Source organism: Pseudomonas syringae pv. cilantro, from assembly GCF_001293775.1.
Classification (GTDB): Bacteria; Pseudomonadota; Gammaproteobacteria; order Pseudomonadales; family Pseudomonadaceae; genus Aquipseudomonas; species Aquipseudomonas syringae_P.
Genome location: NZ_LGLN01000037.1, coordinates 57,672 through 103,499, shown reverse-complemented (window position 1 = coordinate 103,499; position 45,828 = coordinate 57,672). Strand labels below are relative to the sequence as shown.

The following is a 45,828-nucleotide window of genomic DNA, read 5'->3' as shown; positions in this document are numbered from 1 at the left end:
GGGTTTCTTTTTGGTTGGCATACATGCACCTCTTACTCATGTTATGCCCAAACACAAAATTTCTGACACCCCCACTGGCAGGCATAAGGCACAGCAGATAAGCACTGAGATGTCTTTCCAAAATGTTTTTCCGCATTACAAGCGCACCTCTCCTGTAGCCCTCAGCCGTTTGCGCACCATCCGACTTCCCTTAAGCTAAAACACGCTGCCTGATTCCCCAACTCCACCCCGGTATACTCCCCGCACCTCTCCGGGAGCCCCCATGATCTCGTTACCCATCGATGCCGTCCTGCCAGCCCTGCGCCAGGCCCTGACCACCCGCCACGAAGCCGTGCTCGAAGCCCCTCCCGGCGCGGGCAAGACCACGCGTGTGCCGCTCGCGCTGCTTGAGGAAACCTGGCTGGCCGGGCAGACAATTCTCATGCTCGAACCGCGCCGTCTGGCTGCGCGGGCGGCAGCGGAGCGCCTGGCCAGTGAGCTGGGTGAGAAGGTGGGCGAGACCGTCGGTTATCGGATTCGTCTGGAAAGCCGGGTCGGGCCGAAGACGCGCATTGAGGTGGTCACTGAGGGGATTCTTACGCGTCGCTTGCAGGACGATCCGGCACTGGAAGGTGTCGGGCTGCTGATTTTTGACGAGTTTCACGAGCGCAGCCTCGATGCCGATCTGGCGCTGGCCCTGAGCCTCAATGGCCGGGAGCTGTTTCGTGATGATCAGCCGCTGAAGATTCTGCTGATGTCGGCCACGCTGGAAGGCGAGCGGTTGGCGGCGTTGCTGGATGACGCGCCGGTGATACGCAGCGACGGGCGGATGTTTCCGGTGACCATGCAGTGGGGGCGTCCTTTTCAGCCGGGTGAATTTGTCGAGCCGCGAGTCGTGCAGACGGTGCTGGATGCGCTGGGCAGCGAGTCCGGCAGCCTGCTGGTGTTTCTGCCGGGGCAGGCCGAGATTCGTCGGGTCAACCAGCAACTGGCGGAAGCGCTGGGCGAGCGTGCCGACATTCTGCTTTGCCCCTTGCATGGCGAGCTGGACCTCAATGCGCAACGCGCAGCCATCGAACCGGCCCCAAAGGGTACGCGCAAGGTAGTGCTGGCGACCAACATTGCCGAAACCAGCCTGACCATCGACGGCGTGCGGGTGGTGATCGATGCCGGGCTGGCGCGGGTGCCGCGTTTCGATCCGGGCAGCGGCATGACGCGCCTCGACACCCAGCGCATTTCCCGCGCCAGCGCCACCCAGCGGGCCGGACGGGCAGGGCGGCTGGAGCCAGGCGTGTGTTACCGGCTGTGGTCCGAGGCGCAACACGACCAACTGGCCGCCTACGGGGCGGCTGAAATTCTGCAGGCCGACCTCGCCGGGCTCGCGCTGCAACTGGCGCGCTGGGGCGTTACGCCTGGGCAACTGGTCTGGCTCGACGTGCCGCCCGCGGCGGCTTATGCACAGGCGCAGGATTTGTTGGTCAGGCTTGAAGCGCTGAGCAATCAGCCGGGTCAACTGCCCGCCCTGACGCCCCATGGTCAGGCGATGGCCGAGTTGCCCGCCCATCCACGCATCGCTCACTTGCTGTTGCGCGGGCATGCATTGGGCCTGGGCGAACTGGCCTGTGACGTGGCCGCGCTGTTGGGCGAACGCGACATCCTGCGCGGTGGCGGCGCGGACCTGCACAGCCGCCTGACCTTGCTGGCGGGCACCGAGCGTGCTGCGCGTGGCGCACAGGGCGGCGTGCAGCGGGCTAAACAACTGGCACGGCAATATCGCGGATACCTGCGCGGCACTGCGAAAAGCCCGGTCAGCGATCCCGATCATTCACGCTGGCTGGGCGTTCTGCTGGCGCTGGCCTACCCGGATCGCGTGGCACAACAACGTCGCCCCGGCGGTGCCGAGTACCGGCTGGCCAACGGTCGTGCGGCACTGTTCGCCGAGGCCGACGCGTTGATGAAACAACCATGGCTGGTCATCGCAGACCTCGGCAGCCGACAGGGTCAGCGCGAAGAACGCATTTACCTTGCCGCCGAGTTTGATCCGGCGCTGTTCGACTCCGTGCTCGCCGAGCAAGTCGTCAACGTGGACCAGATCGACTGGGACGAACGCGAAGGCGTATTCCGCGCCGAGCGACAGCGCAAAGTGGGCGAGCTGATTATCAGCCGCGAACCGCTGACCGGCCTCGACGACGCAGCCCGCAGCCACGCGCTGCTGGCGCTGGTGCGTCGCAAAGGCCTGGAACTGCTGCCATGGACGCCGGAACTGCGTCAGTGGCAGGCGCGTATCGCGCTGCTGCGCAACCTGGACATCGACAAAAACGGCACGAGCGAATGGCCCGACCTGAGCGACCCGCAACTGCTGGCGACACTCGAAAACTGGCTGATGCCCTACCTCGGCAAAGTCACTCGGCTCAGCCATTTCAGCCAGCTCGACCTGTCATCTATCCTGCGCAACCTGCTGCCATGGCCCATGCCGCAACAACTGGAAGCGCAGGCCCCGCAGACCTTGCAAGTGCCGTCCGGCTCGAATATCCGCATCGATTACAGCGACCACCCGCCGATTTTGTCGGTGCGGCTGCAAGAGCTGTTTGGATTGTCCGATACGCCACGCATTGCCAATGGGCGGCAAGTGCTGATGCTGCACCTGCTGTCCCCGGCGCGTCGTCCGGTGCAGGTTACACAGGACCTGGCTAACTTTTGGCGGTCGACTTACATTGAGGTAAAGAAGGATTTGAAGGGGCGGTATCCGAAGCATTACTGGCCGGATGACCCGTTGGTGGCGGAGGCGACGGCGCGGGTTAAGCCGAGGGGGACGTAACGACGTAACAGTGTGTCAGGGTGAGCGCTCTGTATCGCACAGACTGCTTCAACCTCGACCACACAACGAGTCATCCTCGCCGGGATTCGGACATTGATGCGGCTGTCACCGGCGAGGAGGCTCAGCCACCTCATGCGATAACCGATCCGCCTCCTCACTCACCGATAAACCAGCGCCACCACATACTCACACGTCTCGTCAGTCTCATTACTGAACGTGCACTTCTCCTCGGGCGAGCCCAGTTGCAGGCAATCGCCCTTTTCAAGCAGGTACGTGATCTGTCCCTTGGTAAACGTCAACTGCCCTTGAGTGACCCATACCTGCTGGTGGAGGAATGCGTAGGCGGTTGCCGGGTAGCTGATGCTGACGCCAGGCGGGATTTTCACGTTGACCAGTTCGAGCGGCCATCCTTCAGGGGGTGAAACCTTCTGGCGGCTATAGCCGGTTTCGGGGTCGACCCAGATGGGTTGCTCACTTGCCTTTGACAGCAGTCCGGAGCGGCCTTCTGCTCGGTGAAGCAGTGTGGAGAGAGGCAACCCGAACGCTCCGGAGAGCTTGCCCAGAATGCTGGAGGTCGGGCTTGTCTGGGCGTTTTCGATCTTGCTGATCATCGCCTTGGAGACGCCTGAATTCTCGCTCAGGGTCCCGATTGACCAGCCTCGCGCAGCGCGCTCCGTCCTGATGATGCACGCGATATCTACAAAATTCTTGTTCACTATAAGAAATTCCAGTTAATTCAAAGGCTTTTGAAGGTTTTCCCCTCGTGCGTCCTTTATTTTAAAAGGTTAGCAAGCTTACCTTTTGTGCGGGCTGCTCCGCGCCCTATTATTTTCAAGCTTTTGATTTGCAAAGATAAAAATGAAAAAGAGGATCCAATTTCAGATTTTGTATATCGGTAACTCGTTGACCATTGCAACAATCAATTGGCTCTAAGCATAGCGCTGTTTACTATATGAAACAGGCGGCGACCGTCGTCTCAGCCATTCAGACAACCTTATCCTACTGGAGGTACCTATGCTGGCCCAGAGAAAAGAGTCGGACAGTCTTACCGGTGAAGAAATCATTCTTTCGATGAAGCAAATGATTGATGAGTCAGGGATCAATGAAAATGTCTTCTACAAGACTTTTCGCAAAGCCCCCTTGGCTCAGCCTGTTTTAAAGCGCGTCTTTCAACAGTACTTTTATTACATTCGTACCTTTCCTCAGATTCTGGCGGGCACTTCTCACCGTACTGAGAATGAATTAATCAGAATGAAACTGGCGCGTACCGTCGTTTCCGAGTTGGGCGATGGGGTAGGCGAGCCACATTTTCTGATGTTCCAACGTGTGCTCAAAGGTGTAGGCGTCGAACTCGATGATTGGCAAACCGTCGATTACATTCCCGAGGCTCACAAGCTCGTGGATGGCCTGAAGCGGATTTTCCTCGAAGGGTCGACTGAGCATGCCATCGGTGCCCACTACATTATCGAAGAGTTCGGCTTCCCCATGATCGCCAATCTTTACGAGGGTTTCAGGCTATACGAGGGCTGGAAGCATGAAGACTTCACGTATTTCTACCTGCACATGCTGGTCGAAACGGATCATGTGGAATGGATCAGCGAAGCGGTCATGGAAGCAGCCAAATACAGTGACAGAGGCGGTGACATTCTTGAGGGTGCTCACGATGTACTCGGGCTGCTGACACAGTTCTGGAAGGGGCTCGATCGCATCGCCACTCATTCATAAGTTCGTTATTCATGTGAAGGAAGCCAGGCACTATGGAACTCTTGGAGTTAGTCGGCCGTGCTGCCTTGTTTAAAGAGGCCAGCAACTACGCCCGTCAGATGCACGCGGTAAACTTGTCCCAAGGGCTTCCTGAACCGCTGTTTGACGATGAAATGAATAGTGTATTGGTCACCCAGCTTGTAGAGGGTTGGCAATACGCCGACCCTCGCGGGGAGGGTATGCTTCGTGAACGAATTGCACAGCGCTTTTTACCGGAAGGCGGTACTGATACAGGTGTATTGGTCACGTCGGGATGCACGGAAGCATTACTTCTTGCGCTGATGGCGGCGCGATCAGAGTTTGGCAATAGCATCATCTTTTTTGAGCCGTTTTATCCTTATTATCCGGGGCTCGCCAGTCTCTGCGGAATGGATTTCGTCACCGTACCGCTTGCGTCTGTGTCTTCGGGTGGTGGTCCTGATTGGGGGCAGGTCGAAGCACAACTTCGTGACGGTGTCCGAATCCTGTTGCTCAACACGCCGCACAACCCTACCGGTTGGTGCATGGGCGATGAAGACTGGAAGCAACTGGAGATGTTCTCGGCCACCTATGATTTTCTGGTCATTCTGGACGAGGCCTACAAATATTACAGCTATGAAACGATAGATTCCGGCGACCTTCCCGAAAGAACATTCAAATGGTTGAGTGCGGGGAGCGCATCCAAAATGCTGTCCATGACAGGCGTTCGTATCGGCTGGCTGCTCGGGGATACTCAACTGGTTGAAAGTGCTTATGCACGTCACCTGTATCTCAGCTACTGCCAACCTCGTCCGCTGCAGGGGGCTGTTGCGCTGTTACTGGACAAGTTGACTCCACAGCGAGTTGATGAACTGCAAAAACTTTACCGAGACAAGCGTGACCGTCTGGCCCGAACGCTGACAGCTGCGGGCTTCCAGATCGGCCTTCCTGCAGGCGGCCATTACATCATGGCCGACTACTCACACATTGCGCCGCAGATGGATGCCCATCGATTCAGCCAGCACATGGCCGAGCACGTGGGGGTCATGCCGCTGGCGGCAAGTCCGTTTTATATGGAAGGCAGCCATAGCCAAGTCAGATTTTCATTCTCAGCGTCGAGACCCGTTCTGGACGAGGCCTGCAGACGTATGGAGGCAATGTAATGGATCAGTGCATGTTCGATGTCATCGTAATTGGTGGTGGTCCTGCAGGTCTGAGTGAGTCGATAAGACTGCTTGGCAAAGATCTGAAGGTCGCTGTAGTCAGTGATTTCTTCGGCGGTTGCATGGGCATGATGGGAGATTTGCCGTTGCACGTATTGCAATGAGCTGGAAATAGCGGGCGCTCCGCTTCCGCTCAAGAATTTCATGCAGCATCTGTCGATCAGCCCGACCGGCAGAGAATATGCGGATTACATCAAAGGCAACTTTGAAGCGCTGCCCTTCGTCCTTGTTCAGGACCGTGTCCTGAGGTTGAAGAAAAATGCCGATGTATTCGAGATGGTGCTGGGCGACACCCGAAACAAACGCATTCTCAGGGCCTCCCGGGTCATTCTGGCCACCGGCATAAGGCCAAAGTCTGTGCCGATCCCGTTGGAAGGGAAGCCATGGAAAAGCTGTTTCGACGTTTACAGCGAAGCCAGTTGCGAACAGATAGAAAATTACCGGGACAAAGACGTCTTCATATTCGGGAGCGGCAACAGTGCGTTTCAGATTGCTCTGCTACTGGCGCCCCTGGCTCGCAATATCACCATCCTGGTCAAGTCTTACCTCGGGCTTTATCCGCAGGAGACCGACAATCGTTTTGCCTTGCGCTCGCTTAGTCAGCGCACGCTGGAAATGATTGCCAAGTCCACCCTGAACACGTGTGAAGGCCCGCTCAATAATCATTCGGCCGCCAGCCGGGCGCGTCTCTGGTTGCACGCCTACAGCGAACTCCAGGCAGTGGACAGCTCGTTGAGGCTGATACTGACTGAAGAGCTGAACAGCCATCCGCTGTTGAAAGGCTCCTGTGAAGCGTCGGCCAATGAGGGGCTGTTGAGTCGCCTGAGTGACGCGCCGGGATACGAGTTGCGCATTGATTACCTGAGAGACGATTGCAGCCTGGTTTCCGCAACAGGTATTACCGCGCAGTTGCCGGCGACGGACTGGCCGCATCTTTTGGATCAAGGCACCGGCTTCGCCGCACATCAGAACGGCCAAAGTCCTGTCGATGGACTTTACGTGGCAGGTGCTGCGTCAGGGTATGCATCGGTCAATACAATGATTCCCTCCGCTAACGCGAGTATCGGGCAGCCTCGGGCGCAGGAGCGTGTGTCATGGGCGTGAGAGAGTTCGCACCACTGCGCTTGCAGCTCGGTGACGCGCTACACATGTCGGATACAGAGTTGCGTCACGAGGTCGCTCAAAGCAAGGTCGTTGTCATTGCGAATAAGAATGTTGCCGTTGAGCCCTATGTGCGGTTGATCCGTCGCCTGGGAACGCCAGTGCTGCATGTTCTGGAGAATTTCTGCCTGAGTGATTATCGCGAAGTGCTGACCATCACCAACGTCTACAAGGACGACCAGCCACTGGGTGTGCATGACGGCGGGGCTTATTGGCATACGGACATGTCGTACAAGAGCGCAAACACGGTGTTCACCTCCATGTTATCGGTGCATGTTCCTGTGTTGGGCGGCCAGACCGAGTTCATGGATTGTGTTGCCGGGTTGCAAGCGGTGCAGCAATGGATGAACAGTCGTGAATGCCCGGAATTCATTCAGGCGCTGGATCTCGATGCGCTGGATGTTTATCACGTCTTCGGCAACCGCGACGTGCTACGTAACACCGATGCCAAATCGCAGTCCTTGAATGACAGTGAGATTCAGCACGTAAACGGCGCAGTTCTGCATCCACTGGTCACTGTACATCCTCTCTCCGGCGCGCATTCCCTGTACGCCACTGCCGGGACTTCAATGCGTATCAAGGGCTTGCCGGATGCTCTTGCCCACCGGGTTCTGGATACATTACTGGACTTTCTGGTGCTTCACGCCCCTCGTTACGAGCACAAATATCAGCCCGGCGATATCGTCATCTGGGACAACCTTTCGACGATGCACCGAGGCCCGGTCATTCCCAAAAGTGTGGGCGGCGATGACGCTCGTCTCCTCTACCGCATGAACGTCGACTTTATCGAGGACAGCCATCATGGTTAAAACAATTGTTTTCCTGACCCCCCACTACCTGAACTTCGCCAGTGTCGCGGCCTTGAAAACGCTGCATGACACGTGCAGAACGGTACTGATCGCCGATCGTGCGGATGTCCTGCTCGACAAGATCGAGTCGCATATGTCGGTGGTTATTCGTGCCGACGGCGATCCGCATCGCAACATTCGTACGCTGCTGGACCATGAACAGTGCCGTCTTGTTATAAGTGACGAGTTGCGCAGACTGGGGGGAGATTCGTCGGCGATCAGGATTTTCTGCCAGGAAGAATGCCATGTCGAGTTGGCTGCGCTGCTCAGAGAAGAGTTCGGTATTGAAGGCGACACGCTGGGTGTCGTATCAAACTTCCGTGACAAAGTACGTATGAAAGGTGCGGTCAGCAGCAAAGGCATTCGTATCCCGGCGTTTGCAAAGCTGGACCAGACACGTCTGACGCAAGATCCCGATGGCTATTACACCGAGCTGTGTGCTGCTTTCGGGTTGCCACTGGTGATCAAACCTGTGAACTCTGCCGGCAGCTTTGAAGTCTCCATCGTTCACGACAAGTCCGGTTTTCTGGCGACTCGCGAGCAGATAACGGCTTCGCTGTTTCACTTTGAATACGAGGTCGACGAGTTCATCAATGGGCAGATGTTCCAGTGCGATTCGTTCGTTGTAGACGGCGAAGTCAGGTACTGCGGCGTGCTTGAACTGGGCTGCACCAACTTTGACTTTGTTCAGGGTAAACCGCTGAGCGTCATTCCTGTACTCGACCCGGCGCTGAAGTCCCGTCTGGAGGCATTCAACCGGGATGTGATTGCGTCGTTGAATTTTCGTAACGGCTCGACGCATCACGAAGTCTTTGTCGATCATGAGAGCGGCGAGCCTGTTTTTCTTGAAATAGCCGCGCGAGTTCCGGGTGGTATCGGTGTGCCTTACCACGAGAAAAACAGTGACATCAATCTGATCGACGCCAACCTGTACCTGACGGCAGGCTCTGAGAAACTGAACACCATCCAGCCGCATTCGAAAAACAATGTCGTGTCCGCATTGTTGCCTTTGCGCAAGGGCAAGATAAGCCATTTGAACAATCCGCCGATTTCCAGTGAATTCGTCATTGAGTGGAAAGTGTCTCCCGGCATGGTGGTTGATTCGAAATCACTGGCGGATAACGCGGGAATTCTGACGTTCTATAACCTTGATCCCAAGTCTCTACGTGCGGATTTCGATGCGCTTCAGGGTTATCAGCCCACCCAGGTCGAAGCACTTTAAGGGTTGGATGAGCAACGTGTTGACTACCAGAATCGCGCACCGGGAGGGATCATGAACGCAGGGTATCTTGGGGCTTTCAGCATGGCGATGTACTGCCTGTCGACTGCCCTTTCAGCAGTGTGGGTAATGTTCGCGTTCTCTCGCATCAGCGGTGCGACACTGACATTCATCACTTTTCTGATGGCATGGGCGACGTTCTATATCGTTCATTTGCTGCGAGGTCATGATCCGCTTCGTCTTCTGCGAGAAAAATGGCGTGCGGTGGTATTGATCAATGTCCTGACGCTGTTCAGCTGGTGGTTCATGTTCATGGCCCTTCAACGAATAGAAGCTTCCGTCGAGTCGGCGATTTATCAAGGGTGGATGCCGTTGGTTGTATTGATCTGCGAAGCCATCGCCTTGAAGACGCCGATCAGTCGTTTCCGCTGGATAGGCGCGCTGTTGATACTTGCCTCACTTTTGGGGCTGGTGATCGTTCGCGTGCTTTTAGGGGCGACTGCGATGGTCAGCGTCGAACGTCTGTATGAGGGCATTGCGCTGGCAACAGTGGCAGGGATTACCGGTGGTGTTTATGTGTATTGTTCGGGACGTCTTAACCTTGGCAAGCAGTACAGCGCCATGGACATCCTCTGTACGCGGTTTTTTCTGCTGATGCTCGTTACCGGATGGGTCGGCAGGGAAGGGCTTGTCCAACTGTTTACGCTTGATACACAGATGTTGTTCCAGTTAGTCGGACTGGCCGTCGTTTCGGTATTGATCCCGGTGTTCAGCCTTCAGTATTCAATCCAGCAACTGGGAGGAGGGCGAGTCTCGATTCTGACGCCTTGCGTGCCTGTCATTGCACTCGCCGCCGAGTTCATGTTGTCCGCCTGGCACACGTTCTGGGTTCCATTTCTGGTGACCGCGGTCTGCGTCGCGGTGTTTTTGTCAAACGTCTGGTTTACACGCGTCAGCCGCACACCGAGCGTTGTAGCACCTTTGGCAGTGGCTCCGAAGTAACGTTGAAACTTCAGGCGGTCAGGGCGCCGCTCAAGTCAGCATTGGCAATAGAAAACGCACGATGTTGGATACTTGTGGCAACAGACCCGGAAGACGCCAGGGCGTAACGCCCTGGCAGGCAGCAGACATCACTTTTTCTTTTTCGCCGGTTTTTCTGCTTTCTCTACCTTGTCTGACTTCTTGGCCTTTTCTGGCTTGCTGTCAGCTTTTTTTGCAGCTTTCTTTGGCTCAGCATCTTTTTTCTTGTCTTTCTTTTCGGAGGATTTAGAAAGACTCGAGGCTGCTGCTGATTTCTTTTCCGGGGAGGCCTTTTTGTCTTTCAAGTCCTTGCTGGCTTTCGAGGCTTCACCTTTGCTTTTCTTTTCGTCTTTAGCCACGTTCATCACCCTTTGAAGTATGCCGATATTGGCACGCAGCCTATGGAGGTATCCGCAGGCTAATCATTAGGCGAGCGCGTCCAGAAACGGTTCAAACTGTTTTGTCACATTGGCTGCGCTAGGACGACATTCAGATGGTTGGCGCCTGGTCAGCTCACCAAGGTATTCAAGGCCGACTAATCTGGACAGATTTCCGAGCCAATGATCATACCGTCAGCGCTACGCGTCCGGGCATACGCCTGTATTGCCCGGCTTCCTGCTATCTGGTCAGATCATGGCTATCCTGAATAAGCTCATGTATATGTTTGGCTGGCACCGAGCCGTCCAGCGCTACGCTGATCCAGTGCTCTTTGTTCATGTGATAGCCAGGGTAAATCCCTTCCATTTGACGCAGTGAGCCGGCTTTTTCCGGACGACATTTCACATCCAGAATATCAAGCTCTCCCTCGCCTTTGAGCCCGAGTTTTTCTTTCGGGACGTTCATCACTATTCCAAACCACTTCTCGGAGCCAGCATGCCGAAGAACGGCATAATCCGGAAATTTACTCCAAGGGAAATCGGGCTGAACATCGAACGTTTTGGCGACATGATTCAATAAGGATTGTCTGGAGGTCACACGCTTCTCCTGTGATGGGGGTGGGTCGACCGCTGGCGAGATTGCTCCTGCAACGGAAATTGTGACAAGGCCAGGTACGCTAAATTCCTGGCAGGGGACAAGGTTTCGCTTATTACCGTTGGCGTGTGCAGTGCACTAACGGAGTCGACTCCACCCTGTCTGGCTTGCCCGTTCAAACCTCGGCGACTGCCTCGTGCACAAACGCTTCGTAAGTGCGCAGCGGGTGCCCAATGAGGGTCTGGAGCTTTTCGACGGTTCCTTCAGCTGACTGCATGCCAAAGGTCTGGATGCCCGCCATCATCAAGCGCATGTCATAAGCCAGCCAAGTGGGTGCGTACGAGGCCAGTTGCGCTTCGAAAGCGGCGACATCATCACCCCCGTAAGCGACCTCGCGACCCAGAGCCGAACTCCAGACCCTGGCCGCCGATGCACCGGTAAGCGCCTGCGGCCCCACCAACTCCAGCGTCACGCGGTCCAGTGCAGAAGATGCCTTGTCACGTCGCAGTAACTCTGCAACGGCGACATCTGCGATATCGCGTGTATCAATCATCGAAACGCCGGCCGAACCGATTGGCATCGGGTATACCGAGTAGTTCTGAATAGTCTGTTGGACCATGCGGTCGTTCTGCATGAAGTAAGCGGGACGCAGAATCGTTGCCGGAATGTCGAGACGCTCGATCATGCGCTCGACCGCGTACTTGCCGGTGAAGTGCGGGACGTTGATGAACGTATCGGCATGAATCACCGACAGGTAAACGATCCGCTCGATGCCCGCTTCGCGAGCGAGGTTTAGCGTGATGAGTGCCTGGGTTACTTCGTCGGGCGTTACTGCGTTGAGCAAGAACAGCGTGCGCACCGACGACAAGGCAACGCGCATCGACGCTACATCGGTCAGGTCGCCGACGATTTCAGTGACCCCCGCAGGGAATTCACGTTTACCGGCCTGGCGTACCAGGGCTTTGACTTCGGCACCTGCGTCAGCAAGGCCTTGGGTGACGAGGGCGCCAATAGTGCCCGTGGCACCAATAACAAGAATGCTCATAGTTGAAACTCCGGCATGAAAGAGTGAGAGATCAGCGAATAAAGGCCGCAATAACCTGGTCCGTCTGTAAAACGGTATGAGTGCGTTCCGCTGAAGAGAAAGTATTCCGTTGCGCTAATAAAACGAAGGCCACAAAATTCAGACACCTCGTTTCATAAATGGAACACCATGAACCTCAACGCGCTGATCGACTTCATGCTTGTCGCAACCAACGAGGGGTTGGGAAAGGCGAGCCGTGCGAGCGGCATTTCCAAAGCCACGTTGTCGCGCCGCATTGCCGACCTTGAAAATCAACTGGGCGTCAGGCTGATCGAGCGCAGCGCTCGCGGACTGAAACTCACCGAAGCCGGTGAGTTGCTGGTGTCACGCGCGGAAGGCCCTCTGAGCGAGGTGGCTGACGCAATGGTCGCGGCGAGGGAGGGTGTTCTGACGCCGCGTGGACGTCTGCGTGTCGCCGCCCCCATTTTGTTTTCTCAGCTTGCGATGGGCCGCATCGGCGCTGATTTTTGTGCGGCCTACCCTGAAGTCGTGATTGAAGTCGTAGCGGAAGACCGCATGGTGGACCTTGTTGAAGAGCAATTTGACGTCGCCATTCGGATCAACCCGAGTCAGGACAGCAATCTGGTCGGGCGCTGCTTCGCAAAGGACCGGATGGTGGTGGTCGCCGCGCCTGAGGTGATCAAGCCGTCGCCGGGCGCGATCCGGTCAGTCCCCGGCATCGTCACGTCGAGTTTCCAGCCCGTTTACTGGACGCTTGATGACGGGGCGCTGGTTCTGGAGCCTGTCCCGAAGCTGCAGTTCTCTTCGTTGCTGATGGTCCGCGACGCTGCCATCGCCGGGGGTGGCGCCGCTCTCATTCCACAGTCCATTGCATGGAAACAGCTTGCCCAGGGTGAGCTGGTTCAGTGGGGCACGGTGTCGGGTGTCGAGCCGGCGCTCTGGGTCCTGCACACGTCCAGGCGCCTGGCGGCTCCAAAGGTCCGAGCGTTTGTCGATTTCATGTGCGCCCGTTACCCGGACCTGTCTCTGGTCCTGGACGGATAGCGGTACTACGGTTCTTCGCAGTTTTTGTATGCATGCTGCAAACGTAGTACTGCCTGTTAACGTTTCAAGGCAATACCGGCAACAAAAACCGCCCGATCACCGGCAAGTGATCAGATATCAGCAGCGTGTCATCCCTGCGCACTCTTGCGCTGACGCGCTTCAAGGCCGGGCTGTAGAACAGGTAATCCACTGTCCTGTCCGGCCCGTTGATGCGGCTGTCGTTGGGAAAGCGGGTCAGCCATTTGCTGCGATCAATGCCGCTGGACTCTGCATTGGAGGGGATCATCGGGTATTTTTCCCACAGTTCGTGCAGCTCGCTGTCGGCTGCATAACCGAGGCGCTGCGGTTCTGGGAGGCGCTGGTATTGGCCCAGTGGTAGCAGGTTGAAGTCGCCGCCGATCAGCCAGGGGGTGCCGCCGCCTTCCAGTTTGTCCAGTAGTGTTTCGGTGGCGGCGATCTGTTTTTGCGCAGCGCCGTCGCGTTTGGCGGTGGTCAGGCTGGTATTGATGACGGCCAGTTTTCCTCCGTCGCGCAGAGGCAGATAGCTGACCAGCAGGGCATTCCGGGGCTGGAACTGACGACTGATGAGGTTGGTGTCGGGCACCGGCAGTTGCAGGCGTTCGGCGCTGTCGATGTGGAAGCGGCTGAGGGTGGCGAGTTTTCTGCCGACGCTGCCCCAGATGTGCGGGTCGGGCACGAATTCCGCTTTCCAGTAGAACGCCTGGGTGCTGCACGGGTACAGGTCGATCAGGCGCTCCTCGAGCAGCTTCAACTGATCCTGATAATCAGAGTTTTTGGCACCGTCGTCGACGCCTTGAAGCAGCACGATGTCCGGCTGTTCATCGCGGATCACCCGGGCGACTTCATCGAGGTTGTAGGCCAGGTCTTCAGGTGTCGGACGTTCGTCCGGGCCGCTGCCGTCGGCCATGTCGTACCAGAACACGTAGCGCTTGCCCGCCAGATACTGAATGTTCCAGGTCATGACTTTCAGGGCCTGGCCGGGCACCAGCTTCGGGGCTTGAACCGCCGGGTTGCAGCTGGCGGCGAGTAACTCGTGCGCGGGCGGGCGCCAGGTCATCTGGTAAACCAGCACCAGCAGCACGACGATCAACAGCAGAAAGGACAAGGTCAGACGTATCAGGACACGGGGCATCGGCTCGACTTGGAGCGCCTGGCGCTCGGTGAGGGATTCGGCGTCGAGCATACCGAATCGGTGCGTCTGACGTCAGCCCTTGCCTTTGACTCAGGCCCTGTGCACAGGCTCGCTGACCAGCATGAACAAGCGAAACATCACGATGGTGGTGAACAGTTGCAGAAAGCTGCTGAGGCTGTCGATGGCCACCGAAACCGGCAGGCTCTGTGGTTCGGGAAACACGTACAGGCTGACGCCTTCGAGCAGCCACAGCGGAATGTAGACGCCCAGTACGCAGACCAGAATGCGCGTGAAATGCCCGTTGGTCATCTGCATGCTTTCGCGCATGGCCATGAACGGTGTGAGTTTGCGCAGGACCAGCAAGTATTCGCTGAACGCCAGTTTGACCATCACCCAGAGGCCGGGGACGACGAGCAGCGAGAGGCCGAACATGATCAGCAGGGTGCTCATGGCCGAGAGCACCGCGAAAGTTGGCCACAGGCGCAAGGCCATGGCCAGCAGGTCGCGGGTTTGCGCCTCCTCGCCGCGGCTGCGGGCGTCGAGAAACAGGATCAGTGCGGCGGTGTAGATCGGGTAGAAGAACAGCCCGATCACCAGGGTGTAGGCCGGCGAGGTTTCGGCGGACATGGCGCTGCTCAAGGCTTGCTTGGCGAGGACTTCGAGAATCACCAGCGGCAGGCACAGGACCAGAATGCCGCCCAGATGGCGGCGGAAGAAGTAGAGCGAATCCTGGATGACGGTCAACGGGTTCATGTAGATAGATCACAGGCTAAAAGCAGGTCGCCACTTTAGCCCATGACCCTGGCCGAACCAAGCGCAGCGGTTGTGCGGCGGCGCGGCTGGTTATCTTTTTTTTCATGTCATTGAAGCGCGTGGAGGAGGCCCCATTTCCTGAGCATGATCCTGTCATTGCGGCAGGGAAGAAGTTAAGTGGCAACTCAGTGAGGTGGTCATGAACAGCGAAGAACAAACCCTGATCGACGGTCTTTTCTCGAAACTGAAAGACGCCGAAGCGGCCTCGGCCCCGCGCGATGCGGCGGCCGAGGCGCGTATCAAGGAGCATCTGGCTCGCCAGCCCGCTGCGCCGTATTACATGACGCAGGCGATTCTGGTGCAGGAGGCCGCGGTCAATCAGCTGAATCAGCAGATCAAACAGCGCGACGAGCAGATTCAGCAATTGCAGGCCGAGCTTCAGCAGGCCAAGGGGCAATCCTCATCGGCACCGGCCAGTGGCGGGTTTTTGTCGAATATTTTTGGCAACAGCACAGCGCGTGCGCCTCAATCGCAATCGAGTCAGGCCTCCGGTGGCGGCTGGCGTGATGGCGCGGGGTTCAATCCAGCGCCTGCACCCGCAGCGCCACAGGGCGGGTATGCCGCGCCTGCTGCCGGTAGCGGTTTCCTCGGCGGCGCGTTGAAGACGGCGGCCGGTGTCGCGGGTGGCGTGCTGTTGGCCGAAGGTATCAGCAGTATGTTCAGCCATCACAGCCAGCCGCAGGAGATTGTCGAAGTCATTCATGACGCGCCGCCCTTGCAGGACACCGGCTCGTTCAATGATCAAGGCAACTGGGGCCAGCCGGATCAGCAGTTCACGGCCGATGACAGCGTCGATGATGGCAGTGACCCGTTTTCGGATGACGATTCGTTTGTTTGAGACGGCAATGATCGTTCCGCACGCTCCAGCGTGGGAATGCCTTGGGTGACGCTCCGCGTCACAGGTCTGCGCCGCGCCGCATACTTGAGACCTGACGCGGAGCGTCCAGAAATGCATGCGACGCGCAGCGTCGCACGATAGTTGAAGCTCACTTCCTTCCTCAAGCTGGCATACTGGTCGCCGATTCACATTCCGGATCGCTGTAACCAGCGGGCGTTGCCCGCCATGAGGAATTGCGGTGAAGAAGATTGCGGTGTTCGCCGACGTGCAGAACCTGTATTACACCGTGCGCCAGGCGCATGGCTGTCATTTCAATTACGCCGCACTGTGGGCGGACATCAGTAAGCGCGGCGAGATTGTTCACGCCTTTGCATACGCCATTGACCGGGGCGACAGCAAGCAGCAGCAGTTCCAGCAGATCCTGCGCAATCTGGGTTTCACTGTCAGGCTCAAGCCTTACATTCAGCGCAGCGATGGCTCGGCCAAAGGCGACTGGGATGTGGGCATCACCATCGATATCATGGACTTCGCGCCGCAAGTCGACGAAATAGTGCTGGCGTCAGGTGATGGCGACTTCGATATGCTGCTCGAGCGCGTGATCAGCAAACATGGCGTCGAAGCCGTGGCCTACGGGGTGCCGGGGCTGACCGCGAACTCGCTGATTCGCGCGGCCAGCCGGTATGTGCCCATCGAAGGCGCGTTGTTGCTGAAATGAATTCATAGGATCAGGCCAGTGTTGGAACGTATTGCAGTCATCGACTTTGAAACCACCGGAATCTCTCCGAACCACAGCTGCCGAGCGACTGAGATTGCGGTGGTGATCATGGAGCAGGGGCGTATCGTCGAGCGCTTTCAAAGCTTGATGAATGCCGGTGTGCGAATCCCGGCGTTCATCGAAGGGCTGACCGGGATCAGCAACAACATGATTCGCACCGCGCCCAGTGCCGAGCGAGTAATGGGTGATGTGGCGGACTTCGTCGGCGCGACGCCGCTGGTGGCGCACAACGCCTCGTTCGACCAGAAGTTCTGGGATTACGAACTCTCCCGTATCCAGCGCAAGCGTGAACAGAGCTTCGCCTGTTCCATGCTGCTTGCCCGCCGTCTGATGCCCGGCGCCCCGAATCACAAGCTCGGCACGCTGACCAGCTATGCGCGCCTGCCCAACACCGGCAAGGCTCACCGGGCCATGGCTGATGCGGAAATGGCCGCCAACCTGACGGCGTACCTGACCAACGAACTGCGCAACACTCACGGTATCGCTGGCATTTCCCACCAGATGCTGTGCTCGCTGCAGAAAGTCCCCGCCGCCAGGATCAGCGAAACCCTCAAGCGTCAGCGCGGCTTCTGATTTCGGGCTTGTCTGCCCGGGTCAGATAAGCCGGATCGACACGCACACGCTAACCGAGGCGGGCCGGACAGGGTAAACTGCGCGCCTTGCGTGAATTTTTCCTACGGTATCCCCATGACATTCGCCTCTCTCGGCCTGATCGAACCCTTGCTGCGCGCCCTCGAAGCGCTCGGTTACCAGACTCCGACGCCTGTACAGACACAGGCCATTCCTCCGGTACTGGCGGGCCGCGATCTGATGGCTGCGGCCCAGACCGGCACCGGCAAGACCGCCGGTTTTGCCCTGCCGCTGCTGCAACGCCTGACCATGGAAGGCCCCAAGGTCGCACCCAACTCGATTCGTGCGCTGGTGCTGGCACCGACCCGCGAGCTGGCCGATCAGGTTCACGAGAGTATTCGTCAGTACGCCGAGCACCTGCCGCTGAGCACGTATGCCGCTTACGGCGGCGTTAGCATCAACCCGCAGATGATGAAGCTGCGCAAGGGCGTGGACGTTCTGGTCGCGACGCCGGGTCGCCTGCTCGATCTGTACCGCCAGAAGGCGATCAAGTTCTCTCAGTTGCAGACCCTGATCCTCGACGAAGCGGACCGCATGCTCGATCTGGGCTTTGCCGAGGAATTGCGCGGCATCTATGCCGTTCTGCCCAGGCAGCGCCAGACGCTGCTGTTCTCCGCGACCTTCTCCGACGAGATTCGTCTGCTGGCCGCGCAGATGCTCAATGATCCGCTGACCATCGAAGTCAGCCCGCGCAATGTCGCGGCGTCTTCGGTGAAGCAATGGGTCGTGACCGTCGACAAGAAGCGCAAGGCGGATCTGTTCATTCATCTGATGAAGAAGCATCGTTGGGGTCAGGTGCTGGTATTCGCCAAGACTCGTGTTGGCGTCGATCAGTTGGTGGATCGTTTGCAGGGGTTGGGCCTGAACGCCGACGGCATTCATGGCGACAAACCGCAGGCCACCCGTCAGCGCGCGCTGGACCGCTTCAAGAGCAATGAAGTGAAAATCCTGGTTGCCACCGACGTGGCGGCGCGCGGTCTGGATATCGATGACCTGCCGACGGTGGTCAATCTGGATCTGCCGATCGTGGCCGAGGATTACATCCACCGTATCGGCCGGACCGGCCGTGCGGGCCTGACCGGCGAGGCCATTTCGCTGGTGTGTGCCGATGAGGTCGAGCTGCTGTCGGCGATTGAAGTACTGACCCGGCAGACCCTGGAGCGCAAGGAAGAGCAGGATTTTGAGCCGGAGCATCGAGTGCCGAGCACTGATGCCAGCGGCCAGATCCTGAAAAAGCCCAAGAAACCGAAAAAGCCCAAGGTCTCGGGGAGCAAGCGCAATCTGGGCAAATGGGTCGATAGCGGCGAGTCCGAGCCCACGCCGGTGGTCAAACCAGTGCGCAAAGTGCCAGTCTTCAACACCGGGCCACGCAAGAAAAAGCCTTGAGGCGCATTGCGCGCTCAAGGCGGACGCAGAGCGTCCATAACAGCATGCCGACGCTGGAGCGTCGCACGATAGTTGAGATTATCGTTCCCGACGCTCCAGCGTGGGAACGCCTTGCGTGACGCTCCGCGTCACCGATCTGCGCTGCGCCGCGTACTCAAGATCGGACGCAGAGCGTCCATAACCGCCCCCCATGCATGATCATCGCGAGTTCAGCCACTCAACCATCCCCAATCCCGCTGCGCGGCCGCTGGCGAAGCAGGCGGTGAGCAGGTAGCCGCCGGTGGGCGCTTCCCAGTCGAGCATTTCGCCTGCGCAGAACACGCCGGGCAGTTGCTTGAGCATCAGGCGCTCGTCCATGGCTTCGAAGGTCACGCCGCCTGCAGTGCTGATGGCCTCATCGATGGGGCGCGGTTTGATCAGGGTCAGTGGCAGCGCTTTGATGGCTTTGCTCAACAAAAGCGCATCCATAAACGCTTCACGGGGCGCCAGTTCGCGCAAGAGCGCTGCCTTCGCACCGTCCAGCCCCAATTGGCTGTGCAGGTGTTTGGACATCGAGCGCGAGCCACGTGGTTTGCTCAGGGCTTTCTGCACGTCGCTCAGTGTTTTACCCGGCAGCAGATCAATTTGCACAACGGCCGAGCCATCAAGATTGATTCGCTCACGAATCTGCGCCGACAGTGCATAAACCAGACTGCCCTCCACGCCGGTCTCGGTCAGCACGCATTCGCCAAGGCGCAGCGTCTGGCCGTGCAGACCCATGGCGATGTTCTTCAGTGGCGCGCCGGCAAATTTGGCGCGCAGCACGTCGCTCCAGGCGGTCACTTCAAAACCACAATTGGCGGCCTGCAAGGGTGCAACGTCTATCTGCTTCGCTTGCAGCCACGGCCGCCAGGCCCCATCGGACCCCAGCCGAGCCCAACTGGCACCGCCCAGCGCCAGTAGGGTCGCTGCGGGGTTGAGTGCCAGTTCGCCGTCGGCGTGGGCGATGCGCAAGCTGCCATCGGCATTCCAGCCCAGCCAGCGATGCCGGGTGTGGATAACCACGCCAGCATCACGCAGCCGCTTGAGCCAGGCGCGCAACAGTGGCGCGGCTTTCATGTCGGTAGGGAACACCCGGCCAGAGCTGCCGACAAAAGTCTCGATGCCCAGCTCATGAATCCACCGGCACAACGCGTCAGCATCAAACTTTCGCAAAATAGGAGCGATCATCGGCGATCGCTCAGCATAACGCCCGAGAAAGGCAGGGTAGGGTTCGGAATGGGTAACGTTCATGCCGCCAACGCCGGCCAGCAGAAACTTGCGCCCTACAGACGGCATGCCGTCATACAGATCGACCTTGAACCCTGCCTGACTCAGCACTTCTGCTGCCATCAATCCCGCAGGGCCACCTCCGATGACGGCAACGGATTGGCTGGCAGGGGAGGCGAGGTCATTCATGGTCAGCAACGTATCGATAGCGGAAGGGTAGGGCATTCTACCCGAGGGCTGTTTTCAGGTGTGCACTCAGGTGCGGAGCCGCTACAAGCCCATGTCGTTCCATACCTTCTGCGCACTGTGATGCAGAATTCCGTGGCGTCTGGCCAGCGCCTGACGGTCTTTGCTGTACCCACCGCCGATCACGCCCATGACCGGAATATCGCGGCCCAGACAATGACGCAACACCGCTTCGTCGCGATTGGCCACGCCCTGGTCAGTCAGCTGCAGATAACCAAGGGCATCGTCCTTGTGGACGTCGACGCCAGCGTCGTACAGCACCAGATCCGGTTTGTAGAATGGCAGCAGATAGTTGAGCAGATCATCGACAACGTTCAGGTACTCGGTGTCGCCCATGCCCATTGGCAGCGGGATGTCCCAGTCGCTCTGGGCCTTGCGGGCCGGGAAGTTCTTTTCACAGTGCAGCGAAACGGTAATCGCATCCTCCGTATCCGCCAGAATGCGCGCCGTACCATCGCCCTGATGGACGTCACAATCGAAGATCAATATTTTATTTACACGGCCGCTTTGCAGCAGGTAATGGCTGATCACTGCCAGGTCATTGAAAATGCAGAAACCGGCCGGGTAGTCGTAGTGCGCATGATGGGTGCCGCCCGCCAGATGACAGGCCAGGCCGTGCGTCAGGGCCTTTTCGGCGGTCAGCAGCGAGCCGCCTACGGCACGGATGGTACGTCGCGCGAGCGCTTCGCTCCAGGGCAAGCCGAGGCGGCGCTGGTCTTCGCGTGACAAGTCGCCACTGAGGTAGCGGCTTACGTAGGACGGGTCGTGAGCCAGCGCCAGAATGTCCATCGGGCATAACTCGGGACGTATTAATTGAACGTCGCGGGTCAGCCCGCTGTCGACCAAGTAGTCACGCAACAGGCGAAACTTGTCCATGGGGAAACGATGGTCCGCTGGAAACGCCGGGCTGTAGTCGTCGTGGTAAATGAGTGGCAGGGACATCGGACGTCCGTTCGAAAGTCGAAGGCCGATAGTGCCAGTTATGCACGCGGTCGCCCAGTTGTCTGGCAGATAGCTGGCAACACTGCGCTCACATTGACGCCTGAATAGTCTTGTAACACGGGGAAATCGATGGAACCGATAGTCAAGCTTGATAGTGCCCGATTGCTGATGCGGCAGTGGCGTGACGACGACTTGCCCGTGTTCGCCGCAATGTGCACCGACCCGCAGGTCATGCGCTATTTTCCGTCACCCCTGAGCCGTCTGGAAAGCGCGGCCATGATCGGCCGCTTGCGCGGGCACTTCGCTGAACTGGGGTTCGGGTTCTGGGCACTGGAGCGCAAGGATACGGGCGAATTCATTGGTTTTACCGGCCTGCATGTGGTGGGTTTCAAGGCGCCTTTCACGCCTGCCATCGAAATTGGCTGGCGACTGGCGCGCGAGCATTGGGGTCTGGGGTTTGCCAGCGAGGCAGCCTGGACCGCGCTGGGCTGTGGTTTCGAACGCCTTAAGCTGGAAGAGATCGTTTCGTTCACAGCGGTCAACAATCAGCCGTCGCAGAAAGTCATGCAGGCAATCGGTATGCAGCATGACGAGTCCGATAACTTCGAGCATCCCGACCTGCCGGATGGCCATCCGCTCAAACCGCATGTGCTGTACCGGATCAGTCGCGAGCAGTGGCTCAATACGCAGAGCCCTGATTGAGTTGCAAACAGGATTAAGCCCGCCATCTTAAATCTGTATCATTCCCTTCACGAGTGCGGGCCTCGGGGCTCGCCACACACCCTGTCGGCCGCTGCTGTTTGCAGGGGCAGCGCCGATATGCGCGAGGAGTGATGATGAGTCAAGTGCTGGATGATCTGGTTGCGCTGCTGACGCTGGAAGCCATCGAAGAAAACCTGTTTCGCGGCCGCAGTCAGGATCTGGGCTTCCGACAGCTATTCGGTGGCCAGGTACTGGGCCAGTCGTTGTCCGCTGCCAGCCAGACGGTAGAGGACACCCGACACGTTCACTCGCTGCACGGCTACTTTCTGCGCCCCGGTGATGCGTATCTGCCTGTGGTCTATCAGGTTGACCGGGTGCGTGACGGTGGCAGTTTCAGTACCCGTCGCGTGACGGCGATCCAGAAGGGCAAGCCGATCTTTACCTGTAGTGCGTCTTTTCAGTACGACGAAGAGGGCTTCGAGCATCAAGCCACGATGCCGCAAATTGTCGGCCCTGATAACCTGCCGTCGGAGCTTGAGCTACTGACCCGTCGGGCGCATCTGATTCCCGAATCGGCGCACGACAAGTTTCTGCGTCCCAAACCGATTCAATTCCGCCCGGTCACCGCAGACGACCCCTATGACCCCAAACCTGGCGAACCGGTGAAGTACGTGTGGTTTCGCGCTGATGGCAACTTGCGAGGCATGCAGGCGCTGCACCGCTACATGCTGGCCTATGCTTCCGACTTCAACCTGCTGACCACTTCGTTGCGGCCGCATGGCAAGACGGTCTGGCAGCGCGACATGCAGGTCGCCAGCCTTGATCATTCGCTGTGGTTCCACAACGATCTGCGCACCGATGACTGGCTGTTGTACGCCATGGACAGCCCATGGGCGGGCAATTCCCGCGGTTTTTCGCGCGGCAGTGTCTTCAACCGCGCCGGGCAACTGGTCGCATCGGTCAGCCAGGAAGGGCTGATTCGTCATCGTAAGGATTGGGCATGACACTCGACAGCATAAGGCACTGGGTATTCGACATGGATGGCACCCTGACCGTCCCGGTCCACGACTTCCCGGCGATCAAGCGTGAACTGGGGATCCCGCAGGACGACGACATTCTGGGCCACCTTGCGGCATTGCCTGCCGAAGAGTCGGCGGCCAAACATGCCTGGCTGCTGGAGCACGAGCGAGAGCTGGCGTTGGGCTCGCGGCCTGCCGATGGCGCGGTCGAGCTGGTTCGCGATCTGGCAGGGCGTGGTTATCGATTGGGCATACTGACCCGCAACGCCCGCGAACTCGCCTATATCACGCTGGAAGCCATCGGCCTGGCGGAGTGTTTTGCCGCCGAGGATGTGCTGGGCCGTGACGAAGCGACGCCCAAACCCGACCCGGCCGGTTTGCTGAAGCTGGCAAGCACCTGGGACGTCGAGCCGCAACGAATGGTCATGATCGGCGATTATCTGCACGATCTGAGCTGCGGCCGCGCGGCGGGGGCGAAAACCATCCTCGTCAACCTGGCGGAAAACCCCTGGCCGGAACTGACCGACTGGCATGCCGTGGATTGCACAGCGCTGCGCGGGATGTTGGGGTGACCTGACTCTCGTGCCATTGCCAGTCCCGACTCTCAGCGCTTCCGCTTTTGATTCTGGCCGAAGGCCGTGGGAGCGGACCGGGCGACGCTTCGCTTGTTCGCGAAGGGGGGCCTACGCGGAGCATTGGCTCGAAGGTCAACTACTCAAAACGGCTTGAACAACACCGCCTGCCCCTCGGGTGAGGTGAAGATCCCGTCACCGTTGTGGCCGACTTTAGGCACGATCACCAGGTGCTGGTTCAACCCCTCCGGATGGCGCTTCTGCAGATAGTTGAAGTAGTTCTGCCCGCGAATCAGGCGATACGCGCCTTGTGCTTCGGCCGCACAGGTCTTGTCCAGCGCCGGGTGATTGCGGTCGGTGTCCAGTTCGCCCAGCAGGTAGGTGATGTCACGTTTCACGTAGTTCTTTTCGATGTCTACCGGCTTTTCCTTGCCCGAGTAGAACGGCATCTTGTTCAGGCCGTATTTCCATTCGTCGAAGTCGGGGCAGCTCTGGGCGGTCACCGGCTCAGGCCGTTCGTCGTCGAAGTAGGCGTACGACGACGGGTTGGCAATCACGTAACGCAGCTTCACCCCCTCGCGCAGCAGCAGGGCGTCTTCTTTGCCGCCGATCATTGCGTAGCGCTGCACCACCTGGGCCCCACCGGAATGCCCGGCAATGACGATTTCTTTCAGGTTAGGGAACAGCTTGCTGTCGCTCAGGCGTTTGAGGATGTTGTCCAGCACCAGAAACGAGCTGACCGGCTTGGGGCCGCTGGCGGTCGCGCCTTCCATCCAGCTGTTCTGACGCCAGCGCAGGATCGACTCCGGCAGATGGTGGGCGACAATGTCTTTCTCATCCAGAAACTGCGGGGCGATCAGCAAGGTCTTGCTGCGCTCTTTGGACTGGTTGGCCGCACGTTCGATGCTGCGCAGGTACGTTTGCGCGTTGCGCAGGCGACCGTGCAGCACGATCACCACACGCTCGATTTTCGGCTTGGGGTGCACCCACTCCTGGCTCAGCCCGAGCGTCGCTTCGGCGCCGTTGATCGCCAGACGATCCGGGCTGATTGAATTCACCGCTTGATCCTCGGCATGCGCCCCGAGGCTCACGAAGGCAGTGCTTAACAACAGGACCAGAAGCGGTTTAATCATGTGCTCAGAGACTCTTGGCGGCGAACGTGTCGCATTGATTGATTTGGCCTTCGGCAAAGCCGGCCTTGAACCAGCGCACGCGCTGTGCAGACGTGCCGTGCGTGAAGGAGTCCGGAGCGACTCGACCACTGCTTTGCTGCTGCAGGCGATCATCGCCGATAGCGTTCGCCGCGTTCAATGCTTCTTCAATATCACCCGGCTCAAGCCAGTTCAAACGATTTTGTGCGTTGTAGGCCCAAACACCCGCAAAGCAGTCGGCCTGCAACTCCTGGCGCACCAGTAAGCCGTTGCTGCCTTCCATTTTCTGCCCGGCCTGACGCGCTTTGTCGACCTTGGCGGAAATGCCCAGCAACGTCTGCACGTGGTGCCCGACTTCGTGCGCAATCACGTAAGCCTGGGCGAAGTCTCCGGCGGCAGAAAAGCGCTGGGACATTTCCCGGAAGAAGTCCATGTCCAGATAAACCTGCTGGTCAGCCGGGCAGTAGAACGGGCCGGTTGCCGAGGTGGCACGACCGCAGGCGGAATTCACCTGACCACTGAACAGCACCAGCGTCGGGTCCTTGTACTCGCGGCCACTTTGCGCGAACACCGCGCGCCAGGTGTCTTCGGTGTCGCCCAGAATACTGCGTACAAACTCGGCCTGCTGATCATTGGCGGGTGGCGCTTCGCGCGTCTGCGCGCTGGGTGGCGCGGTTTGCTCGGTGCTCTGGCCGGTCAATTGGCCAAGGATCTGCATCGGGTCCTGGCCGGTCAGCAGGCCGATGGCGACGATGATCACGATACCGCCGATGCCCAGGCCCTTGCCGCCGATGCGCATGCCCCCGCCGCCCCCGCCGCTGCCGCCATCGCGAGCATCGACTACGTTGTCGCTACGTCGGCCTTTTTTCCAGAGCATGTCGGATCCCTCTTGGTGTCTTGCAATAAATATCGCTGCTGATACAGGTCTGGCCAGTGCGGCGATCCGAGCAGCGTTGTGCAGAATGCGACAGTATAGAGGTGTGACGGGCCGTTTGGTTCTGCCCGTATTGCTCTGGTCCGATTTTCATTCGTCCGGCTGCGATCAGGCCTGTTTCGCGGACTGGGCCGGGGCTTGTCGAGTAGATTGCGCCGCCTGTTCTTCCTGGGGCGAGGCGTCGGCAAATCGGTCGACCTGGCGCAGCGATTTGAAGCCTGTCATCCACGCGCCAACCACCCCCAGCGTGCAGACGCCCCCAAGGATTGCCGCCGGGATAGCACCGACCAGCGACGCGCTGGTGCCCGCCCGGAATTCGCCCAGTTCGTTGGAGGAGCCGATAAACAGCATGTTCACCGCATTGACCCGGCCGCGCATGTTGTCCGGGGTCGAAAACTGTACCAGCGCCGAGCGGATGAAAACGCTGACCATGTCTGCCGCCCCTGCGACCAGCAGTGCCAGGCACGACAGCCAGAACAGGCTCGACAAGGCGAACACCAGGTTCGCCACACCGAATAGAGCAACGGCGAGAAACATGGTCATCCCGACATTGCGCTCCAGCGGACGCATGCTCAGGTAAATGCCGACGCCCAGCTCGCCCAGGCTCATTGACGCACGCAACATGCCCAGCCCTTGCGGTCCGAGGTGCAGCACTTCATGGGCGTAGATCGGCAGCAACGCGACTACGCCGCCCAGCAGCACGGCGAACAGGTCGAGCGAGATGGTGCCTAAAATGATCGGCCGTGAGCGGATGAAGGCGATGCCCGCCGTGAATCGGCCCCAGGCATTCGAGCCCGGCTCCACCGGCTTGCCGGCAAACGGCGTGGCGACCGGCGCCAGCAGCAGAATGCCGGCGATGAATGCGGCGACGCACACCGAATACGTCAGTTCTGCGCCGCCCAGCCAGTACAGATAACCGCCGATCAGCGGGCCGCCGACCGTCGAGCAGCGCATGATGACGCTGTTGGTGGCAATCGCCGAAGGCAGTTGCTCGCGCGGGACAATCTGCGGCAGCAGGCTTTGCAGGGCCGGGCCGGTGAACGCGCGGGCACAGCCGTAAAGCATCAGTGCGCCGTAGATCAGCCGCAAGTCTTGCAGTTCAAGCGCCGAGAAGACCAGCAGAATGACGCCACACACCGCCTGCACGCCCCAACTGAGCATCAGGATGACCTTGCGGTTGTAACGGTCGATCAGATCCCCGGCAGGCATCAACAGCAGCAACATCGGAATGAACTGAGCAAGCCCCACATAGGCCAGCGCCATCGGCTCGCGGGTCATGTCGTATACCTGCCAGGCAACCACCACCGCCTGAATCTGCATGGCAAACACCGCCATCAGACGTGACAGGATAAAACTGACGAAACCAGGCTGGCGGGACAGCTTGGTCGGGGCAGAAGCAGTGGAGGACTCAGAGCTCAAGATCGGATCCCATCGGACGTTTAAATCGGGTTTCGATTTATACCTCAGCGGATCGATAGGAAGCTAATAAATCACCTGACAGTTTCGCAGGAGGGTACGAACGGTAAGGCTCTCGTTCCGCACGCTCCGGCCCAGACACCTTTCGTTCTTCACGCTCCGGCGCAGGAATGCCTTGAGTGACGCTCTGCGTCACAGCTTTACGCTGCGCTGCGCATTCAAGGCCGGACGCGGAGCGTCGCACGATAGTCAGTCAGATAAGCCTCAGCGTCTGACCAGCAGCACGCCCGATTCCATATGGTGTGTATACGGAAACTGGTCGAACAGGGCGCAGCGTTGTACCCGGTGGGTGTCGTGCAGTTGGGCGATGTTGGCGGCCAGGGTTTCCGGGTTGCAGGAGATGTACAGAATGCGCTCGAAACGACGGGTCAGCTCGCAAGTGTCCGGGTCCATGCCGGCGCGGGGCGGGTCGACGAAGACGCTGCCGAAATCGTAGCTTTTCAGGTCCACGCCCTGCAGGCGGCGGAAGGGGCGAACTTCGTTCAGCGCCTCGGTCAGCTCTTCTGCCGACAGGCGCACCAGCGTGACGTTATTCACGCCATTGTCATCCAGATTGCTCAGCGCGGCATTCACCGAGGTCTTGCTGATCTCGGTCGCCAGCACCTTGCGTACGCGAGTGGCCAGCGGCAGGGTGAAGTTGCCATTGCCGCAATACAATTCCAGCAAGTCGTCTTGCCGCTCGCCCAGCGCATCAAACGCCCAGTTGAGCATCTTGCCGTTCACGGTGCCGTTGGGCTGAGTGAACGCGCCTTCCGGCTGGCGATAGCTGAAGGTGCGGCCCGCCACGTCGAGCTTCTCGGTCACGTAGTCATGGCCGATGATCAGCTTCTGACCTTTGGAGCGGCCAATCAGGCTCACGCCCAACTCGGCAGCCAATTGCTCGGCAGCGGCTAGCCACTCATCATCCAGCGGACGGTGATAGCACATGGTGATCATCGCATCGCCCGCCAGCGTGGTCAGAAAGTCTACCTGAAACAGCTTGTGGTTCAGCGTCGGGCTGGCTTCCCAGCGCTCGCGCAGCACCGGCATCAGCGCGTTGATGCGTTCGCTGGCAATCGGCAGGCCTTCCAGCAGGATCGGCGTGCGGTTGTCGCCCGGCGCGAACATCGCGTAGTAGCGCTTCTGGTCTTCGCGCCACAGACGAAACTCGGCGCGCAGCCGATAGTGTTCGCGTGGCGAGTCGAACACTTGCGGCTCGGGCGCATCGAACGGCGCCAGCAACTCGCGCAGGCGGACGGTTTTTTCTTCGAGCTGACGGTCGTAGCTCGCAGGGTCGAAGGGAACACTCATGCGTTGAACCAGCCCAGCTTGATCACGAACAGGATCGACAGGATCACCAGCGCCGAATTCAGCTCGCGCCAGCGTCCCGACAGCAGCTTGATCGCTGTCCAGGAAATGAAACCAAAGGCGATGCCGTTGGCGATGGAATAGGTGAACGGCATCGCCAGCGCGGTGATCACCACCGGTGCGGCGACAGTGATGTCGTCCCAGTCGATTTCAGCCAGGCCGGAAGCCATCAGCACCGCGACGAACAGCAGCGCCGGTGCGGTGGCGAAGGCTGGCACGCTGCTGGCCAGCGGCGCGAAAAACAGCGCTAGCAGGAACAGCACGGCAACCACGACAGCGGTCAGGCCGGTACGGCCACCGGCGCTCACGCCCGCAGCCGATTCGATGTAGCTGGTGGTGGTCGAGGTGCCCAGCAGCGAGCCGGCCATCGCCGCTGTACTGTCGGCGATCAGGGCACGGCCCATTTTCGGCATGTGCCCGTCCTTGCCCATCAGCCCGGCGCGCTTGGCGACGCCGATCAACGTGCCGGAGTTGTCAAAAATATCCACAAACAGGAACGCGAAGATGATGCTGACCAGGCCGACGTCCAGCGCGCCCATAATGTCCAGCTGCATGAAGGTCGGTGCCAGCGACGGTGGCATCGATACGACGCCGCCGAACGGCGTGAAGCCGAGCGCGATGGACACCAGTGTCACCGCCAGAATGCCGATCAGCACCGCGCCGCGCACTTTGAGGTGGTCCAGCGCTACGATCAGAAAGAAGCCAAGCGTGGCCAGTACCGGGGCAGGCTGCTTGAGGTCGCCCATGCCGATGACAGTGGCCGGGTTGGCGACCACGATGCCGGCGTTATGCAGGGCGATCAGCGCCAGAAACAGACCGATACCGGCAGCAATCGCTGAGCGCAAGGGCAGGGGAATGCTGTTGATGATCCATTCGCGAATCCGGAAGATCGACAGAATGAAGAACATCACCGCCGAAATGAATACCGCACCCAGCGCCACCTGCCAGCTATGGCCCATGTGCAGAACAACGGTGTAGGTAAAGAAGGCGTTCAGGCCCATGCCCGGTGCCAGGGCAATCGGGTAGTTGGCGATCAGGCCCATCACGGTCGAGCCGATGGCCGCTGCCAGACAGGTGGCGACGAACACGGCGCCCTTGTCCATGCCGGTCTCGCCAAGGATGCTCGGGTTGACGAACAGAATGTAGGCCATCGCCAGGAAAGTCGTGACGCCCGCAAGAATCTCGGTCCGCACGTTGGTGTTGTGTGCCTTGAGTTGAAACAGCCTTTCCAGCATGTCTGGCTCTCCGTGACGCTGGGCGCGTCGTGAATGATCGACTCCAACAGCAAAGCACAGACTGCACAGCAGCCCGTTGGATTTTTGCGGGTCGGAAAAAGCCGCGCATCATACCAGCAGCGTGTCGGGATGGCTGCCTGTGGATGACGGCCTTTCGACGATAAACACGCTCGTCAATTAAGCCTGAACGTTGCAAACCTCACGAAGTCCCACCCTCAAGACGCATAAAAGTGCGCTAAGTGAACGCCTACCGTGAGGTTTCCATGAGTGCAACGACCCCGAACCCCCAGGATTTCGCGACCCACGCGATTTCTTTGACCCTCAATGGGCAGCGCCGTCAACTGGACGTGCTGCCCTGGACCACCCTGCTGGACCTGCTGCGTGATCAGCTCGACCTGGTTGGCACCAAGAAAGGTTGCGACCACGGCCAGTGCGGTGCTTGCACCGTGCTGCGTGAGGGTACGCGCATCAATGCCTGCCTGACGCTGGCGATCATGTGTGACGGCGCCGAGCTGACCACGATCGAAGGCCTGGCCGAGGGCGAACAACTGCATCCGATGCAGCAGGCGTTCATCAAGCATGACGCGTTCCAGTGCGGCTATTGCACGCCGGGCCAGATATGTTCGGCCGTCGGGCTCGCCAATGAAGGCCGCGCCAGCACGCGCGCCGAGATTCAGGAACTGATGAGCGGCAACCTGTGCCGCTGCGGCGCGTACAGCAACATCCTCGCTGCCGTCGAAGACGCCCTGCCGCAGTTCCACAATGCTGCGCCCAAGCAGGAGGTGAACTCGTGAATCCGTTTACCTACAGTAAGCCGACCGACGTCAGCGCCGCCGTCAACCTGAGCGGTCCGGCCACACGTTTCATCGCGGGCGGCACCAACCTGCTGGACCTGATGAAGGAAAACGTCGCGCGGCCCGAGCACCTGATCGATATCACCGGGCTGCCGTTGCGCGAAGTCAGCGAGACCGCGTCGGGCGGGCTGATGATCGGTGCGCTGGTCAGCAATGCCGACCTGGCGTATCACCCGCTGATCGAACAGAACTATCCATTGTTGAGCAAGGCCGTGCTGGCAGGTGCTTCGCCGCAACTGCGCAACATGGCCAGTACCGGTGGCAATCTGTTGCAGCGCACCCGTTGCTACTATTTCTACGACACCGGCGTGCCCTGCAACAAGCGCGAACCGGGCACCGGTTGCCCGGCGCGTGAAGGCCTCAATCGCATCCACGCGATCCTTGGTGCCAGCGACGACTGCGTCGCGACGCACCCGTCGGACATGTGCGTGGCATTGGCGGCACTCGAGGCCGTGGTGCATGTAGAAGGGCGCGCTGGCAAGCGGACCATCGAGTTCGCGGATTTCCACCGCCTGCCCGGCGACGCACCAGAGCGTGACAACCAGTTGGCTGACGACGAGCTGATCACCGCCGTTGAACTGCCGGCGGCACGTTTCGTCAGCAACAGCGCTTATCTGAAGGTCCGTGATCGCCAGTCCTATGCGTTCGCGCTGGTCTCGGTCGCGGCTGCGCTCGACCTCGATAATGGCGTGATACGCGACGTGCGTCTGGCCTTGGGCGGCGTTGCGCACAAACCGTGGCGTGACAAGGCGGTCGAGAGCCTGCTGATCGGCAAACCGGTTACTCGCGAAAACTTCGCCGCCGTGGCCGACGCCATGCTGGAAGGCGCGCAGCCGCTTGCGCACAACGGTTTCAAAGTCAGACTGGCCCGCCGCGCGATCATTCGCGCCCTGAGCGATGCCGCAACGGGAGGGAGCGCCCAATGAACCAGCCATTTTCGCCAATGGGCAAACCCGTGGACCGCGTTGACGGCCGACTGAAAGTGACTGGTGGCGCGCGTTACGCCGGTGAATACCCTGAAGAGGGTTTGCTGCATGGCAGCGTGGTCTCCAGCACCATCGCCAGCGGTCGCGTGGTCAGCATCGATATCAGCGAAGCGATGAAGGTGCCGGGCGTTGTTGCGGTGCTGGACCACACCAATCGTCCGTCGCTGGCCAGCTACGACGAGAATTATGAGGACGCGGATTCGGCCGACGGCTCGCCGTTCCGCCCGCTGTACAACGATAGAGTGCTGTACAGCGGTCAGCCGCTGGCGCTGGTGGTCGCCGACACGCTGGAACTGGCGCGGCATGCGGGCTCGCTGGTACGTATCGAATACGCACAGCAGGATCACCAGACCGACCTGCAGACCATGCTCGACACGGCCTACGATGCACCTGCCGAACTGCCGCCGCCGCGTGGCAACTTCGAAGGTGAGCTGGCCAGTTCTGCGCTGAGTGTCGACGTGACCTACAGCACGCCCAGCGAATACCACAACCCGATGGAGCCGCATGCGTCAACCGTCCTCTATCAGGCCGACGGCAGCTTGCAGATCCATGACAAAACCCAGGGCACGCAGAACTGTCAGGACTACCTGCACAAGGTCTTCGGTCTGGAAAAAGACAAGATCCGCGTGCTGGCTGCTTTTGTTGGCGGCGCGTTCGGTTCGGGCCTGCGTCCGCAGTACCAACTGCCGCTGGCGGTGATGGCTGCGCTGCACCTCAAGCGTTCGGTGCGCCTGACCTTGACCCGTCAACAGATGTTCACCTTTGGCTATCGCCCGCGCACTGTTCAGCGTCTGCGTCTGGGCGCTGCTGCCAATGGTCGCCTGCTGGCTGTAGGCCATGAAGCCATCGGTCAGACCTCGCGTTTCGAGGACTTCAGCGAGCACGTCGTGGAATGGAGCGGCATGCTCTACAAGTGCGACAACGTGCAACTGACCTACAAGCTGGTGCCGCTGGATGTTTTCACGCCGCTGGACATGCGTGCGCCGGGTGCGGCGTTGGGCATGATCGGTCTGGAATGCGCCATGGACGAACTGGCCTGCGCGCTGGCCATCGACCCGGTGCGCCTGCGCCTGACCAACTACGCCGAGCGCAACGGTAACGAAGACAAGCCGTATTCCAGCAAGGAACTGCGCGAATGCTACACCCAGGGCGCCGAGCGTTTCGGCTGGGAGCGCCGCAACCCGGAGCCGCGCAGCATGCGCCAGGGTCGCCAACTGGTCGGCTGGGGCATGGCGGGTGGTGTCTGGGAAGCCATGCAGATGAAGGCCAGTGCCAAGGCGCGTCTGGAAGCGGACGGCACGCTGGTGGTCAGCAGCGCCACGACCGATATCGGCACCGGCACTTACACGGTCATGACGCAGATCGCGGCTGAATCTTCGGGGATCGATGTGCAGAACGTGACGTTCCTGCTGGGCGATTCTTCGCTGCCGACCGCGCCGCTGCAGGGTGGCTCGTTCACGGTGTCTTCAGTCGGTACGGCGGTGCAGCAGGCCTGTCAGGCCTTGCAGCGTCAGGTGCTGGAAGTGGCGAAAGGGCTGCATCCGCAGTTTGCTTCAGTCACGCCGAATGAAGTTCGGTTTGAATCAGGCAAGCTGTATCTGGGCGATCAGGCACTGTCGATGGCGGAGTTGGCGGCGTCGCAGGCCAGCGGCGTGATTGAAGTGCAGGTCGATGCCGAACCGGACAAGAAGCGCGAAGCTTATGCGGCTGCCACGCACTCTGCGGTGTTCGTCGAGGTGCTGGTCGATGAGGACCTGGGCACCGTCAAGGTCAATCGTGTGGTCAGCGCCGTGGCGGCGGGCCGGGTGGTCAATCCGAAGATGGCCCGCAGCCAGATTCTGGGGGGCGTTGTCTGGGGAATGGGCATGGCGTTGCACGAAGAAGCTATGCTTGATCATGATCTGGGTCGGCCGATGAACCATAGCCTGGCCGAGTACCACATTCCGGTGAACGCGGATATTGGTGACATCGACGTGCTGTTTGTCGAAGAGCACGACGAGATCGTCAACGCGCTTGGCTCCAAAGGCGTTGGCGAGATCGGCATCGTCGGTGTGCCTGCGGCGATCGCCAACGCGATCTACCACGCGACGGGTAAACGGATACGCGAGTTTCCGATCACGCTGGATAAGCTGTTGTAACAGGGCTCCGGCCATTACGACAGGAGGCCTCTGTGGGAGCCGGGCGACGCTTCGCTTGCTCGCGAAGACAGGCTGACTGATCCTGGATATTCAGCGTTTGCACCGGCCTCTTCGTGAGCAAGCTCACTCCCACACGCGGGTACGCTGCCTCTGTGGGAGCCGGGCGACGCTTCGCTTGCTCGCGAAGACAGACTGACTGATCCTGAATATTCAGCGTTTGCACCGGCCTCTTCGATCCGCAGGCAAAGGTGAGACATCCCGCCACGCGACAATAGACCACACGGCTCAACGGGCTGAACAGGTCTACTCTTTCATTGTCGATTGATCCATGTCATTGCCCTAAGGCAGCGAACGATGAATCGACCAGCGTTTTCTTCTTCGAAAACGCTGCATAAAAAGAAACATTAGCACTCATCACCGTGGGGGCAATCGCTGTTGGCCTTCAGGCGGCAGCAGGTTTCATCTGAGAGAGGAACATTCTATGTTCGGTTTAGAGGCTATCGATCTCGCCCGAATTCAGTTCGCATTCACGATTTCGTTCCACATCCTGTTTCCTGCCATCACCATCGGTCTGGCAAGTTACCTGGCTGTGCTCGAAGGCCTGTGGCTGAAGACCCGCGACGACGTCTACCGTGACCTGTACCACTTCTGGTCCAAGATCTTTGCCGTCAACTTCGGCATGGGCGTGGTGTCCGGGCTGGTCATGGCCTACCAATTCGGCACCAACTGGAGCCGTTTCTCTGATTTTGCCGGCGCCGTCACCGGCCCGCTGCTGACCTACGAGGTGCTGACCGCGTTCTTCCTCGAAGCCGGCTTCCTTGGCGTGATGCTGTTCGGCTGGAATCGCGTTGGCCGTAACCTGCACTTCTTTTCCACGGTAATGGTTGCCATCGGCACGCTGATTTCGACGTTCTGGATTCTGTCGTCCAACAGCTGGATGCAGACCCCGCAAGGTTTTGAAATCATCGATGGCCGGGTGATCCCGACTGACTGGTTCGCGGTGGTCTTCAACCCGTCGTTCCCGTACCGCCTGACACACATGGCGATTGCTGCATTCGTTGCGACGGCGTTCTTTGTCGGCTCGTCGGCGGCCTGGCACTTGCTGCGCGGTCGTGACACGCCCGCCGTGCGCAAAATGCTGTCGATGGCCATGTGGATGGCCTTGCTGGTGGCGCCGATTCAGGCAGTGGTCGGTGACTTCCACGGGCTGAATACGCTCAAGCATCAGCCCGCAAAAATTGCCGCCATCGAAGGTCACTGGGAAAACATTGGCGACGAGCCGACCCCGCTGATCCTGTTCGGCATCCCCGACATGAAGGAAGAGCGCACCAAGTACAAGGTCGAAATTCCGTACCTGGGCAGTCTGATCCTGACCCACAGCCTCGACAAACAAGTGCCGGCGCTCAAGGAATTCAAGCCTGAGGACCGCCCGAATTCGCTGATCGTGTTCTGGTCGTTCCGGGTCATGGTCGCCCTTGGCATGTTGATGATCTTCACCGGCCTTTGGAGCCTCTGGCTGCGCAAGCGCGGCACACTGTATAGCTCGCGTCCGTTCCTGTACCTGGCGCTGTGGATGGGGCCGTCGGGCCTGGTTGCGATCCTGGCCGGCTGGTTCACCACCGAAATCGGCCGTCAGCCCTGGGTCGTGTACGGCCTGATGCGCACCGCCGATGCTTCGTCCGGGCATAGCGTGGCGCAGATGAGCATCACCCTGGTGCTGTTCGTGGTCGTCTACTTCGTGCTGTTCGGTACAGGCCTTGGCTACATGATGCGGCTGGTCCGCAAAGGGCCGAAAGCCTACGTCGAGCATGTACCTCATGGTGGTCCCGGCCAGAAACGCACACCGGCCCGTCCGCTCTCCGCCGCTGTTGAAGGCGAAGAAGATGGCGACAATTCTGACCGTCTCGGCAAGGGGAATTAAGCCATGGGTATCGATCTTCCGCTGATCTGGGCCATCATCATCGTCTTCGGCATCATGATGTACGTGGTGATGGATGGCTTCGATCTGGGCATCGGGATTCTCTTCCCGTTCATGAAGGAAAGTCACGACCGCGACGTGATGATGAACACCGTTGCGCCGGTCTGGGACGGCAACGAAACCTGGCTGGTACTGGGCGGCGCAGCGCTGTTCGGCGCGTTCCCGCTGGCCTACTCGGTGGTGTTGTCGGCGCTGTATCTGCCGCTGATGTTCATGCTCATGGGCCTGATCTTTCGCGGCGTGGCATTCGAGTTTCGCTTCAAGGCGACCGAACTGAAGCGTCACTGGTGGGACAAGGCCTTCATCGGCGGCTCACTGGCGGCGACCTTCTTTCAAGGCGTGGCGCTAGGGGCTTATATCGAAGGCATTCCCGTGGTCAATCGCCAGTTTGCAGGCGGCTCGCTGGACTGGCTCTCGCCGTTCCCGATGTTCTGCGGTCTGGCCCTGATCGTTGCCTACGCGCTGCTGGGCTGCACCTGGCTGATTATGAAAACCGAAGGCCCGTTGCAGAAGGCGATGCATGACCTGGCGCGCCCTCTGGCGCTGGCGGTATTGGCGGTCATGGCGGTGGTCAGCCTGTGGACGCCGCTGGCCCATGCGGACATCGCGCATCGCTGGTTCAGCATGCCTAACCTGTTCTGGTTCATGCCGGTGCCGATTCTGGTGCTGGTGACCATGTACGGATTGTTCAAGGCCGTCGCGCGCAATGCTCACTACACGCCATTCCTGCTGACCCTGCTGCTGATCTTTCTGGGTTACAGCGGGCTGGGCATCAGCCTGTGGCCGAACATCATCCCGCCTGCGGTCTCGATCTGGCAGGCAGCTGCACCGCCGCAAAGCCAGGGTTTCATGCTGGTCGGCACGCTGTTCATCATTCCGTTCATCCTGGGCTACACCTTCTGGAGCTATTACGTGTTCCGCGGCAAGGTGACAGCCGAAGACGGTTATCACTAGTCCGAACCGAGGAGAATGACGATGTCTGGTAAAAATTCCCTGCACGACCCGGATCCAGCGCTGAGCAAGCCGCTCTGGCAACGACTGGCGTGGCTGGTCGGTATTTGGGCGGGCAGCGTGTTTGCGCTGTTCATCGTCGCCAGCCTTATGCGCATGTTCATGAGCGCTGCGGGCCTGACGACGCACTGATTCTGAAGCTCTGAATTCCCGTTCGTGTCTGCGGACACATTTTGCGACCCTCTTGCCGCCCGGTGTGGCAAGAGGGTCTTTTTTTGCCCTCTGCGGGGCCTATTTACGGGCTTTGAGAATCACGAATTTAGGAGTGGCCGCGACCTGCTCGACGCCCCGGAACAGGCGCGACAGTTTGGTGTGATAACCCAGGTGGCGATTGCCGACGATATACAGCGCGCCACCGGTGACCAGTGCGGCGCGCGCCTGAAGGAACATCCGCCAGGCGAGGAAATCACCGACCACCTGCTGCTGGTGAAACGGCGGGTTACACAGTACGACATCCAGCGAGTCAGGCTCCTGGCCTTCCAGCCCGTCTGCCGCGCGAATCACCGCATCGCGCTCACCGAAGGCTGCCCGCCAGTTCTCGGCAGCCGACCGCACGGCCATGAACGACTCGTCCACCAACGTGTAATGCGCCTGCGGATTGTCCAGCGCATTGGCAATCGCCAGCACGCCATTGCCGCAACCCAAGTCCGCGACCCGTGCCGCGCCAAGGTTTTTGGGCAGGAACGGCAGGAACGCCCGCGTACCGATATCCAGCCCGTCGCGGCAGAACACGTTGGGGTGATTGAGCAGTTCGATGGCGGGCTCGTCCAGCGTATAGCGGGTCGGGTAGGGTGACGTGCGCAGCGCTTTGGTCTCTGGTGTCACGAACAGCAGGCGCGCCTTTTTCACTGCCAGCGAAGCCTGCACCGGCCCTATGTATTCTTCCAGCAAATCACCCGCCGAGCGTGGCAGGTGCTTGACCATGGCCGCCGCCACCACGCGAGCGCCGGGCGCCAGTTGGCCTTGCAGGCGGATCAGTTGTTCCTCCAGCAGCGCCAGTGTCTTGGGCACCCGAATCAGCACCCAGTCGAAGGGCCCGGTCAAGGGCTCGCTGGCCGGGATCAGTGGTACGGCGTCATAGCTCATCCCGTTGCGTGCCAGATTTTTCTCCAGCCCTTGCGCCGCCAGAAACGAGTCACTGCTGCTGACCACTGACGCGTGACGGGCCAGACTGGCCGCCAGCGCGCCAAAACTGTCGTTGAGCACCAGCACACGGCTTTGCAGGTTCAGACCGCTCTCTGCAACATGATTGAGCAGGTATTCGTCAGCGGCGTCGAATGCCTGTAGCGGTTCATCCTGTTGCTCGGGCTGGCGAATGAGATCAAGTTCAGCGAAGGGACTGATGAGCAGGGGCATTGGTGGGAAAACTCTGTGCAATCGAAGGAGGGCCAACGAGCCCGACGACTGGCGGGCTCGATGACGCGGTCGATTTTACGTCGTTTTCCGTTGGATATCTGCATATTGCGGTTTGACTGCGGGCTTTATCAGAACATCCCGCTCAACGCTGCCTGTACAGCGGCGGCGGTTTTGTTGCATACGCCCATTTTTTGAATGGCGCTGGCAATGTGGAAGTGAATAGTGCGCTCCTTGAGGCAAAGAATGATTGCGATGTCGCCAGCCGTTTTACCTTCAGCGGACCACTTGAGGACTTCTATTTCTCTCTGTGTCAGGTGTTTGGCTGGCGAGGGCTGTAAAAAATTGATTTCCATGGTTTTCATGAAGCCTCCGTCCCCTGGACAGCGATACCCTGCTGTATGTGTTCCAGTCTAGGAAACAAATGTCGGCCATTCATGAGCCGCAAACCCGGGCTGACGGATGGGATGATGGCACTTTCTTTAGTACACGCTTCGCTCAGGCTGAAAACCCCGAGGCAGAGGCCTTGTCGCCATGTGCGGTATTGCATGCAGACGGTTGTTGCACGCTTCAAGAACCAAATGCTCTAACAGCGGCGTGCATTTTCTGTGCATGCAGGTCGCGGGCTGTGGCAAGTCAACACAAACAGCCGGTGTTTATCGAGCGTGCTTTGCGGGACACTGGCGGTCTGCTTTTCATGTTCAGGAGTCCGAGGCGCACCATGACCGTCAGCGAAGACAAGTTCACACGGCAGACACTGCAACGCGTCACGCCGTTGACCCCCAATCTGTTCACCCTGCGCACCACGCGTGATTCCGGTTTTCGATTTCGGGCAGGGCAGTTCGCCCGACTCGGTGTGACCAAGGCTGACGGCACGACCGTGTGGCGCGCCTATTCGATGGTGTCGTCGCCTCATGACGAGTTTCTGGAATTCTTTTCCATCGTGGTGCCGGGTGGCGAATTCACCAGCGAACTGAGCCGTCTGCGTGAGGGCGACAGCCTGATGGTCGAGAAGCAGGCGTTCGGTTATCTGACACTGGACCGATTTGTCGACGGCCGCGATCTCTGGTTGTTATCCACAGGCACAGGCGTCGCGCCGTTTCTGTCGATCCTTCAGGACTTCGAAGTCTGGGAGAAATTCGAGCGGGTGATACTGGTGTACAGCGTTCGCGAGTCCTGCGAGCTGGCCTATCAGCCACTGATCAGCGAACTGATGCAGCGAGAGTACCTGGCTGAATACGCGCACAAGTTCCTGTTCCTGCCGACAGTTACCCGCGAGCAACATCCGGGCGCGCTGAATGGGCGGATCACGCAACTGATCGAAAACGGCGAGCTTGAACGGGCTGCCGGTATGGCGCTGACGCCTGAACATTCGCGGGTGATGCTGTGCGGCAATCCGCAGATGATCGACGACACGCGGGCATTGCTCAAACAGCGCGATATGCGCTTGAGCCTGTCACGCAAACCGGGGCAGGTGGCGGTGGAGACGTATTGGTAGGGCAGGGATAGCGGAAGCAGACCAGGCGAAGCGTCGCCCGGTCCGCTCCTGCGCCCTCCGGGCAGAAACCCCGTTTTCCGGGCTATTAATCAGAGCGGACGAGCAGGGTCCACGGTAATCGGCGCCGCTGGTGTGTTCTGTGCCTTGAGCAGATCACGGATCTCGCTCAGCAGCACTTCCTGTTTGGACGGTGTTGGCGGCAGAGTAGGGGCTTTGGCTTCTTCGCGCTTCAGGCGGTTGATGGCCTTGACGCCCATGAAGATCGCGAATGCAACGATGATGAAGTCGATGACCGTCTGGATGAACTTACCGTAAGCCAGCAGTACCGCAGGTGCCGTGCCTTGCGCGGGGCGCAGGGTAACGGCGAGGTCGCTGAAGTCCACACCGCCGATCAACAGGCCAAGCGGCGGCATGATGACGTCGCCGACGAACGAAGAAACAATTTTGCCGAATGCCGCGCCAATGATGATACCGACGGCCATATCGACCACGTTACCTTTGACCGCGAATGCCTTGAATTCTGTAAGCACGCTCATGGGGTAATTCCTTGTAACAGATAAATTTGATCCAGTTGAGTGTAGCCCAGCCGTGCTATTGCCGCCCGGTCTACGTTCAATCGACCGGAGCTGTCTGGGTAAGTTTGATCCGGTTTTCAGAAGCCGGGCTTCGTCGAGCAGGGTCGCAGGCGCTGCAACCTGCGTTATCATGGGCGTTTTTACGACTGGGGTTGTCATGGCCAAGGCCAAACGCTTGTACGGCTGCACCGAGTGCGGCGCGACATTTCCCAAGTGGGCGGGCCAGTGCGCCGATTGCGGTGCCTGGAACACACTGGTCGAAACGATGATTGAAAGCGGTGCCGCCGCGCCGCCCAGCGGACGTACCGGCTGGACCGGCTCGCAGGCACAGATCAGGACCCTGGCGGAAGTCAGCGTCGAAGAGATCCCGCGTTTTTCCACCAACTCCGCCGAACTGGATCGCGTGCTTGGTGGCGGTCTGGTGGACGGCTCGGTGGTGTTGATCGGTGGCGATCCCGGTATTGGCAAGTCGACGATTCTGTTGCAGACCCTCTGCAATATCGCCCAGCGCATGCCGGCGCTGTATGTCACCGGCGAAGAGTCCCAGCAGCAGGTCGCCATGCGCGCCCGCCGTCTTGGCCTGCCGCAGGACAAGCTGCGCGTCATGACCGAAACCTGCATCGAAACCATCATCGCCACGGCCAAGGTCGAGAAACCCAAGGTGATGGTGATCGACTCGATCCAGACGATCTTCACCGAGCAATTGCAGTCCGCACCGGGCGGCGTGTCACAGGTTCGCGAAAGTGCCGCCTTGCTGGTGCGTTACGCGAAACAGAGCGGTACGGCGATCTTTCTGGTCGGTCACGTCACCAAGGAAGGTGCGCTGGCCGGTCCTCGCGTTCTGGAGCACATGGTCGACACCGTGCTGTATTTCGAAGGCGAGTCGGACGGGCGTTTGCGCTTGCTGCGGGCAGTGAAAAACCGTTTCGGCGCAGTCAACGAGCTGGGTGTGTTCGGCATGACTGACAAGGGCTTGAAAGAAGTCTCCAACCCATCGGCGATTTTCCTGACCCGCGCGCAGGAAGAAGTGCCCGGCAGCGTGGTCATGGCCACCTGGGAAGGCACGCGTCCGATGCTCGTGGAAGTTCAGGCGCTGGTGGATGACAGCCACATGTCCAACCCGCGCCGGGTCACCCTGGGGCTGGATCAGAATCGACTGGCGATGCTGCTGGCGGTGTTGCACCGACACGGCGGCATTCCGACCCACGATCAGGACGTGTTTCTCAACGTGGTCGGCGGCGTGAAAGTGCTGGAAACGGCGTCGGATCTGGCGTTGATGGCGGCCGTCATGTCCAGCCTGCGCAATCGCCCGCTGCCGCATGACTTGCTGGTGTTCGGCGAAGTCGGGCTGTCTGGCGAAGTGCGTCCGGTGCCGAGCGGCCAGGAGCGTCTCAAGGAAGCCGCCAAGCATGGCTTCAAGCGGGCCATCGTGCCGAAAGGCAATGCGCCGAAAGAAGCGCCTCCCGGCTTGCAGATCATTGCCGTCACGCGGCTTGAGCAGGCACTCGACGCACTGTTCGAATAACGCAGTTCGATTCTAGAGTTCGATCAGCGCCGCCAGCTCACGGTCCAGTTCGGCCTGATCGCCCAGGTTCAGCTCGACCAGGCGCTTGAGGTGGCTGATCGAGTCCAGGCTGATGTGCCGGCAGACAAACCCGAGTTGCCGATTGTTATCGTGAGTAATAGCAACATCCATTTTTACGTGCGTGTCATTACTGAGAATGATATCGACGTCAAACGTCTGCTCCGGATCGCCGGTCCATGGCTCGGGTCGCTCGATCAGCATGCCTTTCAAAGACAGATCGACCAGCGTCACGTTCCAGTGTTGCTCGCCTTGCTTGAGCTTGGTCTTGGCATCGAAGGCAATGCGTTTGAAACGACGTCGATCTTCGTGTGAGTCGGTCATCGAGTGGCTCTCTTGTCAGTCGCTGCAGGCATCAGCGGGCAGGTTGTTTTCTGATCAGTGTTGATGTTTATGCACGATAGACCTGAAAACCCTTACAGAACAGTTCCACATGAGCGTTTTGTGATCCGGGAACCATCTCCAGGCACTATTCCAGCCCTCTATGCCGGGTATCTGCCGCAATTGATCAAATTTCGACCTAGACCATGGTTGGGGGTGGTCTTTCGCTGAAGCGGCGCTAAACTCGCACTGCTAGCCTTCTAGTCAACTCTGCTGGAATAATAAAATGAAAAATAATAATAGCCTGATGCGCCATGTTCCATGGCTCATCGTTGCAATTGTCGGAGCATGTGCTCTTGGGGTCGTGGCCTTGCGTCGCGGAGAGGCGATCAACGCCTTGTGGATAGTGGTCGCTGCGGTGGCTATTTATCTGGTTGCTTATCGTTACTACAGTCTTTTCATCGCCACTCACGTCATGCAGCTTGATCCGCTGCGCGCGACACCGGCGGTGGTCAACAATGACGGTCTGGACTACGTGCCGACCAACAAACACATCCTGTTCGGTCACCACTTTGCTGCCATTGCTGGCGCCGGCCCGCTGGTCGGTCCGGTTCTGGCTGCGCAGATGGGCTATCTGCCCGGCACGCTCTGGCTGATTGCCGGTGTGGTATTGGCCGGTGCGGTGCAGGACTTCATGATCCTGTTCCTCTCCACGCGCCGCGACGGTCGCTCGCTGGGCGACATGGTTCGCGAGGAAATGGGCCGTATTCCCGGCACCATCGCCTTGTTCGGCTGCTTCCTGATCATGATCATCATCCTTGCGGTGCTGGCGCTGATCGTGGTCAAAGCCCTGGCCGAAAGCCCGTGGGGCATGTTCACGGTTATGGCGACGATCCCGATTGCGATGTTCATGGGCATTTACATGCGCTACATCCGCCCGGGCCGCATTGGTGAAATCTCCATTGTCGGCGTGATTCTGTTGCTGGGTTCTATCTGGGTCGGCGGCGTGGTTGCGGCTGATCCGACCTGGGGGCCGATGTTCACCTTTACCGGCATCCAGATCACCTGGATGCTGGTGGGCTACGGCTTTGTAGCCGCAATGCTGCCGGTCTGGCTGCTGCTGGCTCCGCGTGACTACCTGTCGACCTTCCTGAAAATCGGCACCATTCTGGCACTGGCAATCGGCATTCTGGTGCTGGCACCCGAGCTGAAAATGCCCGCCCTGACCCAGTTCACCAACGGCACTGGCCCGGTCTGGAAGGGCGCCCTGTTCCCGTTCCTGTTCATCACCATCGCGTGCGGCGCCGTATCGGGGTTCCATGCTCTGATTTCCTCGGGCACCACGCCCAAGTTGCTGGATAACGAAAAGAACGCCCGCTACATCGGTTACGGCGGCATGCTGATGGAGTCGTTCGTTGCCATCATGGCGATGGTCGCCGCTTCGGTGATCGAGCCGGGCGTGTACTTCGCCATGAACAGCCCGGCTGCGGTGGTCGGCAGCGACGTAGTGACGGTTGCGCAAACGGTTTCCAGCTGGGGCTTTATCATCACGCCGGAGCAATTGACGGCGGTCGCCAAAGACATCGGTGAAAACACCATTCTGGCCCGTGCCGGTGGTGCGCCGACGCTGGCGGTGGGTATCGCGCAGATCCTGCACCAGGCGCTGCCCGGCGAAAACACCATGGCGTTCTGGTATCACTTCGCGATTCTGTTTGAAGCGCTGTTCATTCTGACGGCCGTTGATGCCGGTACGCGTGCCGGCCGCTTCATGCTGCAGGACTTGCTGGGCAGCTTCGTTCCAGCTCTGAAACGCACCGAGTCCTGGACCGCCAACGCCATCGGCACCGGTGGTTGCGTGGCGCTGTGGGGTTATCTGCTGTATCAGGGCGTGATCGACCCATTAGGCGGGATCAACACTTTGTGGCCGCTGTTCGGTATCTCCAACCAGATGCTTGCCGGTATCGCCCTGATGCTGGCCAGCGTAGTGCTGATCAAAATGAAGCGTCAGCGCTATGTGTGGGTGACCATGCTGCCTGCCGTCTGGCTGTTGATCTGCACGGTGACGGCGGGCCTGATCAAACTGTTCGACGCCAACCCTGCGGTCGGCTTCCTGGCCCTGGCCAAGAAATACAGCGCCGCCGCGGATGCCGGTCAGATTCTGGCCCCGGCCAAGACCATGGATCAGATGCAGCACGTGATTTTCAACGCCTACACCAACGCCGGGTTGACCGTGTTGTTCCTGTTCGTGGTGTTCAGCATCCTGTTCTATGCCATCAAGGTCGGCCGCGCGGCCTGGAGCACCAAGGCGCGCACCGACAAGGAAGCTCCCTATCAGGCCATGCCGCCCGCGTCGCAAGTGTGATGATGGTTATCCACAAAGGATTTGCCCATGTTCAATGACCTGAGTCGCCTCGGCAAATACCTAGGTCAGGCCGCGCGCCTGATGGTGGGCATGCCCGACTACGACACCTACGTCGAGCACATGCAGAACACTCATCCGGACAAGCCGATGATGACCTACGAACAGTTCTTTCGGGAGCGGCAAGAGGCGCGTTACGGCGGCAAGGGCGGGCCGAAGTGCTGCTGATCCTCTGATCTGCGTTATTGTTCGACCCGACGCGCCGCAGGCCATCACCTGTGGCGCGTTTTCATTTCAGCTGAATGCATCACGCCAGGAGCCTTATGACTGAGTTGCAACCCATCCCCGTGACCGTGCTCACCGGTTTTCTGGGCGCAGGCAAAACCACCTTGCTGCGCCACCTGCTCAAGGCCGAACACGGCCTGAAAATCGCCGTGATCGAAAACGAATTCAGCGATGCCGGTATCGACAGCCAGTTGCTCGGCACCGACCCTGTGCAGATCATGACCCTGTCCAACGGTTGCGTATGCTGCACCATCCACACCGACCTGACCAAGGCGCTCTACCTGTTGCTGGAGCGTCTGGACAGTGGCGAAATCGTTTTCGACCGGCTGGTGATCGAGTGCACCGGGCTGGCTGATCCGGCACCCGTCGCGCAGACCTTCTTCATCGATGAAGAGCTTCGCGAGCGTTACATCCTCGACGGCATCATCACCCTGGTCGACGCCGCCCACGCCGATACCCACCTGGCGCAAACCATCGCCCAGGCGCAGATCGGTTTTGCCGACCGATTGCTGGTCAGCAAGCGTGATCTGGTCGACGACGCAGCCTTCGATGCGCTCAGCGCACGCCTGACCCGCATCAACCGCCGCGCCGCGATTCGCACGGTCGATCACGGCAAGATCGATCTGGCCGAGCTGCTCGACGTGCGCGGCTTCAACCTCAACGCCGACCTCGGCGGCGGCATGACCTTGCGCCCGTTGGCCCCGGCCGGCCAATCCAGCGACCGCATCACCAGCCTGGTGCTGCGCAGCGAAAAACCGCTGAACCTGGACCGCCTCAGCGAGTTCATGAATGAACTGCTCGAAGACCACGGCAAGCAACTGCTGCGCTACAAGGGCGTGCTCAACATCGAAGACGAGCCGCGCAAGATGGTGTTTCAGGGCGTGCTCAAACTGTACGGCTTCGACTGGGATGCCGAGTGGGCAGAAGGCGAGCCGCGCGAAAGCGTGATCGTGTTCATTGCCGATGAGTTGCCGGAAGAGAAGATCCGGGCTGGGTTTGCGGCGATAGTGGGGTGACATTGTTGCCAAACATTGCTCCACGTACCCCGCGTGATGTTGCCCTGCTCGTCAAGGAGGATTGCTTCACGCGGCGGCTCTATGTGATAGCCACCTGAGTCCGTCAGTTTTCATTTATGTAGATCATGCCTTCTCGGCGTTAGCCGGATTTAACTCGTCCGTTTGGGCACGGTCAGTCTTCAGCCTGATGACAGTAGAAATCCGAATCCTGCAAGGGTAGATCTATCACTGTTTATAAAGGACTTCTTCCGGATCAATATTCAGATAGCCCTTGAAATCAAAGCCTTGATCATCTTTCTTTAAATAGCGTTCAAGCGTTCTTACCGAGGTTGCTTCCGCATCAACTTTTAATGC

The 45,828-nt window shown here is 59.4% G+C and carries 46 protein-coding genes (1 of these 46 cut by a window edge); 28 read left to right on the top strand and 18 right to left on the bottom strand.

From position 1 onward, the window contains the following. Together ABJ99_RS29110 and hrpB are read left to right on the top strand one after the other, a co-directional pair. Positions 1-199: hypothetical protein (locus ABJ99_RS29110; protein ID WP_230081014.1), on the top strand; the 199-nt coding region annotated here is incomplete at its 5' end. A 63-nt stretch (positions 200-262) separates the two neighbouring features. After that, the gene (gene hrpB / locus ABJ99_RS11810) at positions 263-2,797 is read left to right on the top strand and encodes an ATP-dependent helicase HrpB (protein ID WP_054085995.1); all 2,535 of its coding nucleotides are present in this window, start codon (positions 263-265) and stop codon (positions 2,795-2,797) included. Positions 2,798-2,955: 158 nt separating this feature from the next. On the opposite strand, the gene ABJ99_RS11805 is transcribed toward hrpB, so the two are convergent. After that, positions 2,956-3,513 (bottom strand): helix-turn-helix domain-containing protein, encoded by a 558-nt coding sequence (locus ABJ99_RS11805; RefSeq protein ID WP_080378126.1) that lies wholly within the window; start codon positions 3,511-3,513, stop codon positions 2,956-2,958. A 298-nt stretch (positions 3,514-3,811) separates the two neighbouring features. Here ABJ99_RS11805 and ABJ99_RS11800 point away from each other — a divergent pair, with 298 nt between their 5' ends. From ABJ99_RS11800 to ABJ99_RS11775, 7 genes are read left to right on the top strand one after another with little or no spacing between them, the layout of a single operon-like run. Continuing rightward, on the top strand, positions 3,812-4,522 hold the full coding sequence (locus ABJ99_RS11800; RefSeq protein ID WP_054085993.1) for an iron-containing redox enzyme family protein: 711 nt from the start codon (positions 3,812-3,814) through the stop codon (positions 4,520-4,522). Positions 4,523-4,554: 32 nt separating this feature from the next. Then, the gene (locus tag ABJ99_RS11795) at positions 4,555-5,682 is read left to right on the top strand and encodes a pyridoxal phosphate-dependent aminotransferase (protein ID WP_054085992.1); all 1,128 of its coding nucleotides are present in this window, start codon (positions 4,555-4,557) and stop codon (positions 5,680-5,682) included. A gap of 11 nt (positions 5,683-5,693) precedes the next feature. Beyond that, positions 5,694-5,846, top strand: coding sequence for an FAD-binding protein (locus ABJ99_RS28645; RefSeq protein WP_217997733.1), 153 nt, complete (start codon positions 5,694-5,696; stop codon positions 5,844-5,846). A gap of 40 nt (positions 5,847-5,886) precedes the next feature. Further along, positions 5,887-6,846 (top strand): NAD(P)-binding domain-containing protein, encoded by a 960-nt coding sequence (locus ABJ99_RS11790; RefSeq protein ID WP_169790454.1) that lies wholly within the window; start codon positions 5,887-5,889, stop codon positions 6,844-6,846. Beyond that, complete coding sequence (locus tag ABJ99_RS11785; RefSeq protein ID WP_054085991.1) at positions 6,837-7,712, top strand: TauD/TfdA dioxygenase family protein; 876 nt, start codon at positions 6,837-6,839, stop codon at positions 7,710-7,712. The genes ABJ99_RS11790 and ABJ99_RS11785 overlap by 10 nt, the downstream gene beginning before the upstream one ends. Beyond that, the gene (locus ABJ99_RS11780) at positions 7,705-8,973 is read left to right on the top strand and encodes an ATP-grasp domain-containing protein (RefSeq protein ID WP_054085990.1); all 1,269 of its coding nucleotides are present in this window, start codon (positions 7,705-7,707) and stop codon (positions 8,971-8,973) included. The genes ABJ99_RS11785 and ABJ99_RS11780 overlap by 8 nt, the downstream gene beginning before the upstream one ends. Positions 8,974-9,024: 51 nt before the next feature. Continuing rightward, complete coding sequence (locus tag ABJ99_RS11775; RefSeq protein ID WP_054085989.1) at positions 9,025-9,972, top strand: DMT family transporter; 948 nt, start codon at positions 9,025-9,027, stop codon at positions 9,970-9,972. 128 nt (positions 9,973-10,100) lie between these two features. On the opposite strand, the gene ABJ99_RS11770 is transcribed toward ABJ99_RS11775, so the two are convergent. From ABJ99_RS11770 to ABJ99_RS11760, 3 genes are all read right to left on the bottom strand, one after another. After that, positions 10,101-10,358: a hypothetical protein gene (locus ABJ99_RS11770; protein ID WP_054085988.1), complete on the bottom strand. Its 258-nt coding sequence runs from the start codon at positions 10,356-10,358 to the stop codon at positions 10,101-10,103. 250 nt (positions 10,359-10,608) lie between these two features. After that, positions 10,609-10,965, bottom strand: coding sequence for an MmcQ/YjbR family DNA-binding protein (locus ABJ99_RS11765; RefSeq protein WP_054085987.1), 357 nt, complete (start codon positions 10,963-10,965; stop codon positions 10,609-10,611). A 172-nt stretch (positions 10,966-11,137) separates the two neighbouring features. After that, positions 11,138-12,007 carry an NmrA family NAD(P)-binding protein gene (locus tag ABJ99_RS11760; RefSeq protein WP_054085986.1) on the bottom strand — a complete coding sequence of 290 codons (870 nt, stop codon included), beginning with the start codon at positions 12,005-12,007 and terminating at the stop codon, positions 11,138-11,140. Positions 12,008-12,175: 168 nt separating this feature from the next. On the opposite strand from ABJ99_RS11760, the gene ABJ99_RS11755 reads away from it, so the two are divergent. Further along, a complete protein-coding gene (locus ABJ99_RS11755) occupies positions 12,176-13,051 on the top strand; it encodes a LysR family transcriptional regulator (protein WP_054085985.1) in 876 nt (291 codons plus the stop codon). Positions 13,052-13,115: 64 nt separating this feature from the next. On the opposite strand, the gene ABJ99_RS11750 is transcribed toward ABJ99_RS11755, so the two are convergent. Beyond that, positions 13,116-14,255, bottom strand: coding sequence for an endonuclease/exonuclease/phosphatase family protein (locus tag ABJ99_RS11750; protein WP_054085984.1), 1,140 nt, complete (start codon positions 14,253-14,255; stop codon positions 13,116-13,118). A gap of 39 nt (positions 14,256-14,294) precedes the next feature. After that, entirely contained in the window at positions 14,295-14,957 is a 663-nt protein-coding gene (locus ABJ99_RS11745) for a YciC family protein (protein ID WP_007252499.1), read from the bottom strand. 199 nt (positions 14,958-15,156) lie between these two features. On the opposite strand from ABJ99_RS11745, the gene ABJ99_RS11740 reads away from it, so the two are divergent. The 4 genes from ABJ99_RS11740 (at position 15,157) to ABJ99_RS11725 (ending at position 18,646) form a co-directional block, all read left to right on the top strand. Next, entirely contained in the window at positions 15,157-15,855 is a 699-nt protein-coding gene (locus tag ABJ99_RS11740) for a DUF2076 domain-containing protein (protein ID WP_054085983.1), read from the top strand. 238 nt (positions 15,856-16,093) lie between these two features. After that, positions 16,094-16,570, top strand: a complete 477-nt coding sequence (locus tag ABJ99_RS11735; RefSeq protein WP_003313837.1) for an NYN domain-containing protein — start codon at positions 16,094-16,096, stop codon at positions 16,568-16,570. 21 nt (positions 16,571-16,591) lie between these two features. Further along, positions 16,592-17,203: a 3'-5' exonuclease gene (locus tag ABJ99_RS11730; RefSeq protein ID WP_054086040.1), complete on the top strand. Its 612-nt coding sequence runs from the start codon at positions 16,592-16,594 to the stop codon at positions 17,201-17,203. 114 nt (positions 17,204-17,317) lie between these two features. Beyond that, positions 17,318-18,646, top strand: a complete 1,329-nt coding sequence (locus ABJ99_RS11725; RefSeq protein ID WP_054085982.1) for a DEAD/DEAH box helicase — start codon at positions 17,318-17,320, stop codon at positions 18,644-18,646. Positions 18,647-18,844: 198 nt separating this feature from the next. On the opposite strand, the gene ABJ99_RS11720 is transcribed toward ABJ99_RS11725, so the two are convergent. Together ABJ99_RS11720 and ABJ99_RS11715 are read right to left on the bottom strand one after the other, a co-directional pair. Then, on the bottom strand, positions 18,845-20,083 hold the full coding sequence (locus ABJ99_RS11720; protein ID WP_174518467.1) for a TIGR03862 family flavoprotein: 1,239 nt from the start codon (positions 20,081-20,083) through the stop codon (positions 18,845-18,847). An 81-nt stretch (positions 20,084-20,164) separates the two neighbouring features. Next, positions 20,165-21,082: a histone deacetylase family protein gene (locus ABJ99_RS11715; protein WP_054085980.1), complete on the bottom strand. Its 918-nt coding sequence runs from the start codon at positions 21,080-21,082 to the stop codon at positions 20,165-20,167. Positions 21,083-21,211: 129 nt separating this feature from the next. On the opposite strand from ABJ99_RS11715, the gene ABJ99_RS11710 reads away from it, so the two are divergent. From ABJ99_RS11710 to ABJ99_RS11700, 3 genes are all read left to right on the top strand, one after another. Further along, a complete protein-coding gene (locus tag ABJ99_RS11710) occupies positions 21,212-21,784 on the top strand; it encodes a GNAT family N-acetyltransferase (protein ID WP_054085979.1) in 573 nt (190 codons plus the stop codon). 134 nt (positions 21,785-21,918) lie between these two features. After that, a complete protein-coding gene (gene tesB / locus ABJ99_RS11705; protein WP_054085978.1) occupies positions 21,919-22,788 on the top strand; it encodes an acyl-CoA thioesterase II in 870 nt (289 codons plus the stop codon). Continuing rightward, entirely contained in the window at positions 22,785-23,375 is a 591-nt protein-coding gene (locus ABJ99_RS11700) for an HAD family hydrolase (RefSeq protein ID WP_054085977.1), read from the top strand. The genes tesB and ABJ99_RS11700 overlap by 4 nt, the downstream gene beginning before the upstream one ends. Before the next feature lie 143 nt (positions 23,376-23,518). Here the strand turns inward: ABJ99_RS11700 and ABJ99_RS11695 are convergent, their stop codons facing one another. The 5 genes from ABJ99_RS11695 to ABJ99_RS11675 form a co-directional block, all read right to left on the bottom strand. Next, a complete protein-coding gene (locus tag ABJ99_RS11695; protein WP_054085976.1) occupies positions 23,519-24,508 on the bottom strand; it encodes a hypothetical protein in 990 nt (329 codons plus the stop codon). Positions 24,509-24,512: 4 nt separating this feature from the next. Continuing rightward, positions 24,513-25,403 carry a KPN_02809 family neutral zinc metallopeptidase gene (ypfJ, locus tag ABJ99_RS11690; RefSeq protein ID WP_007252487.1) on the bottom strand — a complete coding sequence of 297 codons (891 nt, stop codon included), beginning with the start codon at positions 25,401-25,403 and terminating at the stop codon, positions 24,513-24,515. A gap of 165 nt (positions 25,404-25,568) precedes the next feature. After that, on the bottom strand, positions 25,569-26,879 hold the full coding sequence (locus ABJ99_RS11685) for an MFS transporter (protein WP_054085975.1): 1,311 nt from the start codon (positions 26,877-26,879) through the stop codon (positions 25,569-25,571). Positions 26,880-27,140: 261 nt separating this feature from the next. Next, a complete protein-coding gene (trmA, locus tag ABJ99_RS11680) occupies positions 27,141-28,226 on the bottom strand; it encodes a tRNA (uridine(54)-C5)-methyltransferase TrmA (protein WP_054085974.1) in 1,086 nt (361 codons plus the stop codon). Beyond that, a complete protein-coding gene (locus ABJ99_RS11675) occupies positions 28,223-29,518 on the bottom strand; it encodes an NCS2 family permease (RefSeq protein WP_054085973.1) in 1,296 nt (431 codons plus the stop codon). Before ABJ99_RS11675 ends, trmA begins: the two co-directional genes overlap by 4 nt. Before the next feature lie 263 nt (positions 29,519-29,781). Here ABJ99_RS11675 and ABJ99_RS11670 point away from each other — a divergent pair, with 263 nt between their 5' ends. From ABJ99_RS11670 to ABJ99_RS11645, 6 genes are all read left to right on the top strand, one after another. Next, positions 29,782-30,312 (top strand): (2Fe-2S)-binding protein, encoded by a 531-nt coding sequence (locus ABJ99_RS11670; protein WP_054085972.1) that lies wholly within the window; start codon positions 29,782-29,784, stop codon positions 30,310-30,312. Then, a complete protein-coding gene (locus ABJ99_RS11665) occupies positions 30,309-31,298 on the top strand; it encodes an FAD binding domain-containing protein (RefSeq protein WP_054085971.1) in 990 nt (329 codons plus the stop codon). Before ABJ99_RS11670 ends, ABJ99_RS11665 begins: the two co-directional genes overlap by 4 nt. After that, positions 31,295-33,496: a xanthine dehydrogenase family protein molybdopterin-binding subunit gene (locus tag ABJ99_RS11660; protein ID WP_054085970.1), complete on the top strand. Its 2,202-nt coding sequence runs from the start codon at positions 31,295-31,297 to the stop codon at positions 33,494-33,496. The genes ABJ99_RS11665 and ABJ99_RS11660 overlap by 4 nt, the downstream gene beginning before the upstream one ends. 481 nt (positions 33,497-33,977) lie before the next feature. Beyond that, positions 33,978-35,417: a cytochrome ubiquinol oxidase subunit I gene (locus tag ABJ99_RS11655; RefSeq protein ID WP_054085969.1), complete on the top strand. Its 1,440-nt coding sequence runs from the start codon at positions 33,978-33,980 to the stop codon at positions 35,415-35,417. A 3-nt stretch (positions 35,418-35,420) separates the two neighbouring features. Beyond that, positions 35,421-36,428, top strand: a complete 1,008-nt coding sequence (gene cydB, locus ABJ99_RS11650) for a cytochrome d ubiquinol oxidase subunit II (RefSeq protein WP_054085968.1) — start codon at positions 35,421-35,423, stop codon at positions 36,426-36,428. A gap of 21 nt (positions 36,429-36,449) precedes the next feature. Beyond that, positions 36,450-36,617, top strand: coding sequence for a DUF2474 domain-containing protein (locus ABJ99_RS11645; RefSeq protein WP_007252479.1), 168 nt, complete (start codon positions 36,450-36,452; stop codon positions 36,615-36,617). A gap of 99 nt (positions 36,618-36,716) precedes the next feature. On the opposite strand, the gene ABJ99_RS11640 is transcribed toward ABJ99_RS11645, so the two are convergent. Together ABJ99_RS11640 and ABJ99_RS26950 are read right to left on the bottom strand one after the other, a co-directional pair. Beyond that, positions 36,717-37,841 (bottom strand): methyltransferase, encoded by a 1,125-nt coding sequence (locus ABJ99_RS11640; RefSeq protein ID WP_054085967.1) that lies wholly within the window; start codon positions 37,839-37,841, stop codon positions 36,717-36,719. Positions 37,842-37,969: 128 nt separating this feature from the next. Further along, positions 37,970-38,203 (bottom strand): helix-turn-helix domain-containing protein, encoded by a 234-nt coding sequence (locus ABJ99_RS26950; protein ID WP_007252477.1) that lies wholly within the window; start codon positions 38,201-38,203, stop codon positions 37,970-37,972. A 356-nt stretch (positions 38,204-38,559) separates the two neighbouring features. On the opposite strand from ABJ99_RS26950, the gene ABJ99_RS11630 reads away from it, so the two are divergent. Beyond that, the gene (locus ABJ99_RS11630) at positions 38,560-39,336 is read left to right on the top strand and encodes a ferredoxin--NADP reductase (protein WP_054085966.1); all 777 of its coding nucleotides are present in this window, start codon (positions 38,560-38,562) and stop codon (positions 39,334-39,336) included. An 89-nt stretch (positions 39,337-39,425) separates the two neighbouring features. On the opposite strand, the gene mscL is transcribed toward ABJ99_RS11630, so the two are convergent. Continuing rightward, positions 39,426-39,872 (bottom strand): large-conductance mechanosensitive channel protein MscL, encoded by a 447-nt coding sequence (gene mscL, locus ABJ99_RS11625; protein ID WP_054085965.1) that lies wholly within the window; start codon positions 39,870-39,872, stop codon positions 39,426-39,428. Between the two features lie 196 nt (positions 39,873-40,068). On the opposite strand from mscL, the gene radA reads away from it, so the two are divergent. Continuing rightward, positions 40,069-41,436, top strand: a complete 1,368-nt coding sequence (gene radA / locus ABJ99_RS11620; protein ID WP_003381736.1) for a DNA repair protein RadA — start codon at positions 40,069-40,071, stop codon at positions 41,434-41,436. A gap of 12 nt (positions 41,437-41,448) precedes the next feature. On the opposite strand, the gene ABJ99_RS11615 is transcribed toward radA, so the two are convergent. Continuing rightward, complete coding sequence (locus ABJ99_RS11615; RefSeq protein WP_054085964.1) at positions 41,449-41,817, bottom strand: PilZ domain-containing protein; 369 nt, start codon at positions 41,815-41,817, stop codon at positions 41,449-41,451. A 283-nt stretch (positions 41,818-42,100) separates the two neighbouring features. On the opposite strand from ABJ99_RS11615, the gene ABJ99_RS11610 reads away from it, so the two are divergent. From ABJ99_RS11610 to yjiA, 3 genes are all read left to right on the top strand, one after another. Continuing rightward, complete coding sequence (locus ABJ99_RS11610; RefSeq protein ID WP_054085963.1) at positions 42,101-44,176, top strand: carbon starvation CstA family protein; 2,076 nt, start codon at positions 42,101-42,103, stop codon at positions 44,174-44,176. A gap of 27 nt (positions 44,177-44,203) precedes the next feature. Beyond that, complete coding sequence (locus ABJ99_RS11605; RefSeq protein ID WP_002555232.1) at positions 44,204-44,401, top strand: YbdD/YjiX family protein; 198 nt, start codon at positions 44,204-44,206, stop codon at positions 44,399-44,401. 95 nt (positions 44,402-44,496) lie between these two features. After that, positions 44,497-45,474: a GTPase gene (gene yjiA, locus ABJ99_RS11600; protein ID WP_054085962.1), complete on the top strand. Its 978-nt coding sequence runs from the start codon at positions 44,497-44,499 to the stop codon at positions 45,472-45,474. Positions 45,475-45,699: 225 nt separating this feature from the next. Here the strand turns inward: yjiA and ABJ99_RS26945 are convergent, their stop codons facing one another. Beyond that, positions 45,700-45,828, bottom strand: the 3' portion of a protein-coding gene (locus ABJ99_RS26945) for a hypothetical protein (RefSeq protein ID WP_230081013.1). Its footprint extends 54 nt past the window's final position; only the last 129 of its 183 coding nucleotides appear in the window; its start codon lies beyond the right edge, outside the window — the gene reads right to left on this strand; its stop codon occupies positions 45,700-45,702.

Excerpts from the sequence above, each read along its gene's own strand:
- hrpB (WP_054085995.1), top strand. The coding sequence starts at position 263 with ATGATCTCGTTACCCATCGATGCCGTCCTGCCAGCCCTGCGCCAGGCC.
- ABJ99_RS11800 (WP_054085993.1), top strand. The coding sequence starts at position 3,812 with ATGCTGGCCCAGAGAAAAGAGTCGGACAGTCTTACCGGTGAAGAAATC.
- ABJ99_RS11795 (WP_054085992.1), top strand. The coding sequence starts at position 4,555 with ATGGAACTCTTGGAGTTAGTCGGCCGTGCTGCCTTGTTTAAAGAGGCC.
- ABJ99_RS28645 (WP_217997733.1), top strand. The coding sequence starts at position 5,694 with ATGTTCGATGTCATCGTAATTGGTGGTGGTCCTGCAGGTCTGAGTGAG.
- ABJ99_RS11790 (WP_169790454.1), top strand. The coding sequence starts at position 5,887 with ATGCAGCATCTGTCGATCAGCCCGACCGGCAGAGAATATGCGGATTAC.
- ABJ99_RS11785 (WP_054085991.1), top strand. The coding sequence starts at position 6,837 with ATGGGCGTGAGAGAGTTCGCACCACTGCGCTTGCAGCTCGGTGACGCG.
- ABJ99_RS11780 (WP_054085990.1), top strand. The coding sequence starts at position 7,705 with ATGGTTAAAACAATTGTTTTCCTGACCCCCCACTACCTGAACTTCGCC.
- ABJ99_RS11775 (WP_054085989.1), top strand. The coding sequence starts at position 9,025 with ATGAACGCAGGGTATCTTGGGGCTTTCAGCATGGCGATGTACTGCCTG.
- ABJ99_RS11760 (WP_054085986.1), bottom strand. The coding sequence starts at position 12,007 with ATGAGCATTCTTGTTATTGGTGCCACGGGCACTATTGGCGCCCTCGTC.
- ABJ99_RS11755 (WP_054085985.1), top strand. The coding sequence starts at position 12,176 with ATGAACCTCAACGCGCTGATCGACTTCATGCTTGTCGCAACCAACGAG.
- ABJ99_RS11750 (WP_054085984.1), bottom strand. The coding sequence starts at position 14,255 with ATGCTCGACGCCGAATCCCTCACCGAGCGCCAGGCGCTCCAAGTCGAG.
- ABJ99_RS11745 (WP_007252499.1), bottom strand. The coding sequence starts at position 14,957 with ATGAACCCGTTGACCGTCATCCAGGATTCGCTCTACTTCTTCCGCCGC.
- ABJ99_RS11740 (WP_054085983.1), top strand. The coding sequence starts at position 15,157 with ATGAACAGCGAAGAACAAACCCTGATCGACGGTCTTTTCTCGAAACTG.
- ABJ99_RS11725 (WP_054085982.1), top strand. The coding sequence starts at position 17,318 with ATGACATTCGCCTCTCTCGGCCTGATCGAACCCTTGCTGCGCGCCCTC.
- ABJ99_RS11720 (WP_174518467.1), bottom strand. The coding sequence starts at position 20,083 with ATGAATGACCTCGCCTCCCCTGCCAGCCAATCCGTTGCCGTCATCGGA.
- ABJ99_RS11715 (WP_054085980.1), bottom strand. The coding sequence starts at position 21,082 with ATGTCCCTGCCACTCATTTACCACGACGACTACAGCCCGGCGTTTCCA.
- ABJ99_RS11710 (WP_054085979.1), top strand. The coding sequence starts at position 21,212 with ATGGAACCGATAGTCAAGCTTGATAGTGCCCGATTGCTGATGCGGCAG.
- tesB (WP_054085978.1), top strand. The coding sequence starts at position 21,919 with ATGAGTCAAGTGCTGGATGATCTGGTTGCGCTGCTGACGCTGGAAGCC.
- ABJ99_RS11700 (WP_054085977.1), top strand. The coding sequence starts at position 22,785 with ATGACACTCGACAGCATAAGGCACTGGGTATTCGACATGGATGGCACC.
- ABJ99_RS11695 (WP_054085976.1), bottom strand. The coding sequence starts at position 24,508 with ATGATTAAACCGCTTCTGGTCCTGTTGTTAAGCACTGCCTTCGTGAGC.
- ypfJ (WP_007252487.1), bottom strand. The coding sequence starts at position 25,403 with ATGCTCTGGAAAAAAGGCCGACGTAGCGACAACGTAGTCGATGCTCGC.
- trmA (WP_054085974.1), bottom strand. The coding sequence starts at position 28,226 with ATGAGTGTTCCCTTCGACCCTGCGAGCTACGACCGTCAGCTCGAAGAA.
- ABJ99_RS11675 (WP_054085973.1), bottom strand. The coding sequence starts at position 29,518 with ATGCTGGAAAGGCTGTTTCAACTCAAGGCACACAACACCAACGTGCGG.
- ABJ99_RS11670 (WP_054085972.1), top strand. The coding sequence starts at position 29,782 with ATGAGTGCAACGACCCCGAACCCCCAGGATTTCGCGACCCACGCGATT.
- ABJ99_RS11660 (WP_054085970.1), top strand. The coding sequence starts at position 31,295 with ATGAACCAGCCATTTTCGCCAATGGGCAAACCCGTGGACCGCGTTGAC.
- ABJ99_RS11655 (WP_054085969.1), top strand. The coding sequence starts at position 33,978 with ATGTTCGGTTTAGAGGCTATCGATCTCGCCCGAATTCAGTTCGCATTC.
- cydB (WP_054085968.1), top strand. The coding sequence starts at position 35,421 with ATGGGTATCGATCTTCCGCTGATCTGGGCCATCATCATCGTCTTCGGC.
- ABJ99_RS11645 (WP_007252479.1), top strand. The coding sequence starts at position 36,450 with ATGTCTGGTAAAAATTCCCTGCACGACCCGGATCCAGCGCTGAGCAAG.
- ABJ99_RS11640 (WP_054085967.1), bottom strand. The coding sequence starts at position 37,841 with ATGCCCCTGCTCATCAGTCCCTTCGCTGAACTTGATCTCATTCGCCAG.
- ABJ99_RS26950 (WP_007252477.1), bottom strand. The coding sequence starts at position 38,203 with ATGAAAACCATGGAAATCAATTTTTTACAGCCCTCGCCAGCCAAACAC.
- ABJ99_RS11630 (WP_054085966.1), top strand. The coding sequence starts at position 38,560 with ATGACCGTCAGCGAAGACAAGTTCACACGGCAGACACTGCAACGCGTC.
- mscL (WP_054085965.1), bottom strand. The coding sequence starts at position 39,872 with ATGAGCGTGCTTACAGAATTCAAGGCATTCGCGGTCAAAGGTAACGTG.
- radA (WP_003381736.1), top strand. The coding sequence starts at position 40,069 with ATGGCCAAGGCCAAACGCTTGTACGGCTGCACCGAGTGCGGCGCGACA.
- ABJ99_RS11615 (WP_054085964.1), bottom strand. The coding sequence starts at position 41,817 with ATGACCGACTCACACGAAGATCGACGTCGTTTCAAACGCATTGCCTTC.
- ABJ99_RS11610 (WP_054085963.1), top strand. The coding sequence starts at position 42,101 with ATGAAAAATAATAATAGCCTGATGCGCCATGTTCCATGGCTCATCGTT.
- ABJ99_RS11605 (WP_002555232.1), top strand. The coding sequence starts at position 44,204 with ATGTTCAATGACCTGAGTCGCCTCGGCAAATACCTAGGTCAGGCCGCG.
- yjiA (WP_054085962.1), top strand. The coding sequence starts at position 44,497 with ATGACTGAGTTGCAACCCATCCCCGTGACCGTGCTCACCGGTTTTCTG.